This is a genomic window from Terrabacter sp. NPDC000476 (assembly GCF_040300125.1).
Lineage (GTDB): Bacteria > Actinomycetota > Actinomycetes > Actinomycetales > Dermatophilaceae > Terrabacter.
Window position 1 is genome coordinate 2008499 of the sequence record NZ_JBEPDF010000001.1, and the last position, 55582, is coordinate 2064080.

Consider the following 55582-nt stretch of genomic DNA (forward strand, 5'->3'; position numbering starts at 1 on the left):
TTGCCCTCGGGTAGCATGCGGCCCGCGGCGTCCTCGCGCTGGCCGGCCATGTCGCGAAGGCGGGGGAGGGCGGCCTCGACCGCCGCCACGACGCCCTGCTGGGTCTCGTCCGGGGCCAGCGAGATCCGCACGCGCGGGCCGGGCAGCTGTTCCCAGACCGCTTCGACACTGTCCTCCAGTTCGGGCGGTAGCTGTCCGCAGATGACCAGCATGTCGGCGCCGGCGGGTGAGTCGGCGAGGTGCCATCCCCGTCCCCCGACGCAGCGCTCCGCGTAGACCCGGCTCCGCCATCCACCGGGCATCTCCACGAGCAGGACGGAGCACCGACGCACGGCCTGGCGGGCCAGCCAGTCCGTCAGACCCATCGGAGCGCACCCTCACGCCAGGCCCACAGCACCGCAACCATGAGGGCCGCCAGGAACACGAACATCTCCACGACCGCTCCGGCCCCGAGCTCGGCCACGACAACGGCCCAGGGATACATGAACAGCATCTCGACATCGAAGGCGAGGAACACCAGCGTCGCGGGATACCACCGCACGTGGAAGCGAGAGAGGGCATGCTCGGTGGGCGCGTGGCCGGACTGGAAAGGCAGCACCGGCAATGGTTCCGGACTCACCGCGACCGCGCGGGCAACGAGCAGGAGCTGGGCCAGGCCCGCTGCTGTCGCCAGCAGCAGCAGTGCTATCCCGAGGTACACGTCGCCTCCCAGGTCTCTGTCGGCCGGCTCCGCGGACAAGCTCCCATTCAAGCTCTCCCTCCGTATGCGCCTGCGCGAGTGAGGCGCACCAGCTGACGGAGGCAGTCCGAGCGCAACAGCTCCGGGAAGCCGTCGGCCAGTCGGTAGTAGACCGTGCGGCCCTCCTTGCGGCGCGTGACGAGCCCTGCCGTCCGCAGTACCCGAAGGCCATAGCCCACTGAGTCCTCGGTCGCGCCAAGGGCCAGTGCGAGATCTCCGACGCACAGCTCATCCGCCGTGTCGAGCGCGTAGAGCAGCCGGATCCTGGTCGGGCCAGCGATCAGGGACAGGACGGCACCGAGCCGGTCACAGTCTTCCGGGCTGGGGACCCTGGCCTTCGCCGAGACGACCGCCGAGGGATCAACGGCGACCGACCCGCTGCTAGCTGGACTACCTTCGACCATATTATCCGTATACCCACACGGTCGTGCGGATAACCCCTCAAAGCCTTAGGCATGGCGTTCCGGCGGCCATAGCGACACCACGCGCTGTTGACGCCGGACCCAAGGCGGGTTAGCAACGGCTGATCAGCACTTCCGCTGCCGCGAAGACATGAAGCGGGACACTTTCAAGATCTGGGCCTGGCCTGCACGAGCGTGCCTGTCGTAGCAGCGGGAGGCGCCGGCGCCGCGGCGACAGTGCACCGCCCCAATGTACGGATGACCAGCGGGCTGCAGCACCTCGCCGCACGTGACCGCACGGGGTGAGCGCAGGACGCCCGCTGCTTTACCTCTGCGTCCTGGGCAGGCGTGACCCGCCTGGCTCACGCGCGCTCGGGAGCTGGCATCTGGTGACGGTGGTCGGTCTCGGCGCCAAGGTCACGGTCGGTGTGGTCGGCATGGAACAGGGCCTCGGCGAGTAGCGCGTGCACGTGCGTGTCAGCAGCCGTGTAGTAGATGAAGGTCCCCTCGCGGCGGCCACGGACCAGCCCGGCCAAGCGCAGCTTGGCCAGGTGCTGGCTCACCAATGTCGGGCTGACGCCAGCCAGCTCGGCCAGGCACGTCACCGAGGACTCGCCCTGCAGCAGGGCCCACAACAGCTTGATCCGGGTGGGATCGGCCAGCATCCGGAAGGTCTCGGCCGCTAGGTGGGCCTGCTCGTCCTCAGGCATCGACAGGTCCGGGATCGCCTCATGCATGCACTGCAGCCTACGTGAGTTCGTGCCTTCATAGGTGTGCAGATAGCATGGTAGGTATGAGTTCGACCTCAAGCCCGGCCCCGCTGCACGACCACCGTCATGACCGTGACCATGACCATGACCATGACCACGAGCGTGGGTCGGGTTTGTGGGCACGCTTGCGGCACGCGATCACGCCGCACTCACACGACGTTGCTGACTCCGTCGATGAGGCGCTGGAGTCCAGTGCGCGCGGTATCCGGGCGGTGCGCCTGAGTCTCGTCGGGCTCGGCGTTACGGCAGTCCTGCAGCTGGTCGTCGTCGTCTTCTCGGGGTCGGTGGCGCTGCTGGCCGACACGATCCACAACTTCTCCGACGCCCTGACCGCCATCCCGCTGTGGATCGCCTTCGTTCTCGGGCGGCGCGCCGCGACGCGGCGTTACACCCACGGCTACGGTCGGGCCGAAGACCTTGCCGGCCTGTTTGTTGTGGCCATGATCGCCCTGTCCGCGGTGGTCGCCGCGTGGCAGGCGATCGATCGGCTCGCGAACCCGGCCCCGGTGCACAACCTCGGCTGGGTCGCTCTCGCCGGCTTCGTCGGGTTCTTGGGCAACGAAGCGGTCGCGGTCTTCCGGATCCGCGAGGGCAAGGCGATCGGCTCGGCAGCCCTGGTCGCGGACGGTCATCATGCCCGCACCGACGGGCTCACCTCCCTGGCTGTCCTGATCGGCGCCGGAGGGGTCGCCGTGGGCTGGAGCTGGGCCGACCCGGTGGTCGGCCTGCTGATCACCGTCGCCATCCTGCTGGTGCTGCGCACCGCGGTACGAGACGTCTTTCGCCGGCTTCTGGACGCCGTGGAGCCCGAGCTGGTCGACTCTGCCGAGACCGTCATCGCCGGCGTGCCCGGCGTCCTGGGAGTCGACGAAGTCCGGATGCGCTGGGTGGGCCACGAGGTGCACGCCGAGGCCGTGGTGCACCTCGGCGGCGACCTGACGCTCGATGCTGCCGACCGCGTGGCACGAGAGGCCGAAGATCGGCTCCTTGATGGCGTCCCGCGGCTGAGGCGCGCCGTAGTCCGGACGCGGCCCCGACCCGCGGTCGCCGGCTGACTGAGCGCTCCTCCCGGAGACGAAGCGGTTCTCCCTGCTATCATCCACTCATGGCGATGACAGGCATGGAAGCTGATCAAAAGGTGCCTGCCTCCGCCGTCCTTGACACTCAGGGGGTGGAGGCGGGCGCGATGGAGGCCGCCGCGTGCCTCTTCCATGGGTTCAGCGACCGGTCGCGCCTGAGGATCGTCCAGCACCTGGCGCTGGGAGAGCACCGGGTGGTGGACCTGACCGGGCACCTTGGGCTGGCGCAGTCAACTGTGAGCCGTCACCTGTCGTGCCTGCTGGACTGCGGCATAGTGACCGTGCGAGCACAGGGCCGCGCGTCGGTGTACGCACTGGCGCATCCGGAGGCGACCTTGGCCTTGCTGGGCGCCGCGGAGCGGCTGCTGGGCCTGGCCGGGGACGCGGTGACGCTGTGTCCGCAGCACGGGAAGACGGGCAGCTCGTGAGCACTGAGCGGCCCGTGGGCCTGGTGGCTGTAGCCCCGTCAGGGCTCTCCCCCGAGCGGCGCCGACAGTTGGGCCGACGAGCGCAGCTGCTGGCGGGCGTTTCCGTGGGATACAACTTGCTGGAGGCGGTGGTGGCCGTGGCGACGGGCGCGACCGCATCTTCGGCGGCCCTGGTCGGCTTCGGCCTGGACTCGTTGGTGGAGGTCGGCAGCGGTCTGGTGATCCTGTGGCAGTTCCGTCACCCAATCCCCGAGACCCGTGAGAGGCAGGCGCTGCGTTTCATCGCAGTCTCCTTCTTCGCGCTCGCCGCATATGTTGTCCTCGACTCCGTTCGGTCGCTGACCGGTGCTGGCGAAGCCGCGCCCTCCCCCGTGGGCATCGTGATCGCCGCCGCATCGCTGCTGGTGATGCCGTTCCTGTCGTGGGCACAGCGCCGCACCGGGCGCGATCTCGGTTCGGGCAGCGTCGTGGCCGACTCCAAGCAGACGCTGTTGTGCAACTATCTGTCGGCGGTGCTGCTCCTGGGGCTGCTCGCGAACGCGGTGCTCGGTTGGTCCTGGGCGGACCCGTTGGCTGCACTGGTCATCGCCGTCGTCGCGGCCCGCGAGGGTCTCGAGGCCTGGCGAGGGAAGACGTGCGAGTGCGGTCCGACGCTCCTGACCCACGACCGGGGTAGCGATGAGCAGGCCCACGGCTGCGCCGAGGGCTGCTGCGATGCACCGTAAGGCGTGGCGACGGTGGTACACCCTCAGGGAGTGTTGCCACGGCTGGAGGCGTGCCACCGTCCGCGGGAAGGGGCTGACCCCATTCAGCCATGGCCCTGCGGTCCTGTTGCCACCGGGCCGGATGGCGTATCGCAGGTCTGGGTCGACGCATCCCAGAGATTGCCCGAAGGGGCGATGATGAGATCGTGAGTGTGAAGGTGACGGTGCTGTGTTTCGACGGGTGCCCAAGCTGGCGGATCGCCGTGGAGCGTGTCGAGACTGCCTCCGAGCGCTCCCGGGTGCCGGTAGAGGTGAGCACTCTGGCCGTCACATCTGACGCGGCGGCGGCCCGCGTCGGGTTCACCGGCTCTCCGACCATCCTGCTGGACGGCGCGGACCCGTTCGCGCATCCCGGCGCGAGCCCGGCGTTGGCCTGTCGGCTGGACGCCACGCCGGACGGGATGGCCGGCTCGCCCACGGTTGCCCAGCTGGGCGAGGCACTGACCCGGCGGGCACCCTGACCCTGTTGACCTCGGTCGCCGGGGCGGTTCAGGGCGAACATCGGCACCGTGGTCGAAGAGCCGGACCGTCTGCCTCCGGTGGGCCCGGCGGCTACCGTGGTCAGGCGACGCCCTCGGCCCTCCCCCGAGCTGAGGGAGTGGCGTTGATGGCCATTCGTAAGAGCGTGGGCTGCTTGGTGCTCCGGCCTGGAGGGCAACAGGCTGGCGATCGCGGCCCGCTGACGAATCGGATTGCCCGGCCGAGGTTCTCGCCGCCAGTACGCGGTCGGGGGCGCTGATGGAGGCGGCGGCTCCGGCGCTCTCGTGACTGCGTGGATGACTTGATCGGCTGCTTGCGTGAGCGAGTCCCGGACGATCTCGGGGAGCGTGACGGGGCGGTCCTGAGCGTGGTCGACGGGCCGCACCCACGCCTCGGTGGAGACGTTGCCGTAAGGGCCGTGCGCCTCGAGCACCATCGCCATGGCGTTGACACCGCGGGGCGAGGCGAGCAGGTGCAGGTCCGCTGTCGCCTCCCGGAGGGCGTACGCGAGGTCCGTGGAGGTCGTGAGCCCCAGCTGCAGTATCTGAGACACCTGTTTCAGATCCACTGTCGCGGCGAGGCTTTCAACGCTCGCCACCCCGGTGCGCTCGTGAATGATCTCGAGCATCGCGGCGCGGATCTCGTTGGCTGCGATGACCAGATCAGGGTCCAGTCGGCGTCCGCTCTGAGGTGCGAGCTGCGCCCACGTCGTCGCGAGGGCGACCCAGCTCGCTTGGCCAGACTCGAGCGCGGGCGCGAGGCGAGTGCGGTACTGGCCGGCTTCGATCGAGCCGGTCTCCGCCGCGGCGCGCAGCAGCGTCTGGCTGGCGAAGGCGGTGTGCGCCTGGGTCTGCGCGATGAGCATCATCGTCGCGGCCGTGGTGGCGCCGACCAGGGCGCGGTGGGCCTGGATGTCCCAGCCGGCCGGCGCCTCCCGCAGCCGGTCCAGCTCCGGGAGCGGCTTGTGTTCGCCGTGCAGCGCTGCGGGGAAGGTCCCGCAAACGTAGGAGCCAGCCAGCTGCTCGAAGGCCGCCATCCGGTCGCGCGCCTCCACGGTGCGCTTGATCGACTCGGCCGGCAGGGCAGAGCGCTTGGCCGCGGGCAGGACGGGGAGGTCGCGCAGGTCACGGTTCAGGTCGACCTGCACGCCGTGGGCGCCCACATAGAGGACGTGCATCAGCCTGGCTTTGGCCGCCTCGAGATCCGCCGCGACCTTGGGCCGCATCGGCCGGACGTCGGTGCGGCGACGCAGCAGAAGCTCTGCAGCCGTCGTGTCGTTCTCGCACACCGTGAGCAGCCGATCGTCCGCCGGACAGGGCCCGGGCCATTGGCGCCTCCGGCCGGCCTCATCAGGTCGGCGTTCATCGTCTGGAGCTGCTCCCTCAGGACATGGCCAGCATCCCTGCGCTCGGATTGGCCTGCGCTTGGGGACGATTCTGGGAACGTGCGCCACAGGTCGGCGGCGGCTCCGACAACCTCGCCCCAGATCCGGATCATGACCCGGCCGTCCATCAGCGGTGTCCATCAGCACCTCGCGCACGATGAGGTCGCAGTCCAGCAGCAGCTCTCCTATGCTGCGGCCCTCGAGGGCGAGCATCATCCGTGGTCTCGAAAGGAGGTCGCAGAGCGCGACAACGACGCGGCTGCTACCTGCTGGCAGGGCCTCGATCGGGACCGTTCGGGTCAGGGATTCCGCCGCGCGCACCAGCTCGAGCGGCTCGCCACAGTCCGGGCGCGACCCTCCGCGCTCAAGGTCGACGGGCTCGACATCGACGGGCTCGATGTCGGCGGCGAGCAGCGCGCGCGCTTGGCTGGCTGCAAGCGGGGCGCCCAAGCCGAGATCCGACAGGGCGAAGGACTCATCGAGCCCCGGCGGCGGGTCGGTGGCCAGGAGGTTCAGGCCGCGATGCGCAGCAGCCTCCAGGAGCAGGATCACCCCAAGGATCACCGCGCGGCCGGCCTTACACGTCTCCGGTGTCTCCGGCGTCTTCGACGTCATGGCGTCCCCTCTTCGTAGGATCTGATTGCCGTCTTCATCCACGCAGACAGCGGCCGCCGCGAGCCGCCCCGGCGCTGCCCTGTGGATAACCCACTGGGTGTCGGTGCGGTCGGACACTGATACCCACGTGGAGGGTGGCCCTCGGGGCTGGGATCGCGTTCATCACGAGTCGATGCCTTATGCCCGGCGCACCGGCCTCGCCGCGGCGCCCGGGGCGTCCGGTGCCACCGGTTGGCTGGCGACCAGCTCTGCGCGTCTCACCGGGGTGGTCCAGCATTGCCGCGGCCGGGTGAAGCCTTCGGCGGCTCGTCGATCGCATGGCCCAGCCCCACGGACTTGGGCGATGCGGACGGGTCATGGTGTGGAGCGTCCAGGTCGTCCCGGTCTTCCGGGGCGAGGCTCCAGGTCCGTGGGTCCATCCCCAGCTCCAAGGCCACGTCGACGAGGCGCGCCATCAGGTGCGCGGTCCCCGCCGGGACGCGTGCCAGTGCGGCGCGTGCCTTGACGGCGTCCCCGTCGAGCCAGTGCGCGAACGCGGTCAGCGACGCCACCGCAGACACAGACGGCACGGGTGCCCCGGTGGACTCCGGTGACGTGTGTGACGTGGGTGACTCGGGTCTTTCGCGGCTTTCGGGGCACCGCGTCAGCAGGTCGCGCCATAGCTCGGCGTGGCGGGGTGCCGTCGAGCGTTCCATCGACGCCCATACGTAGTCCCGAAGTGGGGTGAGCTGCACGTCGGCGATCAGGCGCGCCGCATCAGCAGCCGGCAGGACGGTGGCCGGCCGCCGCGCGGTGCAGCGTAGCGGTGATCCACTCCCGCTCGACCTCGCCTACGTGTCCGCCGCCTGCAGCAGCTGCGGCACGCTCGGCGGTGAGAACCATGAGCTGGTCCGGGACCGGGCGGCCGGGGGCGTAGGCCTGCCGCAGCTGCCCCGGGGTCGCGAACGGCGTCGGTCGCTCCGGCAGGAGGAACTCCGCCGTCATCAGGTCCCGGTCGCTCTGGGTCACCTGGCCGCTGTGCGGACCGTCCAGACGCACCCAGCCGTCGACCGCCACCGCACCGATCACCGGGATCGCCGGCTCGAGCCGCTCCCGCACGGCGTCGCACACCGCGCCTGCCAGCTCAGGCTGGTCGGTGTACGCGAGCAGCACGACACCGACGCCCGCGCCGGCATACGCTCGGGCGAGCCCCTCACCGACCGCCACCGTCTGCGTGACGCCGCGGGGCAGGTTCACCCTTGCGACCGGGGCGCCGCCGGTCACCTCGGGGACGACCACGAGGGAGTCCTGCGAGTGCACTCCCAGGAAGTGCGGGACCGCGGCAACCACCTCGCTCATGTTGTGCAGCACGAGGTTCTCCTGACTCACGAGGCTCTCCTTCAGGTCGGACGGCACGGTCACCTCCCAGAGCCGCGGTGGTCGCCGTCGGCGATCACCGCGGACTCGGCTGCTGCGGCATCACCTCTGGGTCACGGATGCGGGTCACGGATGCGGGTCACGGGTCCCGGCGGTCCAGACCTGAGGAACTCTTTGGCGCTGGGTCGCCCACACGCTTCCGCGCATGCTTCCGGTCAATACGCTGCTGCTCGCCGCCGAGCCGGCGGAGCCTCGCGATCTCCTGCCGGGTCAGGCTCGGGCCGCACCACTGCGTCACCTCGATCAGCGTGAGGTGCTCATCGTCGACCAGCTGCCGCAGCGCTGCACCCGCGCGCTGTCGAGTTTGATGACGGCAGCGTCCCGCTAGCCCAGGGCGAAAAGCACGTCCAAGGCGAGAGCAGCCAGCCGCTTGTCCCGCTCCCGCCGCTCGACGCGCAGCTTCGCCTGCGCGTCGAGCGCGGCGCGGCGCGCCGCCTGACGCACCGACGGCCGCTCTTCTCGCCCGGTGGTGTCAGTCATGATCGGCCCCTCTAACGCACGGCTCCTGTGACCGACGGAAGCCGCGAGAACCTCCCCAGCGATCACTCCCAGGGATTAGTCCTTTCATTCGATATCGTCACAAGAGAAGCCGAGGTGCCGTCGGCTCAACCGCCACAAACCAAGTCCCTGCCCCCTGATGTGATCGACGCCGCCGTGCCGAGGCGCGTACTCCTTGCGAAACCGCAACCGCTCATGTCACACACACCTCATGCATTGTCGGTCGAGTTTCGGCGGACGAAATCACGTCACCGGCCACACCAAGCGCCGCCCGGGGTCCCGTTTTGCGGTTGTCGTAGGCGCTCCAGGTCGCTCAAAACGCTGGTCCACCGACCGTCAAAGAGCTCACCGCGGGCAGCCCGCTCCCCCAGATCTCGCAGCACGCGCCGGCATGCCGCCGGTGAGGCAAGAACGGCCCGGACGTGGTCCTCGATCGGCACGTCCGGCTCGATGTAGCGGATGCCGATAGCCCCGCTCTCGGCCGCGCGGCGCTCCTCCGACGCCGCCCGCCGGCACTCCGGCGAACACCACCGTCGGGGGCGTCCGGGCCTGGGTGGCCACTGCGCCTCGATCCACCGACCGCAACGAGGACACTGACGTTCTCCGCGGCCGGCCGGGGTCACTGGGTCTCCTCCAGACCGAGGGTCCAGGTGATCACGGTCGCAGCCCGCCACCGCAGGTGCTTGCCGATCCGAATCCCCTTCGGGCCATAGCCCGTGGTCCGCCACGAGTAGATCGTCTGCTTGGGCACTCCGAGGTAGGCCGACACGTCCTCGATGGTCCACAGCTCGTGGTACTCCAACGGCCTGCTGGGCCGATGCGCTGGCAGCGCAGGCGCCTTGTCGGTTGGGCGCTCATTCGCGAGCCGTTGCTCACGACGGGTGTCCCACAGGCCGAGCTGTTCCGGCCCCTTCGAGTTCTGCCTCACGACGGTCAACTCCTCGTGACGATGACGGTTTCGGGTGGTCACTGACCAATGCCGTCCCATCCGCACCGGGCGATCAGCCGTGCCCCGAGACCCTCGCCATCGACCAGCACTGAGGAACAGTCGAAGACAGCCACCAGCCGCGCCCGACCCCGATTCAGCCGAGCTGACTCAGGCCGGCTTTTCGGTCTGGGCGACCGCTAAGCCACAGGAACGACTGAACTCAGGCTCCGCGCAGGTCTCCGCCGGAATGCTGACCGGGCGTCATCCACCGTCGAAAGGCAAAGCGAGGTCATCCCGGCCCGCATTGTCCGCAAGGAGGGACAGAGCTGCAGCGATCTGAGCATCACGCCCGGCCGCGGCGTGCTGGTACCGAAGAGCGGCGCCCACCGAGGAGTGCCCGAGCCGCTGCTGCAGCTCGGCAAGGGTTGCGCCCGTCATCGCAGCCAGCGTGGCGCCGGTGTGGCGCAGATCGTGGACTCGAAGATCATCCCGGGCGGCTGCTGCCCTCGCCTTGCGGAACGCCTGGCTGAAGACGGTGGGCTGGAGGTGGCTGTGACCGTCGCGCGCCGGAAACAGAAGCGACTCTTTTCCTCGCCCAACGTGACCGTCAAGGTGGGCGCGGAGTGCGGGGATCACGTGCGGCGGAATCGTCACCGTGCGCCGCCCCGCGGCCGACTTCGGGGCGCCAACCACCGGCTTTCCCTTGACCCAAGCGACCGACCTTTCGATTCGCACCGTGGCCCTGTCGAGGTCGATGTCCTTGCGGCGCAGTTCCAGCACCTCGCCGATGCGCAGGGCGCACCACGAGCACAGCAACGCAACGGCTCGCCTTTTCTCCGGCAGCGTGGCCACGATGGTCTCGAGTTCAGCCACGGACGCCGGCCTGACCTCCCGAACACGCGGCGTGCTGGCCGCCGACTTGATCCGGCACGGGTTCGCAGCGATCTCCTCGTCTGCCACGGCTGTGTTAAGCACAGCTTTGAGAAGTGCGTAGGCACGAGCATTCACCGTCGGAGTCGACGGGTCCATTTCCGCCCACCAATGGCGAACGTCGCTCGGCGTGATCGCCGCAAGCAGACGTTGCCCGAAGGCCGGAGCCAGGTAGCGGTCCAGCAAGTGCTCATAGCCGTCCTTGGTCCGAGGCTTGAGCCTGCGGTCCTGCAGCCAGCGACGAGCGTAGGCCTCGAACTCGGTCGCGACCCTCGCCTCGCGTCGCGCACGCGGCGACTGCCAGCTGCCCGAGGTGATGAGGTGGCGCTCCACCCCCAACCATGCCTCAGCGTCAACCTTCGCCTGGAACGTGGTGGGCGAGTTGTGGCGAGTGAGGTCTGGGCCGACGTAACTAGCTTGCCACCGCCTCGAGGGTAGCCGCCGTAGGTGACCGAAGCCTCGCCTGTTGGGCTTGTTCGCCATCCGCGACCCTCCCGTCGTGCCTTCGGCGTGCGATTGGCGTGCGATTAGAGAGTACATCTGAGCCGGGGCGTGTCCGCTTCTGACTTTTGGGATCGGGTGCCCAGCAGGCAACATAACCGCAGGTCAAAGACCATATCCGCAGGTCATGAGGTGGAGCTGGCGAGGGGACTCGAACCCCTAACCGCCTGTTTACAAGACAGGTGCGCTACCGATTGCGCCACGCCAGCGGGTCCCCGGCACGCGACCGCGGACGGGCGAAAGCGTAACGGAGGCGGCCGGCATACGGGAAAAGGCCGTCAGGCCCGCACCCGGCGCCGGACGGACGACGGCCCCGCGCAACCCAGGGGTTGGTCGCGCGGGGCCGTCGGGCTCAGTTCTATCAGGAACTCACGGCAGGCGCAGGACCTGACCGACGAAGATGAGGTTCGGGTTCGAGACGCGAGCCGAGTTGGCCTTCCAGAGGGCCTTCCAGCCGCCCTTGACGTGGTGGACCGCGGCGATCTTGCCGAGCGAGTCACCGCGGTGGACCGTCACCTTGGCGCCCTTCCCGGTGTAGGTGTTGCTCGCCTTGGGCTTGGCGGCGTAGCTCTTCTTCTTGACGACCTTCTTCTTGACGACCTTCTTCTTCGCCGTCACCGGCTTGCGCACGGTCGAGCGCGACACGGGCGAGCTGGTCGCGCCACCGTTCGAGCGGGTCAGGCCGGCACGCTGCGAGCAGACGGGCCAGGCGCCGGGGCCCTGGGAGGCGAGCACGCGCTGGGCGATGGCGATCTGCTCGGCGCGGGTGGCGAGGTCGGCGCGCGAGGCGTAGGCGCGGCCGCCGTAGCCGACCCAGGTGCTCTGCACGAACTGCAGGCCGCCGTAGTAGCCGTTGCCGGTGTTGATGTGCCAGTTGCCGCTCGACTCGCAGGCGGCGACGCGGTCCCAGACCGAGGCGGCCTTGGCCGACCCGGCGGTGGCGATGCCACCGACGAGGGTGGCGGCGCCGGCGATCCCGACTCCCGCGATGCGCTGCTTCACCGAGACCTGCTTGGCGGCAGCATGCTTGGACATGTACTGCATAGGGGTGTTCCTTCCTGACGCGCGCCTGCGGGGTTAGCTGTCGGGTTGGGACGTCAGGCTGCCCCGCCGCTCTCGCGGCTTCACCCCTAGACCAGCTCTCGTCCTCTTCGACGGGTGCCTCGGCACCGGCTCTGACTGGTCACACTGGGTCCCCCGTCCTCGCCCGGCCCACGGTCGTGGGCTGCATCCCTGGCTGGCGAGGCTCGGCGCACACAGGGAACGGATTGATGTGGGTGTCCATGTGAAGTTGTGGGAGCGCTCGGGTGGAGCCGGACGCGAGCACTGACGGTACGTGAGGAACGGCCCCCTGACAAGGCGCGCCGAGACACTTTCGTGATCGTTCCTTGACGTTCCCTTCACCTCGGGATGGGAGCTGCACAGGGCGCCCACAGCGCGCGCACGGGCAGCACGCTCGTGACGCGGGCGCGACCCGGGCCTCAGAGGCCGAACGGGCTGCTGCCGAAGGGCAGCCAGCTGAGGCTCGCACCCTCCTTGAGCGCGAGCAACGCAGCCACCGCACCGCCGACGGCGAGCACCGCGGCCACGACCTGCGTGGCGAGGCCGATCGGCACGATCGCGCGCGCGATGGAGCGCGTGCCGCGCCGCAGCGAGGCCCCGCCGGGACCCCACCAGAGCATGAGCAGGCCGAGCACGCCGCCGACGCCGAGCGTGAGCGGCGTCCCCGGGCCGAGGTCGCCCCCCTGCGTGCCCGTCAGCAGCAGCGCCGTCGCGAAGATGCCGGCGAGCGCCACGGCCGCGGGAAGCACGAGGCCGACGACGGTCGCGACGATCCCGAGCACGAAGTGCCACGGGCTCGACACCACCGCGAACGGCACGTCGCTGCGCCGCCGCCCGTGGTCGTAGCGCCGCAGCACGAGCGCGGTCACCGACCGGTCGGTCGCGCGCGCGAAGGCCGAGAGCACGGTGACGGCGACGAGCGCGGCACCGGGCCAGGCCATCAGCGCGCCCGCCCAGGCCACCGCGACGGCCGCGAGCAGCCCGGTGCGCATCGGCAGCCCGATCCGCGGGTCGCCCTCGCGCCCGGCCGGCTCCTCGTCCTGCCACTCGCCGTCGGACCCGTCCCAGCCGTCGTCGTAGCCATCGTCACCGGTGCCGTATGCCGGCTCCTGCCGTGAGGTGCCCCGCGTCCGCCCCACGGGCGGGGCCCACCGCGACGCGTCGGCGTCGTCCGCCCGCGGCGTCGTCCGCGGCATGTCGGCGGGCACCGGGGGCAGCACCGCCGTGCTGCCGCCCTGCACGACCTGCGTGTCGCCGGGCGAGGCCTCGGAGGGGCGGCCGTCGTCCCACGGCCCGCCGCTCGGGGCGGGCACCGTCGCGGACCGGCCGGCCGCGTAGAGCTCCAGGGCGTCGATGACCTCGTCGGCGTGCGGGCGACGCCGCGGGTCCGGCGAGAGCGAGGCCCGCAGGAGGGGCACGAGGCGCGGGTCGACACCGTCGAGGTCGACCTCCCCGGCCCGCACGCGGGCCAGCACGGCGTCCATGCGACCGCGCCCGAAGGGCGGACGGCCCGACGCGGCATACGTGATCGTGGCGGCCCAGCCCCACCAGTCGGTGGCGTCGGTGATGGCGGCGCCCTCGACGAGCTCCGGGGAGAGGTAGCCGGGCGTGCCCATGACGAGGCCGCCGACCGTGTGGCGCACGTCGTCCTGCAGGTGGGCGATGCCGAAGTCGATGAGGACGGGGTCGCCGTCCTCGAGCAGCACGTTGCCGGGCTTGATGTCGCGGTGCACGACCCCGCAGGCGTGGATGGCGCGGATCGCCTCGGCGCTGCCGCGGGCGAGGCGCAGCAGGTCGGCCGGCTCCATCGGCCCGTGGTCCTCGACGACCTCGTCGAGCGCGGGACCCGGCACGTAGCGGGTCACGACGTAGGGGCGCGGCCCCATGACGTCGGCGTCGACGACGCTCGCCACGCGCGCGTCGCGGATGCGCGAGAGGGTGTCGACCTCGCGCGCCAGGCGCTGGCGGGCGTCCACGTCGTGCGCGACGTGCGTGCGCAGCACCTTGACGGCGACCGCGCGCCCACGGGGGTCGAGCGCGAGGTGCACGACACCCATCCCGCCCTCGCCGATCTCCTCGATGAGGCGGTAGGGCCCGAGCCGCTCGCCGGTGGCGCGGCGGCCCCGCTCGCCCGTCCCGTCACCCGAGCGGTCGCCCGGCTCGAGCGAGGTCGTGCGCGCGGACCGCGGGCTCGCCACCCGCTCGGTCCGCTCGTACGCCGTCATGCCCCTACGGTATGCGACGGGCCCACCGACCGAGCACCCCAGCACGCCCGCGCGTGCCGGGCCTCAGCTCGAGATGTAGTCGCGCAGCTGGTCGCGCTCGGACTGCAGCTCGTCGAGCCGGTGCTTGACGATGTCGCCGATGCTGACGATCGCCGTGAGCTGCCCCTCGGCGTCGACGATCGGCACGTGGCGCACGCGCTGCTCGGTCATCGTGGCGGCGAGGTCGGCCACGTCGTCCGCGGCGGTGCCCGTCGACACCTCGCTCGTCATGATGGCGCTGACCGGGCCCTCGAGCACTGCGGTGCCGCTGCCGTGGAGGTGCACGACGACGTCGCGCTCGCTGACGATCCCGTCGACGCCCGTGCCGTCGGCGCTGACCACGACCGCACCGATGCGGTGCTCGGCGAGCAGGGCGAGCAGCCCGGCCACGGTCTCGTCCGGCTTGATGGTGATGACCTCGCTGCCCTTGTGGCGCAGCACGTCCGAAACCTTCACGGCGACTCCTTCACCTCGGCACTGGGACCTCGGGGTGACCGTCGGGCGGCTCGAGGTCTGCCTCGAGGGGCTCGCGCGGTGCCCTGCTCCGACCCTATGGCGACACCGCACCGGGCGCCACCGTTCGCTCGTTAGAGTGGCCACGACGGTGTCGCGCCGGACCCGTGCGTCCCGTGCGCGCGGGATGGGTACGACCCGAGCACCGACCCCTCGAGCCCAGGAGCTGATCGCGTGCCGCCCGCACGTCCGACCTACGACCTCGTCATCGCCGCGAACCGCCTGCCCGTCGACAAGGTGGTCGCCGACGACGGCGAGGTCGAGTGGCGACGCAGCCCCGGCGGCCTCGTGACCGCCATGGAGTCGGTCATGCGCAACCAGCCCGGGGCCTGGGTCGGCTGGGCCGGCGACTCGGGCGAGGCCCCGGACCCCTTCGACGAGGGCGGCATCCACCTGCACCCCGTGCCCCTCTCTGCCGACGAGGTGCGCGACTACTACGAGGGCTTCTCCAACGACACGCTCTGGCCGATCTACCACGACGTCATCGTGCCGGCGACGTTCCACCGCGAGTGGTGGTCGGCCTACCAGGCGGTCAACCAGCGCTTCGCCGAGGCCGTGGCCGAGGTGGCCGCCGAGGGCGCCACCGTGTGGGTGCAGGACTACCAGCTGCAGCTCGTGCCCGCCATCGTGCGCCGGCTGCGGCCCGACGTGCGCATCGGCTGGTTCAACCACATCCCCTTCCCGCCCGTCGAGCTGTTCGCGCAGCTGCCGTGGCGTGCGCAGCTGCTGGAAGGGCTGCTCGGCGCCGACTTCCTCGGCTTCCAGCGCCAGGCCGACGCCCGCAACTTCGTGCGCGCGTGCCGCCAGCTGCTCGGCGCCGCGACGAAGCGCGACCGCGTCACGGTCGAGGGCTCGCGCCGCCAGGTGCGCGCGGCCGCCATCCCCATCTCCGTCGACTTCACCGGGCTCGAGGAGCTCGCCAGGCGTCCCGACGTCATGGCCCGGGCACGCGAGATCCGGGCCAGCCTCGGCGACCCCGAGGTGCTGATGCTCGGCGTCGACCGGCTCGACTACACCAAGGGCATCCGGCACCGGCTCAAGGCCTACGAGGAGCTGCTCTCGGAGCGGCGCCTCGGCCCGCCCGAGGTCACCCTCGTCCAGGTCGCCACGCCGAGCCGCGAGCGCGTCGACGCCTACCGCCAGCTGCGCAGCGAGATCGAGCAGACGGTCGGCCGGATCAACGGCGACCTCGGCAAGATCGGCGCCCCCGCCGTGCACTACCTGCACCACTCCTACCCGCGCGAGGAGATGGCGGCGCTCTTCCAGGCCGCCGACGTCATGCTCGTCACGCCGCTGCGCGACGGGATGAACCTCGTCGCCAAGGAGTACGTGACGTGCCGCCACGACCTCGGCGGCGCCCTCGTGCTCTCGGAGTTCACCGGTGCCTGGCACGAGCTGCACCAGGCCTTCGCCTGCAACCCGCACGACATCGAGGGCCTCAAGCAGACGATCCTGCGGGCCATCAACACGCCGGCGAAGGACAAGCAGCGGATCATGAAGGCGCTGCGCCGCCGCGTGTCCGACCACGACGTGCAGCGGTGGGCCTCGCGCTACCTCTCCGCCCTGGCCGCGGCGCCGGAGCTGCCGACGCCCGAGCCGCGTGGCCGCCCGACCCCGCAGGCCGAGGAGACGCCACTCATGCCCGGTCCGACCGACGCCGCCGCGCGCGCATGAGCGCCACGCCCCCGCCCGCCGGGCTGCTCGAGCAGACCGCGGCCACGTCACCGCTCCTCGTCGCCACCGACTACGACGGCGTGCTCGCGGCCTTCGACGCCGACCCGATGAGCGCGACGCCCGAGCCGGGCGCGATCGACACGTTGCGGGGGCTCGCCGCCCTCCCCGGGGTGCACGTCGCCGTCGTGTCGGGCCGCGACCTCGAGACCCTGCGGACGCTCACCGGCATCGCCGAGGACGAGCCGATCGTGCTCATCGGCAGCCACGGGGCCGAGTCGTCGAGCGCGGCCGTGCGCGAGGCCATGGAGGCCGCGGCGATCACGCCGGACGACGAGGTGCTGCTGGCCGAGCTCCGCTCCGACATCGAGGCGCTCGTCAAGGAGTCGCACCCGGAGGCCGGCATCGAGCACAAGGCCGCGGCGGTCGTCGTCCACGTGCGCGGGCTGCCCCGCGAGACGGGCGACGCCGCGATCGCCGACGCCCGCCGGGTCGGCCTCGACCACGCCGGCGTCAAGGTGCTCAAGGGCAAGTCGGTGCTCGAGCTCTCGGTCTCGCACGCCGACAAGGGCTCGGCCGTCACCGCGCTCGGCCGCCACGTCGGGGCCGTCGCCCGCGTCTACCTCGGCGACGACGTCACCGACGAGGACGCCTTCATGCGGATGCGTCGCCCGGAGGACGTGACCGTCAAGGTCGGCACCGGCTCGACCGCCGCGCGCTTCCGCGTCGACGACGAGCCTGCCGTCGCGGCGTTCCTGCGCGAGCTCCTGCGGCTGCGCCGGGCGCACGACGCCGGCTGAGAGGCGGGTCGCTCCGGCGCGCGAGCCTCGGAGCCTCAGGGCCTCAGGGCCTCAGGGCCTCAGGGCCTCAGGGCCTCAGGGCCTCAGGGCCTCAGGGCCTCAGTGGCGGCGCACGGCCCCGGTCGAGCCGCGCACGACGAGCTCGGGGCGGAAGACGTACTCCGCTCTCGGGGAGGGCTGCCCGGCGATCTCGTCGAGCAGCGCCCGCACCGTCGCCGCACTCATCGCGTTGACGCTCTGGCGCACGGTCGTGAGGGGCGGGTCGGTGAAGGCGATGAGCGTCGAGTCGTCGTAGCCGACGACCGAGAAGTCGCGCGGCACGTTGAGCCCGCGCTTGCGGGCCTCCCGGATCGCGCCGAGGGCCATCAGGTCCGAGCCGCAGACGACGGCGGTCGCACCGCGGTCGATGAGCCGGCCGGCCGCCGTGGCCCCACCCTCGACGCTGAAGAGCGACCGCTCGATGAGGTCGTCGACGTCGGGGCGCCCGGTCAGCTCCTGCATGGAGTGCCGGAACCCGGCGATCTTGCGGATGACGGGCACGTAGCGGTCGGGGCCCACGGCCAAGCCGATCTCGCGGTGGCCGAGGCTCACGAGGTGCTCGAGGGCGAGCCCCATCGAGGCGACGTCGTCGTTGCTGATGAACGGCGCGTCGACGCCCTCGATGTAGCCGTTGACGAGCACGAGCGGGAGGTTGCGCTCACGCAGCGCGACGTAGCGGTCCGAGTCGGTCGTCGTGTCGGCGTGCAGGCCGGAGATGAAGATGATGCCGGCGACGCCGCGCTCGAGCAGCATCGTCACGTAGTCGTCCTCGTGCACTCCCCCGGCGACCTGCGTGCAGAGCACCGGCGTGTAGCCGCTCTGCGCGAGCGAGTTCTCGATCGTCTGCGCGAACGCCGGGAAGATCGGGTTCGTCAGCTCGGGGACGATGAGGCCGACGAGCCCGGCGCTCTTGCGCCGCAACCGGCTCGGACGGTCGTAGCCGAGCACGTCGAGCGCCGTCAGCACCGCCTGGCGCGTCGACTCGGCCACCCCCGGCTTGCCGTTGAGCACGCGGGAGACGGTCGCCTCGGACACGCTCGCCTGGTCGGCGATGTCGCGCAGTCGTGCCCTCACGTCACCTCACCCTCCGTCGCACGTGCTTCGGCCCGCCGTCCGTCGGACGCCAGACCCAGATCCGCACCAGCGGCGCAGCAGCGCTCAGTGTGACAGCCCGCTTCCCCATCTTCGGCGCGGGTCCGTATGCCGGCCGCCCCGCCTCGATGCCGGCGAGGTGCTGCGCGTCGAGGACCACCGGCTCGTGCGCGGCCCGGGCCACGTGCACGAGCGCCACCTCGTCGTGCGTCTCGCGGAGGAAGACCATGGCATCACCCTGGGCGTGTACCCACCGCAGACCGCCGTGACGCAGTGCGACCGAGCCCTGGCGGGCTGCGATGAGTCCGCGGTAGGTCTCGAGCGTCTTCTCGTCCCAGTCGCTCTCGTCCCACGGCATCGGACGTCGCCCGTCCTCGCCGAAGGTGCCCTCCATGCCGATCTCGTCGCCGTAGGTGACCATCGGCATCGAGGGGAAGGTCATGAGCAGCCCGACCGCGGCCTCGACGGCCTCGGGGCCGACGAGCGTGCGGATGCGCGGCACGTCGTGCGACCCGACGAGGTTGAAGGAGTGGACGAGCGACTGCCAGGCGATCCGCGACGTGAAGTCGCGCATCGTCTCGACGACCGCCCCGGCCTCGAGCAGGGGCAGGGGCACCGGCGCGCCGAGGAAGCGGGGGTCCTTGGGCTCCTGGCGCAGCCACGTCCATGCCGGCTTGCAGAAGCCGGCGTAGTTCATGACGCCGTGCCAGCCGTCGCCGGGCACGTCGGTGGTGTAGTCGTGGAAGTGCTCCCCCACGAGCAGCGCGTCGGGGGCCACGCGGCCCATGACGTCGCGCATCTGGCGCGCGACGTCGTGGTTGACGTCGGTGTCGCGCCAGCGCCCGGTCATGTTCGCGACGTCGACGCGCCAGCCGTCCAGGCCTCCGGCGCGGCCGAGCCACTTGCGCACGACGCCCTGCGGGTCCTCGAAGAGGCGCCGGCGCAGGGCGGCGTTGAGGTGGTTGAGCTTCGGCAGCGACGGGACGCCCAGCCAGGCGACGTAGGTCCCGTCCTCCCAGATGTAGTAGTCGCGCTCCGGCGTGTTGCGACCACCCTTGCCGGCGGCCGTGAGGAACCACTCGTGGGCGTTGCCCGTGTGGTTCGTCGTGAAGTCGCCCATGACCTTCATGCCGCGGGCGTGCGCGGCCGCGGTGAGCCGGCGCAGGGCCGGCGCGCCACCGAGGATCGGGTCGATCTGCTCGAACGACGACGCGTCGTAGCGGTGGTTGCTGCGCGCGGGGAAGAACGGCGTCATGTAGACGACGTCCACGCCGAGCGCCTCGAGGTGGTCGAGGTGCTCGGTGATGCCATCGAGGTCGCCGCCGTAGAGCTGGTGCGCGACGCCCTGGGGGCTGATGTCGACCGGGTCGCCCCACGCGGCCGGGATGGCCCAGTCGGGCGTGGCCCGCCTGTCGGCCGCGCGCGACCGCGCGAAGCGGTCGGGGAAGACCTGGTAGACGACGGCGCCCGTCGCCCAGGCCGGCGGCGGGGCGTCGTGCGCGACGAGGCGGAAGTCGCTCGCGTCGGGCACGTCGCGCTCGTGCACGCCGGTGCCGTTGAGCCAGGCGTACTTCGTCGGCCCGCCCGTGAGCAGGAAGCGGTAGGTCGTGACCGGGTTGTGGCAGGTCAGCGTCGCCCGCCACCACGCGTCGGTGGCCGTGGTGCGCACGAGCCTGGCGACCGCGAAGGTGGCCTCGCCGTCCGGCGCCGTGCGCACGTGCACGGCATCCACCTCGGCGGCCAGGGGCACCCGGACGAGGACGTCGACGCGGTCGCCGAGGCGGGGCGTCTGGGATGAGACGTACCGCCCCGACCCGTCGTGGTGCGGCTGGGTCAGCCAGGACTGCTGGCGGGTCGGGGCAGGACTCACTTCACCGACCCCGTGGTGAGGCCTCCGACGATCTGCTTCTGCACGGCCAGGTAGAGGGCGACGACGGGGATGGAGCAGAGCAGCGCACCCGCCGCGAACTGGCCGAACAGGCGGTTGGCCTCGTTGCCCTTGCTCATGCTCCACAGGCCGACGCCGACCGTCTGCGAGTTCACGTCCCGGAGGAAGATGGACGCCAGCAGGAACTCGCTGAAGAGGCCGATGAACGAGATCATGAACGTGGTCACGAGGATCGGCATGGTCAGTCGCAGGATCATGGTGAAGAAGATGCGCGCGTGGGAGGCACCGTCGACCTTGGCCGCCTCGTCGAGCTCGCGGGGAACCGTGTCGAAGTAGCCCTTGAGCAGCCAGACGTTGGCGCCCATGGCGCCGCCGAGGTAGACCAACGACAGACCGAGAACCGTGTCGAGGCCGAACGCCGGCACGATGTCGCCGATGCGCGCGAACATCAGGTAGAGGGCCACGAAGGTCAGCAGGGCAGGGAACATCTGCAGCAGCAGGAGGCTGAGGAGCCCACCGCGACGTCCGCGGAAACGCATCCGTGAGAAGGCGTAGGCAGCGCACGCCCCGATGAAGATCTGGCCGAAGGCGCCCACGAAGGCGATGACGAGCGAGTTGCGGAACCAGGTCGCGAACGGGCGCGACTCGTCGTTGAAGAGCGTCTGGAAGTTGTTGAGGGAGGCCGACTTGGGAAGGAGCTCCGCCGAGCTGAGGGTGCCGGCCGGGTTCAGGGCGGCCGAGATGAGGAAGACGATCGGGAAGAGCGCCCACATGAGCGCGACCACGCCGAGCACGTGCTTCCACCAGACCCGCCCCTGGACTCCGGAAGGGCCTCTGCGACGGGCGGCTCGGGCACTCTGCTCGGTGTCGACGACGGCGGCCGGGGCCTGGATCGACATCGGTTCGGTGGACATCAGTTGACCTCCTCGAGGGCCCGCGTGCGCCGGAAGCCGGCGTAGCTCATGACCGCGACGATGACGAAGATGAAGATGGACACGGCGGCTGCCAAGCCGTAGTCGGGTGTGACGCCGGAGAAGGCGAGGCGGAACGCGTACGTGATGAGCAGGTCGCTGGACCCGATGCTCGTGTTCTCGGCCTCGAAGGGGCCTCCGCCGGTCAGCAGGAAGATCAGGCCGAAGTTGTTGAAGTTGAAGGCGAACGAGGCGATGAGGAGCGGACCGACCGCCACCAGGAGCAGCGGCATGATGATGGAGCGCAGGGTGCGGGCAGGCGACGCGCCGTCGATCTTCGCCGCCTCGCGGACGTCGGCCGGGATGGACTGCAGGGCGCCCGTGCAGATGAGGAACATGTACGGGAACCCCAGCCACAGGTTCGTGATGAGGATGGCGGCCTTGGCCCCCCACGGCGTGCCCAACCAGTCCACGTCCAGCCCCGTCAACGAGTTCACGAGGCCGAAGTCCTGGTTGAACATCGACTTCCAGAGCAACGACGTCACGAATCCGGGGATGGCATAGGGCAGCACGAGTAGTGCTCGGTAGACCCCCTTGCCGCGCAGTCGGTCATCGTTGAACAGGAGCGCGAGCAGCATCCCGAGGATGAAGGTCGTGACGACGGACAAGGCTGCGAAGACGAGGTTCCAGCCGAAGATCTTCAGGAAGCCGGCCCGGATCGTCGGGTCGGTCAGGATGGTCTGGAAGTTCTTGAAGCCGACGTTCTCGGCCCATTTCTGCGGGAACGCCTGGCCCGTGCCGTCCTTCGGCACGAATCGCGCGTCGCGCACCACGTACACCTCGCCCGTCGCGGAGTCCGTCAGGGTGTCCGTGGCGGGGTCGTAGCTGACCGTGGCACGACCCTCGAAGGCCTCGCTGAGACCGCTCGCCTTGATGCCGCCCCCGTCGGAGGTCGGCACGGCGAAGGTCTGGAGGTCCTTGCGCGCGTTGATCTGTCGCGCGTTGAGGATCTGGAATCCCGGAGCCGCCGTGATCTTGCCGGAGTCGGACTTCGTCACACCGTTCGGGGGGAGGTCCTTCAGGCCGTCCTTGTCGCCGATCTTGAGGGCACCGTCCGGTGCCGTCAGGAGGAACACCGGCGGAGCGGTGGCTACGTCGCCCCCCTGGGGGACGGCGATGCTGAGGCGGTAGCGCGGCGCCCCTTGCACCTCCTGCACGGAGTTGGTCTTGATCGCCGCGATCGTGTCTTCCTTGGTGATCGTCTGACCGTTGGTGAACGCCGTGCTCACGGTCATGACGATGGGCCAGACCTGCAGCCCGAGCAGGAGCACGAGCCCCGGGAGGAGGTACTTGGCCGGGACGAATCGCCGGGTCGAGTAGACCACCAGCACCGCCATGACGACGAAGGCGAGCACGGCGATGTAGACGGCGTACCCCTGGTCGGCCAGTTGGGTCGCCAGATAGAACGCAGCTGCGACGAAGAGGGCCAGGGCCAACCACTTGACGACGAGCGCCCAGAGCGGGGTCCTCGTCGTGGTCTGGACTGCCGGCGACGTCTTTGTGGCCTGGGACATGCGAAACCTCTATCCGGTGCAAGGAAAGCAGCGCGGGACCCGGAGCGACGACGCTCCGGCGGGCTGGCCGGTCTGTCGGGCCGGCTTCGAGGCGGCCCCAGCCGGACGGCGTCCTCCTCGAAGGAGCCGCCGCGGCGGTGAGAGAGAAGGGTGGGGTGGCCCGGGGCTCGAGAGCACCCGGACCACCCCTGACAAGGGCGTCAGCCCTTGTTGATGTTCGCGACGATCTCCTTCTGGGCTGCGTCGAAGCGCGCCTGCGGGTCCTTGCCGGAGATGACGTCGGCGGACGCCTGGCCGAGCGGACCCCACACCGAGTTCATCGCGGGGATGTTCGGCATCGGCTTGCTGTCCTTGCCGGCCTCGAAGAAGGCCTTGACGTCGGCGTTGGACGCGGCGACCTCGTCGAGGGCCTCGGTGAGGGCCGGCGGGCGACCGAGCGCGTTGAACAGCTCGAGCTGGACGTCCTTCTTCGTGATGTAGTTCGTGACGAACTCCTGCGCGATGGATGCGTTCTTGGCCTTCGCGGACACGTAGAAGAGCTGGACGCCGAGGAACGGCTGCATCTGGCCGCCGCCCTGGAGCGTCGGCAGGTTGCTGATGGCGTACTTGATGTTCGCCTTCTTGGCGTTCGTCGTCGCCCACGGGCCGGTGATGAAGAACGGCGCCTTGCCTGCGTCGAAGAGGCCCTCGGCGTTGTCGTCGCCCACGTTGGTCGACAGGATCTTCTGCTTGCCGAGGTCAGCCAGGACCTCGGCGCCCTTGATCGAGCCCGCGCTGTTGACCAGCACCTTCTTGGGGTCGAACCCGCCGTCGGCGGACTGCCCGAAGATGCCACCACCGAAGGCGCTGAGGTAGGGGTACGTGTAGTAGGCGTTGCCGGTCTTGCCGACCTGCTGGATCAGGACGTTGGTGACCTTGCCACCGCTCTTCGCCTTGATCTCGTTGCCCATCTTCACGAGCTCGTCCATGGACTTCGGCGCGTCGGGGGCGAGGTCCGTGTTGCGCATCAGCGCGATGTTCTCGACGGCGTAGGGGACGCCGTAGTTCTGGCCGTTGAACTTGGCGGCGGCGATCGCGGGCTTCGAGAACTTCGCTGCCGTGTCGGCGGAGAGCGCGATCGGGGCGACCGTGTTCTCCTGCACGAGCTCGCCGAGCCAGTCGTGGGCGCCCACGACGATGTCGGGACCCTTGCCGACCTTCGTCGCGTCCTTGAACTGCTGGCGGGTGTCGACGGCCACCTGGACCGAGACGGACACCCCGTTCTCCTCGCCGAACTTGTCGGCGATCTTCTTCACGGTCGCCGCACGGTCGGCATCCGTCCAGATGACGAGGTCGACGTTGGCGTCACGGACCGGCGCGCCGGTCGTCGTGGGGGCGGCAGCGGGGGCGCTGCTCGTCTCGCTCGCCGACGGGGCGGCGGAGCTCGAGGCCGTGGGGGCGGGGCTGGACCCGCCGCAGGCGCTCAGGGCCAGAGCGGCGACGCCCGAGATGGCGACTGCGCCGTAGGCACGCTTGTGCATGGATTCTCCTTTGAAGCCAGGTGGCACACGCCGCCACCGGTGACCCGGAATGTAGCAAGAAGTTGCAGACAGCGGCCACCCGCTTGCAGCAAGTTTTTGCAACGTTCTGGACACGGCGCGTCCAGCCCGTTTCGCCTGACTTCCCTTGACTTCGTGGCCCCCGATGGGACGGGGGTGGTCAACGACTCGCCCATGGGCCATGATGACCGTGCCTGCTCACCCGGGCGGGCACCACCTTTACAACGGATCGTCCGGCACGTTCCTGCCGGTGAAGGAAGGCAATGAAGCCATGGCAACAGTGACGTTCGACAACGCGACGAGGCAGTACCCGGGCAACCCGGTCCCCTCGGTCGACAAGCTCAACATCGAGATCGCGGACGGGGAGTTCCTCGTCCTCGTCGGTCCCTCCGGGTGTGGCAAGTCCACCTCCCTGCGCATGCTCGCCGGCCTCGAGGAGGTCAACGGCGGACGCATCCTCATCGGCGACCGTGACGTGACGAACCTGTCCCCCAAGGACCGCGACGTCGCGATGGTGTTTCAGAACTACGCGCTCTACCCGCACATGACGGTCGCCGACAACATGGGCTTCGCGCTCAAGATCGCCGGCGTCGACAAGGGCGAGATCCGCAAGCGCGTCGAGGAGGCCGCCAAGATCCTCGACCTCACGCCCTACCTCGACCGCAAGCCGAAGGCCCTCTCCGGTGGCCAGCGCCAGCGCGTCGCCATGGGCCGCGCGATCGTCCGCTCGCCGCAGGTGTTCCTCATGGACGAGCCGCTGTCGAACCTCGACGCCAAGCTCCGCGTCCAGACGCGCACCCAGATCGCCTCGCTCCAGCGCCGCCTCGGCGTCACGACCGTCTACGTCACGCACGACCAGGTCGAGGCCATGACCATGGGTGACCGCGTCGCCGTGCTCAAGGACGGCATCCTCCAGCAGTGCGACAGCCCGCGCCGCATGTACGACCACCCGGCCAACGTCTTCGTCGCCGGCTTCATCGGCTCCCCCGCGATGAACCTCATGCACGCGCCGGTCACCGAGGGCGGCATCGACCTGCACGGCCACACGGTGCCGATCACGCGCGAGGACCTCTCGACCGTCGGCAAGGACGTCACCCTGGGTGTCCGTCCGGAGGACCTCGAGCTCTCGTCCGACCAGTCGGGCATCCCGGTCACGGTCGACGTCGTCGAGGAGCTCGGCGCCGACGCCTACATCTACGGCACGACCGACCAGAAGCTGCTCGAGGCCACGGGAGAGAACGCCGGCGCCGTGCCGTTCATCGCGCGCGTCGACGGTCGTCGTCCCCCGGAGAAGGGCGAGAAGATCTACCTCAAGCCCAAGGCCGGTCACGTCCACGTCTTCAACTCGGAGTCGGGCCTGCGCGTCGGCGACTGACCCCAGAGCGCCTCTGGCGCAGGCAGATTGCGTATGCGGTCGGGCCGGCACCCTGCGAGGGTGCCGGCCCGCTCGTGTTCCCGCTCGTGTTACCGCACGGGGTCGGCCCGCGGCGGTCGGTCACCCGCGTGGACGCGAGCGCCTCTGGCGCGCCGTCGATCCCGCACCTAGGCTCGCGACTGTGAACCGGTCGACCCTCGGGCGCTCTTGGCACACGGCGACGTTCGCCGTCGCGAGCGTCGCCCTCGTGCTCCAGCTCGTGCTCATCGTCGCCGGGCAGACCGTCCTCTCCGACGCGGGGGCGCAGGTCGCGACGGTCGAGCGCGTGCGGCGCTTCTTCTGCTACTTCACGATCCAGTCGAACCTGCTCGTCGCCGTGTCGATGTGGCTCGTCCTGCGCGAGCGCACGGGCACCCGCCTCTTCCGGGCCCTGCGCCTCGCCTCGCTCGTCGGCATCACGGTCACGGGGGTCGTGGCGGCCGTCGCGCTGCCGCCGTCGCCCCTCTACTCGCCGCTCAACCTGCTCTGCGACCGGCTGCTGCACATCGTCGTGCCGGTCCTCACCCTCGTCGGGTGGCTCGCCTTCGGGCCGCGCGACCGCGTGGCCCGCGACGACGTGCTCCCGGCGCTGGCGTGGCCGATCGCCTGGCTCGTCGCGACCCTGGCGCTCGGCCCGCTCGTCGACTGGTACCCCTACCCGTTCCTCGACGTGGCCACGATCGGCCTCGGCGCGGCCCTGCTCAACTGCGCCGTCATCGCCGTGCTCTTCATCGCCCTGGCGTCGTGCGCCGTGTGGGCCGATCGACGCCTGTCGCGCTCGCGTGCCACGATGAGCCCGTGACGCTCGAGATCACCACCGCCACCTCCGAGTCCGCCCTGCTCGACCTGCCCTGGTCGACGCCGCTCGAGGAGTGGCCCGAGAGCTACCTCGCGGCGCTCCCCCGCGGCATCTCGCGGCACGTCGTGCGCTTCGTCAAGCTCGGCCCGCGCGTGCTCGCGGTCAAGGAGATCAAGGACGACATCGCCGACCGCGAGTACGCGATGCTGCGCAACCTGCGCCGGCTCGACGTGCCGAGCGTCGAGCCCTTCGGCGTCGTGCACGGCCGCACGACCCTCGACGGCGAACCGCTCGACGCGTGCCTCATCACCCGGCACCTGCAGTTCTCGCTGCCCTACCGCGCGCTCTACAGCCAGAACCTGCGTCCCGACACCGCCGTGCGCCTCATGGACGCCCTGGCGCTGCTGCTCGTGCGCCTGCACCTCGAGGGGTTCTGGTGGGGCGACGTGTCGCTGTCGAACACCCTCTTCCGGCGCGACGCCGGCGCCTTCGCCGCCTACCTCGTCGACGCCGAGACCGGTGAGCTGCACGCCCGCCTCTCCGACGGGCAGCGCGAGCACGACCTCGACATCGCGCGCGTCAACATCGCCGGCGAGCTGATGGACCTCGCGGCCGGCGGGTTCCTCGAGGAGCACGCCGACCCGTTCGAGGTGTCGGCCTCGATCATCGAGCGCTACCACACGCTCTGGGACGCCCTCACCGGCACGGAGCGCTTCGAGCTCGGCGACCGGTGGCGCGTCGACGAGCGGATCCGGCGGCTCAACGAGCTCGGCTTCGACGTCGACGAGCTGTCGATCACGACCGACATCGGCGGCACCGAGATCGTCATCACGCCGAAGGTCGTCGACGCCGGCCACCACTCACGTCGCCTGCTGCGCCTCACCGGCCTCGACGTCGGCGAGAACCAGGCCCGACGTCTGCTCAACGACCTCGACGCCTACGTCGCCGCGACCGACCGGCAGAACGACGACGAGGAGATCGTCGCCCACGACTGGCTGGCGAAGATCTACGAGCCGGTCGTGCGGGCCGTCCCCCGCAACCTCACCGGCCGGCTCGAGCCGGCCGAGATCTTCCACGAGGTGCTCGAGCACCGGTGGTACATGAGCGAGCGCGCCGGCCACGACACCCCGATCGAGGACGCCCTGCGCGACTACGTCGCGACCGTCCTGCCGGCCAAGCCCGAGGAGAAGGCCGTCCTCGGCGTCGACACCGAGGAGATGCCGGTCATCAGCCGCTTCGACTGACCGCGCGCCGCCGCGAGGTGCGCTGGGTCGAGGTGGTTGCTCGCGGCCCGGCGCGACGGCACACCTCGAACCGAAGCTCCGGCAGGGGCGGCGCAGGAGGCGCTCAGGCTTGCGCGGCGTCCTCGTCGGCGGGGCCGGAGAGGATCTGGCCGAAGAGCACGACGATCCACAGCAGGAACGTCACGACGTGCACGGCGGTGCACCAGAGGCAGATCGCGTTGATCCGGTAGAGCTCGGCCCACACGAGGTAGAGCACCATGGCGAGCCCGACCGTGAGCCAGCCGAGGCGGGCGGCGTCGAGCCACCGCTCGGGGCGGCGCCACGCGGCCGGCGCGGTAAGGGCGAGCGACCCGACGAAGAAGACGAGGCCGAGCAGCGCGACCGGGACGCCGAGGAAGGTGCTCCACGCGCTCGTCGTCACCTTGGCGCAGTCGACGACCCCGCCGATGCTGCAGGCGAGGGTCGCGTTGGCCGTGAAGTGCTCGAAGGTCAGGTACGCCGAGACGAGCAGTCCCACGACCGAGAGCCCGGCGGAGACGGGCGCGAGCCACCCCGGCCGCTCCCGCGGGCCCGCCCCCGGGCCGGCGCTGGTCACCTCGACGTCGTCGCGCAGCGGGCTCACGAGTTCACCGCTTGAGCAGCACGGATGCCGCGGAGACGCCCTGGCTCGTGCAGACGTTCGCCGGCTTGTTGTCGGTCTGCGCGCAGATCTGCGCGGTGATGACGTTGATCGCCGGCGTCACCGTCTTGCCGATGTCGGAGGTGGGGTCCTTGATGCCGGCGATGATCTGGTCGTAGCTCTTGCCCTCGAAGGCGTTCGCGTCGACCGTGGCGCCGTCGGTGGCGTGCGTGCCGCCGTAGGTGATCCACGGGATGCCGCCGCCGGGGTTGAACTTCTGGAAGAGCGCGAGGTTCTCGCCGTCGAGCGTCTCGAGCGGCTTGCCCTCGCGGTCCTGGGTCTCGACGGCCTGGAACGCGACGACGTCGCTGGTGTACGTCGAGCCCTTGAACGAGAACGTCGGGGTGTCGGGGTGCACGTCGGTGCTCGAGCTCGTCGTCTGGCCGACGCCGGTGAAGGTGCCGAACCGCGACAGCGCCCCGATGAGCGCCCAGCGCTCCATGGCGCAGAACGGGCAGTACTCCGCGCCGATGTAGAGCACCTTCGGCTTGCCGTTCTCGGTGAGGGCCGTGCCGCCGGCGAGCTTGGCCGGGGCTTGCTGCGGCGAGGGCGCGGGTGCGCTGTCGAAGACCGACGCCGGCAGCTTCTCGAGGGTCGCGAGCGCGGCTGCGCCCCCGGTGGCCGCCGGCACGGGCTTGGGCTGGTTCGAGACGACGACGCCGATGACGACGGCGGCGATGACGATGACCACCGCCACGACGGCCGCGATGACCTGCTTGCGCTGGCGCTCCTTGCGGGCCTCCTGGGCCCGCAGCTTCGCCGCTCGGGCGGCCGTCTCGGCCCGGTTGCTCTTCGCCACGAATCCAGTCCTTCGCTCGGTCCGGCTGCCCGTCGCAGCCCGTCAGCGCCTACGACGTGCCGTAGTGCGTCCTGCTCGGCACTCTACCGAGCACCCTCTGACCAGCGTCGGGGCGGGTCGCAGAGTTCCCGACCCGCCGCGGGCCCGCGCGAGCCCCGGTCCGGACCCGCTCCTGCCGACCACGCGAGGAGGACGGTGTGCCGTGGGGCGCGGCCCCACGGCATACCTGCTCGGGCGCGTCAGCGGCGGCGCTGGCGGGCGATCTCGTAGAGGGTGACGCCGGTCGCGAGGCCGGCGTTCAGCGACTCGACGGCCGAGCTCATCGGGATGGACACGATCTGGTCGCACGTCTCGCGCACGAGGCGGGAGAGGCCCTTGCCCTCCGAGCCGGTGACGATGACGAGTGGCTCCGTCGCGAGGGCGAGGTCGGGCAGCTCGACGTCGCCCTCCATGTCGAGGCCCAGGATGAAGAAGCCGGCCTTCTTGAACTCCTCGAGCGCGCGGGTGAGGTTGCTCGCGCGCGCCACGGGGATGCGGGCGGCCGCGCCGGCGGAGGTCTTCCACGCCGAGGCCGTCATGCCGACGGAGCGACGCTCGGGCACGACGACCCCGTGACCGCCGAAGGCGGCGACGGAGCGCACGATGGCGCCGAGGTTGCGCGGGTCGGTGATGCCGTCGAGCGCGACGACGAGCGGGATGCCGGGCATCTCGGGGTCGACGAGGTCGCTCGGGTGCGCGTAGTCGTAGGGCGGCACCTGCAGCGCGAGGCCCTGGTGCACGCCACCGTCGGTGAGGCGGTCGAGCTCACCGCGCGGGGTCTCGAGGATCGCGAGGCCGCGCTCGGTCGCCATCTTCAGCGCCTCGCGCACGCGGTCGTCGGTGTCGATGCGGGTCGCGACGTACATCGTCGCCACCGGCACGTCGGCGCGCAGGGCCTCGACGACCGAGTTGCGGCCGTAGACCATCTCGCTCGAGGCCTTCGAGCGTGACGACGAGCGCGACGGACCGCGGCCGCCGGCCGAGGACCCCGAGCGCTTGGCCGCCGCCTTGGCCCGCTTGTGCGCGGGGTGGTACTCGCGGTCGGCGGCCTTGGGCGTCGGGCCCTTGCCCTCGAGGCCGCGACGGCGCTGGCCGCCGGAGCCGACGGTCGCGCCCTTGGCGTTCTTGCGGATCGCGCCGCGGCGCTGGGAGTTGCCTGGCATGTCAGCCCTGGTCCTTCTCGGCCGCGGGGGCCGGCACGGTGGTGGCGTGGGTGTCGCTGCTGGGGGTGGGGTGGCCCGGCCCGTCGGGTCGCGCGGGCCGGGCCAGCGTCCACTGGGCGCCGGAGGGCGTGTCGGTGATCTCGATGCCGACGGCGGTCAGGGCGTCGCGGATCTCGTCGGCGCGCGCGAAGTCGCGCTCCTGCCGCGCGGCCTGGCGCGCGTCGAGCTGTGCCCGCACGAGCGCCTCGAGGGCGAGCTCGGCCGCGGCGTCCTCGCGGCTCCCGCCGCTGCCCCAGTGGGCGGCGAGCGGGTTGATGCCGAGCACGTCGGTCATGGCCACGACGGCGCCGGCGGCGGCGAGCGCGGCCTCGTCGTCGTCCTCGTCGAGGGCGCTGTTACCGGCGCGCACGGTGTCGTGCACGACCGCGAGCGCCCCGCTGACGCCGAGGTCGTCGTCCATCGACTCGACGAACGCGGCGGGCAGCTGCCCCGCGTCCACCGGCACGACGGCGCCGCGACGGGCCGCGCGCTCCAGGAAGCCCTCGATGCGCTCGACGGCGCCGGCGGCCTCCTCGAGCGAGCCCTCGTGGTACTCGATCGTCGAGCGGTAGTGCGCGGCCGTGAGGTAGTAGCGCAGCACGATCGGGCGCGTCACCTCGAGCAGGTGCGCGACCTCGAGGGCGTTGCCGAGCGACTTGCCCATCTTCTGGCCCTTGACCGTCACCCACGCGTTGTGGAGCCAGTAGCGGGCGAAGCCGAGGCCGGCCGCGCGCGACTGCGCCTGCTCGTTCTCGTGGTGCGGGAAGCGCAGGTCGATGCCGCCGCCGTGGATGTCGAACTCGTCGCCGAGCCAGCGCCGGGCCATCGCCGAGCACTCGAGGTGCCAGCCGGGGCGTCCCGCGCCGAACGGCGTCGGCCACGAGGCGCTCTCGGGCTCGTCGGCCTTGCGGCCCTTCCACAGCGCGAAGTCGCGGGGGTCGCGCTTGCCGCGCGGGTCGGCGTCGTCGGCGCTCGCCATGTCCTCGATCGACTGCCCCGTCAGGGAGCCGTACTCCGGCCAGGAGCGCACGTCGAAGTAGACGTCGCCGCTGCCGTCGGGGGCGGCATACGCGTGGCCCTTCTCGACGAGCGTCTCCATCAGGGTCACCATGTCGGGCACGTGGCCCGTCGCGCGCGGCTCGTACGTCGCGGGCACGACGCCCAGCGCGTCGAGGGCGGCGGCGGTGAGCCGCTCGTTGCGGTAGGTCAGGGCGAACCACGCCTCGCCCGACTCGGCGGCCTTGCGCAGCACCTTGTCGTCGATGTCGGTGACGTTGCGCACGAGCGTCACGTCGTAGCCGTGGCCGGTCTCGAGCCAGCGGCGCAGCACGTCGAAGGCGACGGCGAAACGGATGTGCCCGATGTGGGGGGCGCCCTGCGTCGTGAGGCCACAGATGTACATGCCGACCTTGCCCGCCTCGCGCGGCGTGAAGTCGCGCAGCTCCCGGGTCGCGGTGTCGAACAGTCGTAGGCTCACCCGCCGCAGTCTATCGGCGCGTCGGCCGGCGCCCGACCACGCGCGCACGGGCCGCTCCCCCGGGCCCGTGTGCCGTCCGGGCCGCCCGTGATCACCCCTCCCCCGCCGGCCCCGCGGCTACGCTCCCCCCATGGCGCAACCGCGGCTCACGAGCTACGAGCGACTCGATGGCCACGAGGTGCGCGCGGTCATCGCCTACCTCGGCGAGCGCATCGACGGCTACCTCCCCCGCCACCCGGGCCTGCGCGCGGCCACGGAGGAGCTCGGCCGGGTCGTCGACTCGCTCCTCGACCGGCGCCGCCGGGCGCCGGCCCGCCGCGCGGGTCTCCTCTGGACCTCGCGGGCCCTCATCGTCGTCGTGCTCGCGGTGTCGGTGCTCGCGGTCGGCATCGCCGTGCGCGACGCCGTCGACCGGGCCGGGTCGATCGCGGCCTTCGAGTGGCTGCCGGTCGTCGAGAGCCTCATCAACGACCTCGTCTTCGCAGGCATCGCGATCTGGTTCCTGCTCTCGCTCGCCGACCGGGTCGTGCGCAACGACCTCATCCGGCGGCTGCACCACCTGCGCTCGCTCGCCCACATCATCGACATGCACCAGATGAGCAAGGACCCCGCGGCCCTGCTGCCCGACCCGCGCCCGGCCACGGTCGCGGGCGACGAGGTCGTGAGCCCGCGCACGATGTCGGTGCGCGACTACGCGCTCTACCTCGACTACTGCTCCGAGCTGCTCTCGCTGACCTCCAAGGCGGCGGCCCTCTGCGCCGAGGAGTCCACCGACGCGCTCGTGCTCGACACGGTGAGCGAGATCGAGAACCTCACGACCGGCATGAGCCGCAAGATCTGGCAGAAGATCAGCCTGCTGCGCGACGCGCCCCGCACCTGAGCCCGCGGGTCGGGCCCGGCACGGCCACACGGCACACGCCCCTCGCGTATGCCGTGTGGCGCGGACCGCGCGTCAGTGGCCCCGGCGGATCCACTCCTCGACGTCGGGCTTCTCGGCGCCGATCGTCGTCGCGTCGCCGTGCCCGGTGAGCACCGTCGTCTCCGGCGGCAGGGTGAGCAGCTTCTCGCGGATCGACTCGACGATCGTCGGGAAGTCGGAGAACGAGCGCCCGGTGGCGCCCGGCCCGCCCTGGAAGAGCGTGTCGCCCGTGAGGACGACCCCGAGGTCGCGCGCGTGGAAGCAGCACGCGCCGGGGGCGTGGCCCGGGGTGTGCAGCACGGTCAGCTCGACGTCGCCGACCTGCACGACGTCGCCGTCGGCGAGGTCCTGCGTCGGGGCGAGGTCGGGGTGCGTGCGGTCCCACAGCTCCCGGTCGGCGGGGTGGAGCGCGACCGCGGCGCCCGGGTGCGCCGCGAGCAGCTCGGGCACCACGGTGACGTGGTCGTCGTGCGCGTGCGTCAGCAGCACGTGCGTCAGCCGACGGTCTCCGACGAGCTCGAGGATCGGTGCGGCGTCGTGCGGGGCGTCGACGACGACGCACGTGGAGTCGTCGCCGACCACCCAGACGTTGTTCTCGACGTCCCACGTGCCGCCGTCGAGGCTGAAGGTGCCGGAGGTCGTCGTGTGGTCGATGCGGACCCCGCCCGGCGAGGGCGCGACCCGGTCGTAGCGGCCCGCGGCCGTCACAGCTCGACCACCGAGCGCAGCACCGTGCCGGCGTGCATCTTCTCGAACGCCGCCTCGATGTCGCCGAGGCCGATCCGCTCGCTGACGAAGGCGTCGAGGTCGAAGCGGCCCTGCTTGTAGAGCTCGACGAGCATCGGGAAGTCGCGGCTCGGCAGGCAGTCGCCGTACCAGCTCGACTTCAGCGACCCGCCCCGGCCGAAGATGTCGATCATCGGCAGCGTCACCTGCTGGTCGGGGGTCGGCACGCCGACGAGGACGACGGTGCCCGCGAGGTCGCGCGCGTAGAACGCCTGCTCGTAGGTCTCCGGACGGCCGACCGCCTCGACGACGACGTCGGCGCCGTTGCCGCCGGTCAGCTCGCGGATCGCCTCGACGGCGTCGGTCTCCTTGCTGTTGACGGTGTGCGTCGCGCCGAAGTGCCGGGCCTGCTCGAGCTTCGCGTCGCTGACGTCGACCGCGATGATCGTCGTGGCCCCGGCGACCTGGGCACCGGCGATGGCCGCGTTGCCGACGCCGCCGCAGCCGATGACGGCGACCGAGTCGCCGCGGGTGACGCCACCGGTGTTGACGGCCGCGCCGAAGCCGGCCATCACCCCGCAGCCGAGCAGGCCGACCGCGGCGGCGTCGGCCTCGGGCACCTTGGTGCACTGGCCGGAGGCCACCAGGGTCTTCTCGATGAAGGCGCCGATGCCGAGGGCCGGCGTCAGCTCGGTGCCGTCGGTCAGCGTCATCTTCTGCGTGGCGTTGTGGGTGGCGAAGCAGTACCACGGCTGACCCTTGGCGCAGGCGCGGCACTGCCCGCACACGGCGCGCCAGTTGAGGATGACGAAGTCGCCCGGAGCCACGTCGGTGACGCCCTCGCCGACGGCCTCGACGTAGCCGGCCGCCTCGTGGCCGAGCAGGAACGGGTAGTCGTCGTTGATGCCGCCCTCGCGGTAGTGCAGGTCGGTGTGGCACACGCCGCAGGTCTCGATCTTGACCACCGCCTCGCCGGGCCCCGGGTCGGGCACGACGACGTCGACGACCTCGACGTCGGCTCCCTTGCTGCGGCTGATGACACCCTTGACGGTCTGCGGCATGACTACTCCTGTGGATCGTGCGGACGTACGGCCCGTGCGGGCCTTCCATGACCTACCCAAACGTCCCGGGCGCGCGGACGCAACGAGCGGGCCGGCGCGTGGTGCCCGGCCGCGCGATGCGGGTTCGGCCGCAGGGCGCGGGTTCGGTCCCCCGACCTGTCGCGGGACCCGGGCCGGATCGCCGGACTCAGCGCGGAACGGGCACCACGAGGGCGGTCGCGATGGCCGCGACGCCCTCGCCACGGCCGGTGAGGCCGAGCCCGTCGGTCGTCGTGCCGCTCACCGACACGGGCGCACCGGCGGCGTCGCCGAGCGCGGCCTGCGCCTCGGCGCGCCGGGTGCCCACCTTGGGCCGGTTGCCGACGACCTGGACGGCGATGTTGCCGATCTCGAAGCCGGCCTCGCGCACGAGCCGCGCGGCCTCGGCGAGCAGGGTGACGCCGGAGGCGCCGGCCAGCTCGGGGCGCGACGTGCCGAAGTGCGCGCCGAGGTCGCCGATGCCCGCCGCGGAGAAGATCGCGTCGCAGGCGGCGTGCGCGGCGACGTCGGCGTCCGAGTGCCCGTCGAGGCCGCGCTCCCCCGGCCAGTGCAGCCCGGCCACCCACAGCTCGCGCTCGGACCCCTCGGGGGCGTACGCGTGCACGTCCACGCCGACGCCGACGAGCGGCAGGAGCGTCACCGGGCGTCCTTCCAGTCGATGGGGCCGCGGTGGATCTTGTGCGGGGCGGCCTGGGCCACCGGCTTGACCACCAGGGTGTCGATGTTGACGTGCTGCGGCAGCCCCACGACGAAGCCGACGCAGGCCGCGACGTCGTCGGCCACGAGCGGCCGGTCGACCCCGTCGTAGACCTTGTCGGCGGCGGCGCGGTCGCCGTGCAGGCGGGTGAGCGAGAACTCCTCGGTGCGCACCATGCCGGGCCGGAGGTCGACGACGCGGATGTTCTCGCCGTTGAGCTCGAGGCGCAGCGTCTCCGAGACGACCGACGTGCCGTGCTTGGCCGCGACGTAGCCGGCGCCGCCCTCGTAGACCCGCTCGCCCGCGATGGAGCTGATGTCGACGATGGTCGCCCGCGCCGAGTCGCGCAGCAGCGGCAGCACCGCCTGGGTGACCCGCATCGTGCCGACGACGTTCGTGGCGTACATGCGCTCCCACTCCTCGGGGTCGCCGTCCTCGACGCGGCTCACCCCGAGCGCCCCACCCGCGTTGTTGACGACGACGTCGCACCGTCCCAGCGTCGCGACGGCCCCGAGCACGGATGCCGGGTCGGTCACGTCCATGACCACGGCGCGGGCGCTGCCCCCGGCGTCGATGACGCTCGCGACGACCTCGTCGAGCTTCTCGCGGCGCCGGCCGGCCACGACGACCTCGAAGCCGTCGGCCGCGAGCCGCCGCGCGACGGCCGCCCCGATCCCGGTGCCGCCACCGGTGACGAGGGCGAGGGGTTGGGTCTGCTGGGTGCTGTCGTCGCTCACGCTGCCGAGGATAGGCACTCCCCCCGTTCGATGTATTCGCCGGTCACCCGTGACCGGCGAACACATCGACTCGCGGAGGGAGGGAGGCGGAGGGAGGGGCGTCAGGTGGCGAGGAGGCGGGCGGCCGCCTCGAGGTCGGCCGGGGTCGTCACCTTGAGGGCCCGCGGGTCGCCGTCGACGACGAGGACCCGCTCGCCGAGGCGCTCGACGAGCCCCGCGTCGTCGGTGGCGTCGCTCGAGACGGCGTGCGCCCGCTCGAGCAGGTCGCGCCGGAAGCCCTGAGGCGTCTGAACCGCGCGCAGCGTGGCCCGGTCGGGGGTCGCCACGACGAGCCCCTGCTCGTCGACCTGCTTGACCGTGTCGACGACGACGGTGCCGGGCACGACGGCGCCCGCTCCCGCGGCCACGGCCGCGACGACCCGGTCGAAGACCGCGACCGGGGTCAGGCAGCGCGCGGCGTCGTGCACGAGCACGACCTCGACGGCCTCGCCCAGCTCGGCGAGCCCCGCGGCCACGGAGTCGCCGCGTTCGGCCCCGCCGACGACGACGGTCACCGGCACGTCCGACCCGAGCTCACGGCATACCTGCTCGGCGAGGGTCTGCGCCTCGGCACGGTGGGCGGCGGGCGCGACGACGACCGCCTCGGCGACGGCCGCGCACGACAGCGCCCCCCGCAGGGCGTGCCCCAGCAGGGGCACCCCGGCGAGGGGCACGAACGCCTTGGGCACGGAGGCGCCCAGACGCGAACCGGAGCCGGCCGCGACGACGATGACGCCGACGCGACCGGCTCCGGTCTCGTTGTTCAGGATCCCGCTCGAATCAGGACGCGAGGACCTCGTCGAGGATCGTCTCGGCCTTCTCCTCGTCGGTCTTCTCCGCGAGCGCGAGCTCGGAGACGAGGATCTGACGGGCCTTGGCGAGCATGCGCTTCTCGCCGGCTGACAGGCCGCGGTCCTGGTCACGACGCCACAGGTCGCGCACGACCTCGGCGACCTTGATGACGTCGCCCGACGCGAGCTTCTCGAGGTTCGCCTTGTAGCGACGCGACCAGTTGGTCGGCTCCTCGGTGTGCGGCGTGCGAAGGACCTCGAAGACGCGGTCGAGGCCTTCCTGCCCGACGACGTCGCGGACACCCACGAGGTCGCAGTTCTCGGCGGGCACCTCGATGGTCAGGTCACCCTGGGCGACCTTCAGCTTGAGGTAGAGCTTGTCCTCTCCCTTGATCGTGCGTATGTTGATCTCTTCGATCAGTGCAGCCCCGTGGTGGGGGTACACGACCGTCTCGCCGACCTTGAAAACCATGTGCTGTTTTCCCCTTTCGCGACCTCCAGATTATCACGAGAACGTGCACATCGCGATCTCAGGATCCGGCATCTGCGCAGGTCAGAGCCGGTGCGGCCGTCGAGGACGCCGGATTTGCCGTCTTGACAGATCCGCCGTCGGCGTGCTGCGCGCACCCCTGCCGGCGTGCCCGCGGGGGCCCGCGCGAGCCTTTCGGGCGGGTGCGCGGGCGGCTGCGGGAGCGGGCGCGCGGCAGGCGCACGGCGGGTGCGCAGGTGGGCGCGGCCGCCCGCCGGTAGGCTGTCGCCCGTGAAGCGTCGAATCCCCGCCCTGACCCCGCGCCGACCGTCCCGCCGTCGGGTCCCGGCGGTCCTCGCTGGCGTCGCCCTCGCCGTCGTCACGGCCGGCTGCCAGGTCAACTCCCCCGTCCAGACCGACGTGGCCTACGTCCCGGCCGACGGCGTGCCCGTCGACGTCGGCAACCTCGCCCTGCGCGACCTCGTCCTCGTCGGCGACGGCAACGGCACCGCGATGATCAGCGGGTCGGCGGTCAACCTCGGCAACGAGTCGATGACCGTGCAGATCGCCCCGCAGGGCGACCCGAACGCCACGACGCCGCCGAGCGGCTCCGAGGTGGAGCTGTCGCCGCGCCAGCAGGTCAACCTGGCCGACAAGGGCCTTCAGCTCAGCGACGTCAAGGGCAAGCCGGGCGCGCTCGTGCCGGTGACGGTCATCTCGAACACCGGCGGCACGGCCGTCGCGCAGGTGCCGCTGCTGCCGGCCACCGACTTCTACTCCACCGTGACGCCGGCGCCCACGGGCAGCTGAGCCCACGCCGCTCCACGCACCGACGGCCGGCCCACCACACGGTGGGCCGGCCGTCGTGCGTCAGGCGGCCTCGAACTTGTAGCCGAGGCCACGCACCGTGACGATGTGCACCGGGTTGGCGGGGTCGGGCTCGATCTTGGCCCTCAGGCGCTTGATGTGGACGTCGAGGGTCTTGGTGTCGCCGACGTAGTCGCTGCCCCACACCCGGTCGATGAGCTGCATCCGCGTCAGCACCCGGCCCGAGTTGCGCAGCAGCATCTCGAGCAGCTCGAACTCCTTGAGCGGCAACGAGGCCGAGCGGCCCTGCACGCTCACCGTGTGGCGCTCGACGTCCATGCGCACCGGGCCGGCCTCGAGCGTCGACGGCAGCAGGTCCTCGGGCTCCGCGAGGCGGCGCAGCACGGCCTTGACCCGGGCGAGCAGCTCGCGGCTCGAGTAGGGCTTCGTCACGTAGTCGTCGGCGCCGATCTCGAGGCCGACGACCTTGTCGATCTCGCTGTCCTTGGCGGTCAGCATGATGACCGGCACCGACGAGCGCTGCCGCAGGGCACGGCACACGTCGACCCCCGAGAGACCGGGGAGCATGAGGTCGAGGAGCACGAGGTCGGCGCCGTTCTTGTCGAACTCGGCCAGGCCGTCGGGGCCCGTCTCGGCCACGGCGACGTCGTAGCCCTCCTTCTTCAGCAGGTAGGACAGCGGGTCGGAGAACGACACCTCGTCCTCGACGATCAGGATGCGGCTCAAGTCAGGCCTCTCGGTCGGGCAGCGCAGCGTGCGGTGGTGTGCTCGGACGGTTCGGGTCGCGGTGGGTCACGGCCGGGTGCCGGCGGGTTCGGTGGGCTGGGCCGGGTCGGTGGGCCGGGCGGGTTCGGCGGGTTCGGCGCGCCCGGCGGGCCGGTGGCGCCCGGCGGGCCCGGCGGGCCGGGCGGGCTCGATCGCCGCGGAGGCGTTGGCGGCGGGCAGCTCGATCGTGAAGGTCGACCCGCGCCCCTGCTCCGACCACACCGAGACGTGCCCGCCGTGGTTGTCGGCGACGTGCTTGACGATCGCGAGGCCGAGGCCGGTGCCGCCGGTGGCGCGCGAGCGCGCGGAGTCGACGCGGTAGAACCGCTCGAAGATGCGCTCCTGCTCGTCGGGTGCGATGCCGAGCCCCTGGTCGGTGACCGAGACGTCGACGAGGCCGGGCCGCCCGCGCCGCACCGTGACGCCGACGCGGGTGTCGGACTCCGAGTAGGCGATGGCGTTGCCGACGAGGTTGCTGATGGCGGTCGTGACGAGCTCGGCGTCGCCCCACACCTCGCAGCCCTCCTCGACGGCGGTGACGAGCTCGATGCGGTGCTCGTCGGCGAGCAACCGGCTCCGCTCCACCGCGTCGTGCGCGCAGGCCCCGACGTCGATGAGGGTGGGATCCTTGACGACGTCGGCGCCCTGGAGCCGCGAGAGCTCGACGATCTCCTTGACGAGGCGCGTCAGCCGGGTCGACTCGACGCTGATCCGCCGGGCGAACCGCGCCACCGCCTCCGGGTCGTCGTGCGCGTCGACGATGGCCTCGGCGAGCAGCGAGATGCCGCCCACCGGGGTCTTGAGCTCGTGGCTGACGTTGGCGAGGAAGTCGCGGCGGATCTCCTCCACGCGGGCGGCCTTGGACCGGTCCTCGACGAGCAGCAGCACGTGGTCGGCGCCGAGCGGCGCCACGCGCGCCGCGACGACGAGGCGTCCCGCGCCGATGCCCTTCTGCAGGGTCAGCTCGGCCTCCCGGATGACGCCGTCGCGCCGCACCGAGCGGGCGAGGTGCAGCAGCTCGGGGTGCACCAGCTCCTGGCCCCGCACGAGCCCGTGGGCGACGGCGGCCGGGGAGTTGTTGACGACGCGGTCGGAGGAGTCGACGAGGATGCCGCTCGAGCGCAGCACGGCGATGACCTCGCCGACGCCTGGAGGCAGCGGCGGGGCGGGCGGCGTGGGCGCCTCGGCCGCGGTCGAGCGGTCGGAGAGGCGCACGGCGACCATCGCCACACCACCGAGGGCGAGGCCGGCGATGCCACCGAGCGTTGCCGCGGTCGTCGGGTCCACGTCACTCAGCGTACGCATGGCGCGGGCACGCTCGGACCATGCCGGGGCGCGCCGTGCGCGGCGCGAACCGACTGTTCACCTGAGCGCCCCCACCCATTCACGATCCCCTGCGAGCCTGCTCGCAGCACCGGGGCGCATGCCCCACGACGGATGCCGTCCGCGCGCGATCGCAGCCACGCTCGCCGTGCGGGTGGCAGGCTGTCCCGCAGCCCGGCCCGACCGCGACCGACAGGAAGACCATGCGCGACCAGTTCCACGAGGACCTCGACAAGATCTCGGACCAGCTCGTCGAGCTGACCCGCCTCGCCGGGTCGGCCATCTCGCGCGCCACGATCGCGCTCCTCGACGCCGACGTGCACCTCGCCGAGTCGGTCATCGAGGCCGACCGCAAGCTCGACGACATCCGCGTCGAGCTCGACGAGCTCTCGATCGACCTGCTCGCCCGCCAGCAGCCCGTCGCGACCGACCTGCGCATCGTCGTCACGGCCATGCACATGAGCTCGGACCTCGAGCGGATGGGCGACCTCGCCCGTCACGTCGCCAAGGTTGCCCGGCTGCGCACGCCCGACTCGGCCGTGCCGCCCGAGCTGCGCGCGCACATCCTCCAGATGGGCCAGGTGGCCGAGGCCATCGTCGCCAAGTGCGGCTCGATCATCGCGAGCAAGGACGTCGCCGCGGCCATCGCGCTCGAGAAGGACGACGACGCGATGGACGACCTGCACCGCGAGCTCTTCGCCGCGCTGCTCGACGAGAACACGAGCTGGTCGCGCAGCTCGATCCTCGACCTCACGCTCGTCGGGCGCTACTACGAGCGCTTCGCCGACCACGCCGTGTCGGTCGCCCGCCGCGTCGTCTACCTCGTCACCGGCGAGTACGACTCCGACGTCAGCTTCGACCACGAGGAGGACGAGGACGCCGACGTCATGACCCAGATCGAGCGCGGCACCCCCGCCTGACGCCCCCTCCCCCAACCGTCGAGAGGCCACTCTTTGCGGGTCGGGACACATCGAAAGGCCACTTCTCGCGACGAGAAGTGGCCTTTCGACGTTCGGCCACCTGCGAGAAGTGGCCTTTCGACGGTGCTGCGGGCCGGTCAGCGGCCCTGGTTGGCGACGGCCTGGGCCGCGGCACGGGCGGCCTCGGGGTCGAGGTAGCGCCCACCCGGGGTGACGGGCTTGAACGAGGCGTCGAGCTCGTAGACGAGCGGCATGCCGGTCGGGATGTTGAGCCCCGCGATGTCGTCGTCGGAGATGCCGTCGAGCGTCTTGACGAGGGCGCGCAGCGAGTTGCCGTGCGCGGCGACCATGACGGTCAGGCCGTCGGCGAGGTCGGTCTGGATTTCGTTCTCCCAGTAGGGCATCAGACGCGTGACGACGTCCTTGAGGCACTCGGTGGCCGGCATCGCGTCGCCGAGACCGGCATACCGCGGGTCGCCGTGCTGCGAGAACTCGTCGTCGGCCTCGATGGGCGGCGGCGGAACGTCGTAGGACCGGCGCCACAGCATGAACTGCTCCTCGCCGAACTGCTCGAGCGTCTGCTTCTTGTCCTTGCCCTGCAGCGCGCCGTAGTGGCGCTCGTTGAGCCGCCAGTCGCGCTTGACCGGGATCCAGTGCCGGTCGGCGGCGTCGAGGGAGAGGTTCGCGGTCGTGATCGCCCGGCGCAGCAGCGAGGTGTGCACGATGTCGGGCAGGATGCCGGCGTCCTTCAGCTGCTGACCGGCGCGCACACCCTCGGCGCGGCCCTTGTCGGTGAGGTCGACGTCGACCCAGCCGGTGAAGAGGTTCTTGGCGTTCCAGTCGCTTTCGCCGTGGCGGACGAGGACGAGCGTGTAGGTCATGCCCGCCAGCCTAGCGAGCGCCCCTCAGCCGTCGGCAGCGTCGTCCAGCAGGTGACGGAAGGCGTCGAGGTTGCGCGTCGACTCCCCGCGCGAGACCCGCCAGGCCCACTCCTTGCGCATCGAGCCGAGGAAGCCGAGCGCGAGCAGCTCGTTGAAGACGTCGTCGCTCGCCGAGAGGACGATGCCGAAGAGCTGGTCGAGGTGGTCGGCCTCGACCGCGACGGTGGGCACCTCGCCGCGCAGGTAGACGTCACCGTCGCCGTCGATGGCGTAGCCGACGCCCTGCAGCCGGAGGTTCTTGCGCAGCAGCGTGCGGTAGAAGGCCTCGTGGTTCTCGTCGGGGTTGCGGATGACGAACGCGCTGAGGCTCGTCGTCCGGTCGCGCACGAGCACCGATACGACGGTCTTCAGCTTCTTCTCGCCGGGCAGCGTCACGACGAACTCCCCCGGCCGGCCGCCGAGCTCCCACTCCAGCCCCACCGAGCCGAGGTATGCCGTCAGGCGGGCCGCCGCGTCCGCCGCGGGGCTGCTGCCCTCCGCCGTCGCCGACGCGCTCACGGGATGACCGCCGTCGGCACGCCGGTGAGCGCGAGGGGCTCGTCGACGGGTGGTTCGGCGGTGCCGTTCGCTCGCTCGCGCATGGCCTGACGGTAGACGGTGAGCAGCCGGTCGGTCGTGGCGCCCCAGCCGAAGCGGGCCGCGTGGGCGACGGCGGCCGCGCCGAGCTCGAGCCGGCGCGGCGCGTCCCGGAGCAGGCCGTCGACGGCCGTGGCCCAGTCGGCGGTCGCGTGCCCGTCGACGAGCACGCCGGCGTCGCCGACCGCGGTCGGCAGTCCCCCGACCCGCGCCGCGACGACCGGGGTGCCGCAGGCCTGCGCCTCGACCGCGACGAGGCCGAACGACTCGGAGTGGCTCGGCACGAGCACGAGGTCGGCCGCGCGGTACCACTGGGCGAGCCGGGCCCGGTCGACCGGCCGCACGAAGCGGACGACGTCCTCGATGCCCAGCGTCCGCGCCAGCTCCTCGAGCTCGTGCGGTCGGCTGAGGCCGCTGCCGCTCGGGCCGCCGACGACCGCCACCGTGAGCCGGTCGCGGCGGGCGGGGTCGCGCACGAGCAGCTCGGCCGCCACCCGGAGCAGCACGTCGGGCGCCTTGAGCGGCTGGATGCGGCCGACGAAGAGCAGCACCTCACCGCCGGGCGCGAGCCCGAGCTCGCGCCGGGCCGCACCCCGGTCGCCCGGGGTGAAGGTCGACAGGTCTACGCCGGGCGGGACCACCGAGACCGTGCTCGGCGGGGCGTCGTAGAGCTCGATGAGCTCGCGCGCCTCGTCGTCGGTGTTGGCGATGAGCCGGTCGGCCGCCTCGACGACCTGCACCTCGCCGATCTCGCGGCCGCGGGGCTCGGGGGCGTCGCCGCTCGCGAGGTGACGGTTCTTGACCCGCGCCATCGTGTGCATCGTGTGCACGAGGGCCACGCGCCAGCGGTCCGCGGCGAGCCAGCCGACCTGTCCCGAGAGCCAGTAGTGGGAGTGCACGAGGTCGTAGTGGTCCTCGGGCACCGACAGCCCCGCCTGCATGATGCCGGCGGAGAACGCGCAGAGCTGGCCCGGGAGGTCCTCCTTGGCCAAGCCTTCGTACGGGCCGGCCGTCACGTGGCGCACCCGCACGCCGGGCACCAGGTCGGCCTCGACCGGGGTCTCGCTCGAGGTGCGGCGGGTGAAGATGTCGACCTCGACGCCGCGCGCGGCCAGCTCCCTGGCGGTCTCGGCGACGTAGACGTTCATGCCTCCGGCGTCGCCGGTGCCGGGCTGCTCGAGCGGGGAGGTGTGCACGCTGATCATGGCCACCCGCCTGGGGTCCTGCGCCACCGGCATCCCTGCTCCCACCTCGTCCGCCGCCCGTCTGCGGCTGCTCCTCGACTCAACCACACGGCCGGTTCGAGGTATTCCACGGTCGCCGGTGACCGTGGAATACCTCGAACGGCCGGGCCCGCGTAGCCTGCGACCGTGCCTCCCCGCCAGCGCCCCGTCGGCACCATCACGCGCGGCACGACGAACCCGAACCGCCTGCGCCGCTGCGACCGGTGGATCGCCGGGCCCCAGGGCTGGCGCCTGCGCCACAGCCCGACCCCGCCCGTCGTCGTCGACCTCGGCTACGGCGCCTCGCCGGTGACGGCCGTCGAGCTGCACGACCGGCTCCGGCCGGTGCGCGCCGACGTGCAGGTCGTCGGCATCGAGATCGATCCCGAGCGGGTGGCCGCCGGTCGGGCGCTCGAGCGCGAGGGCCTGACCTTCCGGCTCGGCGGCTTCGAGGTGCCCCTCGACGACGGTGCCCGCCCGACCGTCGTGCGGGCCTTCAACGTGCTGCGCCAGTACGCCGAGCACGAGGTGCCGCAAGCCTGGCAGCGGGTGCAGGAGCGGCTCGCACCCGACGGGCTGCTCGTCGACGGCACGTGCGACGAGATCGGCCGGCGCGCCGCGTGGGTCGCCGTCGAGGCCGCGGGCCCGGTCAGCCTGACCGTCTCGCTCCGGCTCCGGGGGCTCGAGCGGCCCTCCGACGTCGCCGAGCGCCTGCCCAAGGCCCTCATCCACCGCAACGTGCCCGGTGAGCCCGTCCACGCGTTCCTCGCCGACCTCGACCGGGCCTGGGCCAGGAGCGCCGCGCAGGCCTCCTGGGGCGCCCGGCAGCGCTTCCTCGCGGCCGCCGCCGAGGTCGCGCGCTCGTGGCCGCTGCTCGACGGGCCGTCCCGGTGGCGCGTGGGCGAGCTGACGGTGGCCTGGTCCGCCGTCGCGCCCGCGTCGCCGGCCGCGCCCCTCCCCGCGGCCACCCCCTGACCAGGGCGGACGCCCGCCTCGCTCGACCCACCGCGGGCGCACCCTGACCGAACCCGTGCGGACGGGGCGCAGTTCCGCTCCGCCACGCGTGGGCGGACCGGCGTAGCATGGTCGGCATGTCGCCTGGCGGCGTGACCCCGTGGCGACGGGGCCATGCAGTGACCTTCTATGCACTCGACACCGACGGAATCGACGCGGTCGCGAGTTTCGTCGCGGCGGGCTGGGCCGCCGACGAGTGCGTCATCGTCGTCGCGACCGAGCCGCACCGCACGGCCGTCGACGCGCGGCTGCGGGCCTTGGGCCACGACCCGCACGCCGAGACCGTGTCGGGGCGCTTCCTCGTGCTCGACGCCGAGAACACGCTGCGGCGCTTCTTCGTCGACGGCCACCTCGACCTGGCTCGACTCACGCCGCTCGTCAGCGAGGCGCTCGACCGCGCCGGGGCCGGTGGCCGGCCGGTGCGCATCTTCGGCGAGATGGTCGCCCTCCTGTGGGCGCTCGGCGAGGTCGAGGCCGCCATCGAGCTCGAGCTGCACTGGAACGAGCTGCTCCGGCAGCACGACTTCGCACTGCTCTGCTCCTACCCCACCGACAGCTTCGAGCAGGCCGCGCTCGTCGACGTGCGCCGCATCTGCGACCTGCACACCGACCTGCTGCCGCCGGCCCACCGCTCCGCCACCCCCGGCGGCGGAGCGCGCGCCGGTTCCGTCACCGGTGCGACCGTCGGTGACGACCGCACGGGTGACGGACCGGGGCACGCCTGCTCGCGGGTCTACGTCCCCGCCCCCGAGTCGGTGCCGGCCGCGCGCCACTTCGTCGTCGACGTGCTGCGGGCCTGGGGTCACGACGAGCTCACCGCCGACGCCGCCCTCATCGTCTCCGAGCTGGCCACGAACGCCCTGCGCCACGCGCACTCGCCGTTCCGGGCGGTCGTCGACCAGCGCCGGGGCGGCCTGCGCATCGGCGTCGAGGACGCGAGCGAGCTCCCCCTCTCGCGTCGCGACGCCGACGTCGAGGCCGTCGACGGCCGTGGTGTCGGCATCGTCGCGGCGCTCTCGCGCCACTGGGGCTCGAGCCCCCTCCCCGGCGGCAAGATCGTCTGGGCCGAGCTGGGCGGCGCGGGCGGCACCACGCGCGCCGGTTGAGGGTCCGGCGGGTGAGGGGTCCGGCTGAGGGGCCCGGCTGAGGGGACGGCCGACCCGGCCGGGTCCGGACAGCAGCATGCCGCCGGGCCGGGCCCGGCGGCATCCGTGGTCGGTCGCGGCGCGACCTGAGCTCTCAGCGGGTGTAGTCGTCCTCGAGGCGCTCGATGTCCGCCTCGTCGAAGTGGCCGAACCCGACCTCGAGGAGGCGACCGGCCCGCTCGCCCGAGTTGCCCATGCGGTGGATCGAGTTGCGCGGCACCCAGACGGTCTCGCCCGGCTGCGCGCTCCAGGTGCGCTCACCCACGGTGACGTCGATCGGCACGTCGAGCACCTGCCACATCTCGCCCCGGTGGTCGTGGCGCTGCAGCGAGAGCCGGTGACCCGGCTGCACGGTGATGATCTTGACCGTGACCTGCTCGTTGGAGACGAACTGCTGGAACTCGCCCCACGGCCGCTCCGCGACGAAGATGTCCTCCGTCGGGTTGCGGTCGCCCAGGTCGTACTCGTCGGCCGTGTGGCTCGGGTGCGACTCGTGGTGGTGCTCGTGGGCGTCGAGCTCGTGGTCGACGACTGCAGCGGCAACCTGCTGGTCGGACATGGTTCTCCAATCGGTTGTGAGTGCACCAGTGTGCCGTATGCGCTGCCGCGCCCCCGTCATGCGCGGCCCGGAGTCACCAGCCGTTGGTCGAACGCCCACCGAGGCCGCGCACCTGGCGGAGGGCCGGGCGCACGTCGGCGAGGTAGACGGCGGCGCCGACGAAGGCGATGAGGCCGAGCAGCCCGATCGGGTTGAACACCGAGATCGAGCCGAAGAGCAGGGCCACGCCGGTGATGAGCAGCCAGAAGTTCTTGGTGCGCTTGCCGGCGGCCGCGTAGGCGTTCTCCGGGTGGCGCAGGGCGTCGACGAAGGCGAAGATCTCGCACCCGAGGGCGACGACCCCGATGATGAGGGTGACGATGCTCTGGTAGCCGGCGTAGAGCTGCATGGGGAGAGCGTAACCCGCTCACCGCGGCGGATCAGGCGTCGACGACGAGCGTGACGGGTCCGTCGCCGACGAGCGAGACCTCCATCATCGCACCGAACCGGCCGGTCTCGACGGTGAGGCCCCGCGCCCGCAGCGCGTCGACGACGGCCGCGACGAGCGGCTCGGCCACCGGACCGGGCGCGGCGGCGCCCCACGACGGGCGTCGCCCCTTGCGCGTGTCGGCGTACAGCGTGAACTGGCTCACGACGAGCACGGGTGCGCCGGCGTCGAGCAGGCTCCGCTCGTCGCGCAGGATGCGCAGCTCGGCGATCTTGCGGGCCATCCGCTCGACCTGTGCCGGGCCGTCGTCGTGCGTGACGCCGACGAGGGCGAGCAGGCCGGGCTCCTCGATCGCCCCGACGACCTCGCCGGCGACCTCGACGCGGGCGCTCGTCACGCGCTGGAGCACGGCCCGCACGGACTCAGACCCCGACGGCCACGACGGAACCGACGGGCTGGCCGTGGCCGAGCACGGGCTCGTGCTCGAGCACCGCGAGCACGTCGTCGGTGCCGACGCCGATGCGGCGCAGCACGGCCGCGAGCAGCACGCTGCGGGCCCGCGACGAGCCGTCGGCGACCTTGACGGCGACACCCCGCCCGTCGGGCAGTCCCACCGCGTAGACCGCCTCGGCGCCGTCCTTGGCGACGAGGCCGTCGACGCCGCGGATGAGGGCCGTCACGTCGCGTGTCGTGCCGCCGAGGTACTCCGGGAAGGCGCGGACCGCGGCGGCGATCTTCGCCTCCGGCCCCTCGGTGGCGGCAGCGAGCCGCCCGAAGGCGAGCGCGAGCCCCGAGAGCGGCACGGCGTGGATCGGCGCGCCGCAGCCGTCGACGGCCACCGCGGCCGGCTCGGAGCCGGTGAGGTCGCGCACGGCGTCGGCCACCGCCACCTGGAGCGGGTGGGACGGGTCGCGGTAGGTCGCGAGGTCCCAGCCGTTGCGCACGCACGTCGCGAGCATCGACGCGTGCTTGCCGGAGCAGTTCTGCACGATCGACTGCTTGGGGCGGCCGTCGGCGATCCAGGCGATGCGAGCCGCCTCGTCGTAGGGGTAGTCCGGCGTGTTCTGCAGGTCGGTCTCGGAGAGGCCGGCGCCGGCGAGGATCTCGCGGGCGGCCTCGACGTGGAAGTCCTCGCCGGAGTGGCTCGCGCACGCGAGGGAGAGCAGCCGGCCGTCGGTGTCGAGGCCGTGGCGCACCATGGCGAGGGCCTGCAGCGGCTTGCTCGAGCTGCGCGGGAAGACCGGACCGCTCGCGTCGCCGACCTCGAGCTCGACGGTGCCGTCCGGGGCGGTGACGACCGCGGTGCCGTGGTGCACCGACTCGACGAAGCCGGCCCGCACGACGTGGGCGACGACCGGGGCGGCGGCGAGCGCCGGGCTGACGGAGGAGGACGTGGGCGCGAGGTGATCGGACACGCCCCGCAGTATGCCGGAGGGCCGGGACGTGCCGAAGGGCCGCCACCCGTGCGGGTGGCGGCCCTTCGCCGAGCGGGCTCGACTGGCGTCGGTCAGCTGGAGGCCGACGTCTTCTTCGCGGTGCGCTTGGCCGGCGTGGCCTTCTTCGTCGCCTTCTTCGTGGCCTGCTTCGTGGCGCCGGTGGCGGTGGACGTGGCCGAGGCGGCCTTGTTCGCCGTCGTCTTCGCGGTCTTCCGGGCGGCGCGCTTGGCCGGGGCGACCTTGCGGGCCACCGTGGCGTCGGCGTCGTCGGTCGTGGCGGAGCTGCGGGCGGCGACCTTGCGGGTCGTCGTCGACTCGACGGCGTTCGCCTTGCGCGTGGCGGCGGCCTTCTGGGCGGCCGAGCTGCGGATCGCCCTCTCGTGCTTGGCGGTCCGTTTCGGCGCGACCGGAGCGGCAGCCGACTCGACGGCGTCAGCCGCGGCCTCGACGCGCGAGCCGAGCTGCGAGGCGTCCTGGGCGACGACGTCGAGCAGCGTCTGGGCCACCTTCTCGCCCTCGCTGACGGCCGTCTCGGCCACCCGGCGACCGCGGGTGACGGTGGCCGTGCCCTTCTCGGCCAGGTCGTACGCGGTGCGCTCGCCCTGGGCGCGGAGGTCGGTGACGACCTTCTCGCCGCGCGCGGCGGCGGCGTCGTACTGGTCCTTGGCGTTGCTCGCGAGCACGAGGCCCTCGTTGAGCACGCGCGCCGGGAGGTCCTGGGCCTGCGTGACGAAGCGCTCGGCATACGTCGTCGCGAGCTTCTGCAGCTCGGCGGTGCGCGTCTGGAGGTCGGCGATGCGCTTCTGCAGGTCCTTCTGCATCTGGTCGGCCTCCTTCTTGGCGCCCTTGCGCAGGTCGGCGCCCTTGGCCTGCTTGCGGGCGACCTCGAGCTGCTCGCCCGCGGTGCGCACCGTGTCGATCGCCATGTTGGCGGCGCCGACGACGGCGTAGAACGGCGTCGGGTCGACCGTCACCTCGGGCACGCGGCCCTCGATCTGGCCGAGCTGTCCACGCACGTCCGCGACGGCCGCCTCGGCCTGCTTCTGCGCGTCCTTGATCGCCTTGCTGATCTTGTCGGTGAGTGCCATCTCACTGCTCCTTCTCGTTGAGCTCGTTGCGTCCTGGGGTGGCGCCGGCGGCACTGCCGGTCGCGGGGCGTCGGCGCGGTGCGCCCGACGCGCTGGTCGGTGGGGTCGTCGGTGCCGTCGGTGCCGTCGGTGCCGTCGGTGCCGTCGGGCTCGTCGCGTCCCCGCCGACGAACGACCGGTAGATCTCGACGAGCACCCCGCGCTGCCGGTCCGTGAGGGCCGGGTCGGCGGCGATGGCGGAGAGGACGTCGGAGCCGGCGGCAGGGTCGTCGTCGCCGACCCGCTCGTCGAGGATGCCGGCCCGGACGTAGAGCGACTCGGCCGAGACCTGCAGACCCTTGGCGATCTGCTGGAGGATCTCGGCGCTCGGGCGCTTGAGCCCCCGCTCGATCTGCGACAGGTAGGGGTTCGAGACCCCGGCCACGTCGGCGAGCTGACGCAGTGACAGCTGGGCGCTCTCGCGCTGTTCGCGCAGGTAGGCCCCGAGGTCGGGTAGCGGCAGCTTGCTCATGTCTCCATTGTGCTAACTGCAGCAAGCAGAATGCAAACTCTGGGCAGCGTGAGCCCTGCCACAGTGGCCGTCAGCGAGTGCGGCGGTCCTTGATCGCGAGCGCCTCGCGCGCCTGGGCCGTCGTCATCGGCGGGCGCTGCATGACGGTGGCGATCTCGGCGGCGCGCGCCACGAGCTCGCGGTTGTCGGCGACGGGGCGGCCCTTGGCATACATGAGGTTGTCCTCCATGCCGACGCGCAGGTGGCCGCCGGCCGACAGCGCGGCCGCGACGATCGGCAGGTGGGCGCGGCCGATGCCCGTGGCCGACCAGCTCGTCACCTCGGGCGGCAGCATCGCGACGCCGGCGAGGAGCGCCTGCGGCGTGCCCGGCATCGCGCCCGGCACGCCGGTGACGAAGTCGACGTGCACCCTGCCGCCGTAGGGCAGGCCGCACTCGTCGATGAGCCGGCGCAGCGCGTGCACGTGGCCCAGCTCGAAGAGCTCGAACTCCGGCACGACCTCGCGCTCCTGCGCCTGGCGGTAGAGGTCGACCATGAAGCCCCAGGGGTTGAGGAAGACGCCGTCGCCGAAGTTCGTCGTGCCGCAGGTGAGCGAGCAGGAGTCGGGGTTCGCGTCGAGGACCGTGAGCCGCTTCTCGAGGGGGTCGGTGATCGCGCCGCCGGTCGAGAGCTGCACGACGAGGTCGGTCGCCTCTCGGACGCCGTCGACGGCCTCCTTGAGGAAGCCGGGCTCGAGCGTCGGCTGGTGCTCCCGGTCACGCACGTGGATGTGGATGAGCGCGGCCCCGGCCGCCTCGCACGCGACCGCCGTCTCGACGAGCTCCTCGGGCGTCGTGGGCAGCGCCGGCACGTCCGCCTTGGCGCTCTCGGCGCCCGTGGGCGCGACGGTGATGAGGGTGCTCCCGGGAGCCGACTGGGCGCGTGCGGTGCTCATGGCGCTCATCCTGCCAGCGCAGGGGCGCCCGACCCGTCAGGGGGCGACGATCGTCGTCTGCGCGGCGGCGAGCCCGTCGACGAGGAGGTCGAGCGTCGGGTCGGTGTTGCGCTTGATGACGGCGAGCGCGATCGGTCCGTCGACGTGGTGGCGCCCCACCGACGTCACGCGGCCGACGACGCGGTCGCCGGCGAGCACGTCGCTGCCCTGCGGGGGCAGCACGTGGCCCGAGCCGTCGAGGTGGAGGAAGACGATGCGGCGCGGCGGGCGGCCGAGGTTGTGCACGCGCGCGACGGTCTCCTGGCCGCGGTAGCAGCCCTTGTGCAGGTGCACGGCGGTGCGCAGCCAGTCGACCTCGTGCACGATCGTGCGGTGGTCGGTCTCGAGCCCGAGCCGCGGACGCCACGCCGCGATGCGCAGCGCCTCGGCGGCCCAGAGGCCGGCCAACGGCCGATCGCCCACGGCCGCAGCGAGATCCGCGCGCGGAACGATGACCTCGCGCCACGCCCGCTCGACGCCCGGGTGGCCGTCCTCGGGGCCGTATGCCGTCGTGTCGCCGACGAGGTCGGGCCACGGGTCGCGCCACGCGAGCGGCTCGCCCTCGGCGGACTCGTTCGCGTGCGGCTCACCGAGCACCGCCCAGTCGTCGGTGACGAGCGCGACCTCGACGCGGAGCATGAAGCGCATCCGGTCGAGCCAGTCGACGAGGGCCTGACCCGCGCCGGGCTCGGTCGTGACCCACGTCGTCTCCCCGTCGTCGACGAGGTGCAGCGAGTGCTCGACGTGGCCCTTGGGGGTCAGCACGAGGGCCTCGCGCGACTGCCGGGGCTCGAGGCCGAGCAGGTGCTGGGTCGTCAACGAGTGCAGCCAGCTGAGCCGGTCGGGGCCCGTGACGGTGACGACGTCGCGGTTCGAGAGGTCCACGACCGCGAGCCCCTCCTCGAGGAGGCGCTGCTCGCGCATCGGGTCGCCGTGGTGCAGGGCGACGCCGGACTCGAGGCCCTCCCCCGCCACGGCACCCGGCCGGGACAGCAGCGGGCTCCTCGTCGTCGGGCGCACCGGCAGCTCCACGTCGCTCATGTCGGGGGGAACGCTCACGGCCGACGCCCCATTCCTCGGGCGGCCGCGCGGGCCGTGCCGGCCCTCACTCGACGCGCTTGAGCGTGGCCGACACGTGGCTCTGGAGGTCCTGCCCGACGGCCGCCATGTCCATGACCCACATCAGCTGGGACTCGACGAGGCCGTACATCCGCGTCGCCGCGTTGTACTCCTTCGCGCCGGGCGCGCGCAGCACGCCGTCGGTCTTGAGCTGGATCTTCGCCGGCTCCATGACGCCGTAGTAGAGCTCGAGGATGCCGGTCGGGTGCGCGAGCAGCAGCTCGACCTCGCCGTTCTCGAGCGGACGCCAGAAGCCGGACTCGACCGCCGCCGGCCGCACCTTGGCGCCGTTCTCGGAGTCGAGGATCCACGCGCGGCTCTCCCACTTGAGGAAGCCGCGGCCGTCGTGCGTGACCTCGATCTCCTGCCCGAAGTGCGCCGACTCGATCGTCGGGTAGCCGACGACGCCCGCGCCCTCCCAGCGTCCGATGAGCCAGGCGAGGGGTCGCAGCGGCTCCGGGATGTCCTGGTCGAGGTTGAACATGCGCCCGATCGTAGCCTGAGGGCATGGACTCCCCCGCACGCTCGCTCGTCGTCAAGGTCACCGCCGGCACCGAGGCTCCCGAGCGCCTCTCGCAGGCCTTCACCGTCGCCGCGACCGCCGTCGCCAGCGGCGTCGACGTGTCCCTGTGGCTGACGGGCGAGTCGACGTGGATGGCGGTCCCGGGGCGCGCCGAGGCCTTCGAGCTCGCGTATGCCGCTCCGCTCGGTGAGCTGCGCGACGCCGTGCTCGCGGGTGGCCGGCTCACGGTGTGCACGCAGTGCGCGGCCCGCCGGGAGCTCTCGCAGGAGCAGCTCGTCGACGGGGCCGTGATCAAGGGCGCCGCGGTCTTCGTCGAGGAGATCATGGCGCCCGGGGCCCAGGCGCTCGTCTACTGAGGCGGCATCCCACCAAATGTGGCCCCTCGACGATGGCGGACCCGCGAACACTGGCCACTCGACGGTGGCGGACCCGCGAAAGGTGGCCACTCGACGGTGGCGGACCCACGAAAGGTGGCCTCTCGACGGTGGCGCGGGGGGGTCGGTCAGGTGAGGGCGGTGGCGAGGTTGATGACCGCGCCGACGGCGAGCACCGAGGCGGCGCCGGCGGCCAGCTGACCTCGCAGGGTCGGCAGCTCGGGCTCGAGGGCGAGCACCCTCCGCAGCGCCCACGACACCACGCCGACGACGGCACCGACGACGAGCGCGACGACCGGACCCACCTCGACGAACCGCGTCGAGACGAGGGCGGCCACGACGGACGCCACGACCGCGGTGGCGACGAGGCCCACGGCGCCGACGGCGCCGGGCCGGGCCCGCAGGGCCGGGGCGGCCACGAGGAGGTCGCCGACGACGGCGGCCACCACGGCGGCGAGCGCGACGACGGCGACGGCGCGACCGCGGTCGCTCTGGGCGGCGACGACGGCGGTCGCCCCGGAGGCGGTGACCGCGAGGCCGCCGAAGGAGGACAGGAGCGTCAGCACGAGGCCCTCCCGGCCCGAGCGGCGCACGAGCTGGCCGAAGAAGGCGAGCACGAGCCCGAAGGCGACGGCCGCGGGCAGCCAGCGCAGCTCCGCGTCGCGGGCGGAGAGGACGATCGCGACCGCGGCGACGGCCAGCACCCCGGACGTGGCCGACGGGGTCGCCGAGCCGGTGATCCGCGGCCAGCCCCAGGCGACGACGAGGGCGAGCGCGAGTGTCACCGCGACGGTGCCGGCATACCCGGTCGCCTGGGCGGCGAGGAGGGCGAGGCCCGAGACGGAGGTCGCCGCGAGCAGGACCCCACGGATCCGGACGGCGGCGGCGGTGTCAGACACGCCGGTCATTGTGCATCACCCGCCGGCGAAGGGCGGCAGCACCTCGACGGTCGCGCCCGCCGCGACGGCCGAGTCACGGCCGACCTTGGCCCCGTCGAGCAGGAACGTCGCGACCCGCGCGACCCGCTCGAGCTCCGGGTGCATGGCCACGGCGGCGTCGACGACCGCGCCCACGGTCGTGCCGTGCAGCAGCTCGGTGTCGCGACCGGCCGCGGCGCGGGCGGCGGCCCAGTAGCGGACCGTCACGGCCCGGACCGCGGTCGGGTCGGCGTCGTCGGGCGCCTGCTGCGCGGGCGTCGTCGAGGTCATCTCACTCCGTCTCAGGGTTGGTGCGGTCCGGTCCGCACGTGACCAGTCTCGCCTATCCTGCATGAGATGGCCCGACTGCTGCTGCTCACCAACGCGCTCGCCCCGAGCGCCGAGGTGCTGCCTGCCCTCGGCCTGCTGAGCCACACGGTGCGCATCCTCCCTGCGGAGGCCGCCGCCCTCGTGGACTCCCCCGACTGCGACGCGGTGCTCGTCGACGCGCGCCGGGAGCTGGCGAGCGCGCGCTCCCTCTGCCGGGTGCTGCGCACGACCGGGATCGCCGCCCCGCTGCTGGCCGTCCTCACCGAGGGTGGCCTCGCCGGGCTGACCGCCGAGTGGGGCCTCGACGACGTCATCCTCGACACGGCCGGGCCCGCCGAGGTCGACGCCCGGCTGCGCCTGGCGCTCACGAAGGGCCAGGACGAGGACGCCGCGCTCGAGGTGCCGATCACCTCGGGCGACCTCGTCATCGACGAGTCGTCCTACTCCGCGCGGTTCCGGGGCAACCCGCTCGACCTCACCTACAAGGAGTTCGAGCTGATCAAGTACCTCGCGCAGCACCCCGGCCGCGTGTTCACCCGGGCCCAGCTGCTCCAGGAGGTCTGGGGCTACGACTACTACGGCGGCACGCGCACCGTCGACGTGCACGTGCGCCGGCTGCGCGCCAAGCTCGGCCCCGACCACGAGGCGCTCATCGGCACCGTGCGCAACGTCGGCTACCGCCTCGTCCCGGACCGCCCCGAGGCCGCACCCGCGACGGCACCGACGACCGCACCGACGAAGGCACAGCCCGCCGACGCCTGAGGCGACCCACCCGCACGCCCGGTTGACCCGGCATACGTGCCCGGCAGACGTGCCCGGACGCACGAACGGCCCGGCTCCCCGAGGGAGCCGGGCCGTCCATGTCGGCGGCGCGGGTGCGCCGTCAGGTCACGGCGTCCTGGTGATGCGCGTCAGCGGGCCCGGGGTGTAGCCACCCTGGCCCTCGAGGCCGGTCAGGTAGTTCGCGAAGGCGTCGATGTCGAGGCCGCCGAAGTACTTGCCCGCGCCGTCACGGAAGGCGGGGAAGTTGTCGCCGCCGTCGGAGAGGAAGTTGTTCGTCACGATGCGGTACGACGCGGCCTTGTCGATGGGCGTGCCGTTCAGGGCGACGGTGCCGTCGACGACGCTCGAGCCGTTGTGCGTGTAGCTGAAGCCCTTGCTCACCTGCAGCACC

The 55582-nt window shown here is 72.0% G+C and carries 59 protein-coding genes, 1 tRNA gene, 1 pseudogene and 1 riboswitch (1 of these 62 only partly in view); of the genes and pseudogenes, 16 read left to right on the forward strand and 45 right to left on the reverse strand.

The genetic code is table 11. The features are described from left to right. From ABT295_RS09425 to ABT295_RS09440, 4 genes and pseudogenes are all read right to left on the reverse strand, one after another. Positions 1–365, reverse strand: a pseudogene (locus ABT295_RS09425) (hypothetical protein); the annotation flags it as partial. Beyond that, positions 356–739: an NADH-quinone oxidoreductase subunit A gene (locus tag ABT295_RS09430; RefSeq protein ID WP_352394097.1), complete on the reverse strand. Its 384-nt coding sequence runs from the start codon at positions 737–739 to the stop codon at positions 356–358. The gene ABT295_RS09430 and the pseudogene ABT295_RS09425, both read right to left, overlap by 10 nt. A gap of 8 nt (positions 740–747) precedes the next feature. Next, a complete protein-coding gene (locus ABT295_RS09435) occupies positions 748–1143 on the reverse strand; it encodes an ArsR/SmtB family transcription factor (protein WP_352394098.1) in 396 nt (131 codons plus the stop codon). Between the two features lie 359 nt (positions 1144–1502). Then, the gene (locus ABT295_RS09440; RefSeq protein WP_352394099.1) at positions 1503–1877 is read right to left on the reverse strand and encodes an ArsR/SmtB family transcription factor; all 375 of its coding nucleotides are present in this window, start codon (positions 1875–1877) and stop codon (positions 1503–1505) included. A gap of 56 nt (positions 1878–1933) precedes the next feature. Between ABT295_RS09440 and ABT295_RS09445 the strand changes: the two genes are divergently transcribed. The 3 genes from ABT295_RS09445 (at position 1934) to ABT295_RS09455 (ending at position 4142) form a co-directional block, all read left to right on the forward strand. After that, on the forward strand, positions 1934–2965 hold the full coding sequence (locus tag ABT295_RS09445) for a cation diffusion facilitator family transporter (RefSeq protein WP_352394100.1): 1032 nt from the start codon (positions 1934–1936) through the stop codon (positions 2963–2965). Positions 2966–3015: 50 nt separating this feature from the next. Further along, positions 3016–3417, forward strand: coding sequence for an ArsR/SmtB family transcription factor (locus ABT295_RS09450; RefSeq protein WP_502991084.1), 402 nt, complete (start codon positions 3016–3018; stop codon positions 3415–3417). A gap of 104 nt (positions 3418–3521) precedes the next feature. Beyond that, on the forward strand, positions 3522–4142 hold the full coding sequence (locus ABT295_RS09455) for a cation efflux transmembrane domain-containing protein (RefSeq protein WP_502991085.1): 621 nt from the start codon (positions 3522–3524) through the stop codon (positions 4140–4142). A gap of 2775 nt (positions 4143–6917) precedes the next feature. Here ABT295_RS09455 and ABT295_RS09460 read toward each other — a convergent pair. Both ABT295_RS09460 and ABT295_RS09465 read right to left on the reverse strand, forming a co-directional pair. Continuing rightward, complete coding sequence (locus ABT295_RS09460) at positions 6918–7394, reverse strand: DUF4192 family protein (protein WP_352394101.1); 477 nt, start codon at positions 7392–7394, stop codon at positions 6918–6920. A gap of 22 nt (positions 7395–7416) precedes the next feature. After that, entirely contained in the window at positions 7417–8028 is a 612-nt protein-coding gene (locus ABT295_RS09465; protein ID WP_352394102.1) for a DUF4192 family protein, read from the reverse strand. Positions 8029–8221: 193 nt separating this feature from the next. Here ABT295_RS09465 and ABT295_RS09470 point away from each other — a divergent pair, with 193 nt between their 5' ends. Further along, positions 8222–8404: a hypothetical protein gene (locus tag ABT295_RS09470; protein WP_352394103.1), complete on the forward strand. Its 183-nt coding sequence runs from the start codon at positions 8222–8224 to the stop codon at positions 8402–8404. Here the strand turns inward: ABT295_RS09470 and ABT295_RS09475 are convergent. From ABT295_RS09475 to ABT295_RS09505, 7 genes are all read right to left on the reverse strand, one after another. Beyond that, complete coding sequence (locus ABT295_RS09475; protein ID WP_352394104.1) at positions 8401–8556, reverse strand: hypothetical protein; 156 nt, start codon at positions 8554–8556, stop codon at positions 8401–8403. The genes ABT295_RS09470 and ABT295_RS09475 overlap by 4 nt on opposite strands. 637 nt (positions 8557–9193) lie before the next feature. After that, complete coding sequence (locus ABT295_RS09480) at positions 9194–9502, reverse strand: helix-turn-helix transcriptional regulator (protein ID WP_352394105.1); 309 nt, start codon at positions 9500–9502, stop codon at positions 9194–9196. Between the two features lie 261 nt (positions 9503–9763). Further along, positions 9764–10915 carry a tyrosine-type recombinase/integrase gene (locus ABT295_RS09485; protein ID WP_502991086.1) on the reverse strand — a complete coding sequence of 384 codons (1152 nt, stop codon included), beginning with the start codon at positions 10913–10915 and terminating at the stop codon, positions 9764–9766. Positions 10916–11066: 151 nt separating this feature from the next. Further along, a tRNA-Thr gene (locus tag ABT295_RS09490) sits at positions 11067–11142 on the reverse strand. A 160-nt stretch (positions 11143–11302) separates the two neighbouring features. Continuing rightward, entirely contained in the window at positions 11303–11977 is a 675-nt protein-coding gene (locus ABT295_RS09495) for a transglycosylase family protein (protein ID WP_352394107.1), read from the reverse strand. 28 nt (positions 11978–12005) lie between these two features. Continuing rightward, positions 12006–12133: riboswitch (cyclic di-AMP (ydaO/yuaA leader) on the reverse strand. Between the two features lie 281 nt (positions 12134–12414). Continuing rightward, entirely contained in the window at positions 12415–14220 is a 1806-nt protein-coding gene (locus tag ABT295_RS09500; RefSeq protein ID WP_352394108.1) for a serine/threonine-protein kinase, read from the reverse strand. A gap of 63 nt (positions 14221–14283) precedes the next feature. Then, entirely contained in the window at positions 14284–14715 is a 432-nt protein-coding gene (locus ABT295_RS09505; RefSeq protein WP_352394109.1) for a CBS domain-containing protein, read from the reverse strand. A gap of 231 nt (positions 14716–14946) precedes the next feature. Here ABT295_RS09505 and ABT295_RS09510 point away from each other — a divergent pair, with 231 nt between their 5' ends. After that, a complete protein-coding gene (locus ABT295_RS09510; protein ID WP_352394110.1) occupies positions 14947–16446 on the forward strand; it encodes an alpha,alpha-trehalose-phosphate synthase (UDP-forming) in 1500 nt (499 codons plus the stop codon). Beyond that, positions 16443–17243: a trehalose-phosphatase gene (otsB, locus tag ABT295_RS09515; RefSeq protein ID WP_352394111.1), complete on the forward strand. Its 801-nt coding sequence runs from the start codon at positions 16443–16445 to the stop codon at positions 17241–17243. The genes ABT295_RS09510 and otsB overlap by 4 nt, the downstream gene beginning before the upstream one ends. A 99-nt stretch (positions 17244–17342) precedes the next feature. Here otsB and ABT295_RS09520 read toward each other — a convergent pair whose 3' ends face one another. From ABT295_RS09520 to ABT295_RS09540, 5 genes are all read right to left on the reverse strand, one after another. Continuing rightward, complete coding sequence (locus tag ABT295_RS09520) at positions 17343–18356, reverse strand: LacI family DNA-binding transcriptional regulator (protein ID WP_352394112.1); 1014 nt, start codon at positions 18354–18356, stop codon at positions 17343–17345. Position 18357: 1 nt separating this feature from the next. Beyond that, positions 18358–20244: a glycoside hydrolase family 13 protein gene (locus tag ABT295_RS09525; RefSeq protein ID WP_352394113.1), complete on the reverse strand. Its 1887-nt coding sequence runs from the start codon at positions 20242–20244 to the stop codon at positions 18358–18360. Beyond that, positions 20241–21176: a sugar ABC transporter permease gene (locus ABT295_RS09530; RefSeq protein WP_352394114.1), complete on the reverse strand. Its 936-nt coding sequence runs from the start codon at positions 21174–21176 to the stop codon at positions 20241–20243. Before ABT295_RS09530 ends, ABT295_RS09525 begins: the two co-directional genes overlap by 4 nt. Further along, entirely contained in the window at positions 21176–22747 is a 1572-nt protein-coding gene (locus ABT295_RS09535) for an ABC transporter permease subunit (protein WP_352394115.1), read from the reverse strand. Before ABT295_RS09535 ends, ABT295_RS09530 begins: the two co-directional genes overlap by 1 nt. Before the next feature lie 200 nt (positions 22748–22947). After that, positions 22948–24267: a sugar ABC transporter substrate-binding protein gene (locus tag ABT295_RS09540; RefSeq protein ID WP_352394116.1), complete on the reverse strand. Its 1320-nt coding sequence runs from the start codon at positions 24265–24267 to the stop codon at positions 22948–22950. 289 nt (positions 24268–24556) lie between these two features. Here ABT295_RS09540 and ABT295_RS09545 point away from each other — a divergent pair, with 289 nt between their 5' ends. The 3 genes from ABT295_RS09545 to ABT295_RS09555 all read left to right on the forward strand — a co-directional run bounded on the left by ABT295_RS09545 (position 24557) and on the right by ABT295_RS09555 (position 27742). Further along, positions 24557–25660, forward strand: coding sequence for an ABC transporter ATP-binding protein (locus ABT295_RS09545; protein ID WP_352394117.1), 1104 nt, complete (start codon positions 24557–24559; stop codon positions 25658–25660). Between the two features lie 181 nt (positions 25661–25841). Beyond that, positions 25842–26501, forward strand: coding sequence for a Pr6Pr family membrane protein (locus ABT295_RS09550; RefSeq protein ID WP_352394118.1), 660 nt, complete (start codon positions 25842–25844; stop codon positions 26499–26501). Further along, complete coding sequence (locus tag ABT295_RS09555) at positions 26498–27742, forward strand: DUF4032 domain-containing protein (protein WP_352394119.1); 1245 nt, start codon at positions 26498–26500, stop codon at positions 27740–27742. Before ABT295_RS09550 ends, ABT295_RS09555 begins: the two co-directional genes overlap by 4 nt. Before the next feature lie 103 nt (positions 27743–27845). On the opposite strand, the gene ABT295_RS09560 is transcribed toward ABT295_RS09555, so the two are convergent. The 4 genes from ABT295_RS09560 to cysS form a co-directional block, all read right to left on the reverse strand. Further along, positions 27846–28364 carry a vitamin K epoxide reductase family protein gene (locus ABT295_RS09560; protein ID WP_352394120.1) on the reverse strand — a complete coding sequence of 173 codons (519 nt, stop codon included), beginning with the start codon at positions 28362–28364 and terminating at the stop codon, positions 27846–27848. Between the two features lie 4 nt (positions 28365–28368). Continuing rightward, positions 28369–29220: a DUF929 family protein gene (locus ABT295_RS09565; RefSeq protein WP_352394121.1), complete on the reverse strand. Its 852-nt coding sequence runs from the start codon at positions 29218–29220 to the stop codon at positions 28369–28371. A 239-nt stretch (positions 29221–29459) separates the two neighbouring features. Continuing rightward, positions 29460–30422 carry a 23S rRNA (guanosine(2251)-2'-O)-methyltransferase RlmB gene (gene rlmB / locus ABT295_RS09570; RefSeq protein WP_352394122.1) on the reverse strand — a complete coding sequence of 321 codons (963 nt, stop codon included), beginning with the start codon at positions 30420–30422 and terminating at the stop codon, positions 29460–29462. 1 nt (position 30423) lies between these two features. Continuing rightward, the gene (gene cysS, locus ABT295_RS09575; RefSeq protein ID WP_352394123.1) at positions 30424–31938 is read right to left on the reverse strand and encodes a cysteine--tRNA ligase; all 1515 of its coding nucleotides are present in this window, start codon (positions 31936–31938) and stop codon (positions 30424–30426) included. Positions 31939–32068: 130 nt separating this feature from the next. Between cysS and ABT295_RS09580 the strand changes: the two genes are divergently transcribed. Then, complete coding sequence (locus tag ABT295_RS09580; RefSeq protein WP_352394124.1) at positions 32069–32818, forward strand: hypothetical protein; 750 nt, start codon at positions 32069–32071, stop codon at positions 32816–32818. A gap of 72 nt (positions 32819–32890) precedes the next feature. Here ABT295_RS09580 and ABT295_RS09585 read toward each other — a convergent pair whose 3' ends face one another. The 6 genes from ABT295_RS09585 to ABT295_RS09610 form a co-directional block, all read right to left on the reverse strand. Further along, positions 32891–33565: an MBL fold metallo-hydrolase gene (locus ABT295_RS09585; protein WP_352394125.1), complete on the reverse strand. Its 675-nt coding sequence runs from the start codon at positions 33563–33565 to the stop codon at positions 32891–32893. Then, entirely contained in the window at positions 33562–34644 is a 1083-nt protein-coding gene (locus ABT295_RS09590; RefSeq protein ID WP_352394126.1) for an S-(hydroxymethyl)mycothiol dehydrogenase, read from the reverse strand. Before ABT295_RS09590 ends, ABT295_RS09585 begins: the two co-directional genes overlap by 4 nt. 187 nt (positions 34645–34831) lie before the next feature. After that, on the reverse strand, positions 34832–35323 hold the full coding sequence (gene ispF / locus ABT295_RS09595) for a 2-C-methyl-D-erythritol 2,4-cyclodiphosphate synthase (RefSeq protein ID WP_352394127.1): 492 nt from the start codon (positions 35321–35323) through the stop codon (positions 34832–34834). Then, a complete protein-coding gene (locus ABT295_RS09600; RefSeq protein ID WP_352394128.1) occupies positions 35320–36117 on the reverse strand; it encodes an SDR family oxidoreductase in 798 nt (265 codons plus the stop codon). The genes ispF and ABT295_RS09600 overlap by 4 nt, the downstream gene beginning before the upstream one ends. Positions 36118–36218: 101 nt before the next feature. Further along, complete coding sequence (ispD, locus tag ABT295_RS09605; RefSeq protein ID WP_502991087.1) at positions 36219–36845, reverse strand: 2-C-methyl-D-erythritol 4-phosphate cytidylyltransferase; 627 nt, start codon at positions 36843–36845, stop codon at positions 36219–36221. A 91-nt stretch (positions 36846–36936) separates the two neighbouring features. Next, positions 36937–37419, reverse strand: a complete 483-nt coding sequence (locus tag ABT295_RS09610) for a CarD family transcriptional regulator (protein ID WP_352394129.1) — start codon at positions 37417–37419, stop codon at positions 36937–36939. A 288-nt stretch (positions 37420–37707) separates the two neighbouring features. Between ABT295_RS09610 and ABT295_RS09615 the strand changes: the two genes are divergently transcribed. Further along, positions 37708–38226 (forward strand): hypothetical protein, encoded by a 519-nt coding sequence (locus tag ABT295_RS09615; protein WP_352394130.1) that lies wholly within the window; start codon positions 37708–37710, stop codon positions 38224–38226. A gap of 60 nt (positions 38227–38286) precedes the next feature. Here ABT295_RS09615 and ABT295_RS09620 read toward each other — a convergent pair whose 3' ends face one another. Both ABT295_RS09620 and ABT295_RS09625 read right to left on the reverse strand, forming a co-directional pair. Continuing rightward, complete coding sequence (locus tag ABT295_RS09620; RefSeq protein ID WP_345506307.1) at positions 38287–38970, reverse strand: response regulator transcription factor; 684 nt, start codon at positions 38968–38970, stop codon at positions 38287–38289. 66 nt (positions 38971–39036) lie between these two features. After that, positions 39037–40296, reverse strand: coding sequence for a sensor histidine kinase (locus ABT295_RS09625; protein WP_352394131.1), 1260 nt, complete (start codon positions 40294–40296; stop codon positions 39037–39039). 239 nt (positions 40297–40535) lie between these two features. On the opposite strand from ABT295_RS09625, the gene phoU reads away from it, so the two are divergent. After that, positions 40536–41252 (forward strand): phosphate signaling complex protein PhoU, encoded by a 717-nt coding sequence (gene phoU / locus ABT295_RS09630; RefSeq protein WP_352394132.1) that lies wholly within the window; start codon positions 40536–40538, stop codon positions 41250–41252. Positions 41253–41389: 137 nt separating this feature from the next. Here phoU and ABT295_RS09635 read toward each other — a convergent pair whose 3' ends face one another. The 3 genes from ABT295_RS09635 to mshA are packed head-to-tail and all read right to left on the reverse strand — an operon-like array spanning position 41390 to position 43974. Beyond that, positions 41390–42133: a phosphoglyceromutase gene (locus tag ABT295_RS09635; RefSeq protein ID WP_352394133.1), complete on the reverse strand. Its 744-nt coding sequence runs from the start codon at positions 42131–42133 to the stop codon at positions 41390–41392. A gap of 24 nt (positions 42134–42157) precedes the next feature. Next, the gene (locus tag ABT295_RS09640; RefSeq protein ID WP_352394134.1) at positions 42158–42691 is read right to left on the reverse strand and encodes a type III secretion system chaperone family protein; all 534 of its coding nucleotides are present in this window, start codon (positions 42689–42691) and stop codon (positions 42158–42160) included. Continuing rightward, complete coding sequence (gene mshA / locus ABT295_RS09645) at positions 42688–43974, reverse strand: D-inositol-3-phosphate glycosyltransferase (RefSeq protein WP_352394135.1); 1287 nt, start codon at positions 43972–43974, stop codon at positions 42688–42690. Before mshA ends, ABT295_RS09640 begins: the two co-directional genes overlap by 4 nt. Before the next feature lie 165 nt (positions 43975–44139). On the opposite strand from mshA, the gene ABT295_RS09650 reads away from it, so the two are divergent. Then, positions 44140–44967: a class I SAM-dependent methyltransferase gene (locus ABT295_RS09650; protein WP_352394136.1), complete on the forward strand. Its 828-nt coding sequence runs from the start codon at positions 44140–44142 to the stop codon at positions 44965–44967. A gap of 158 nt (positions 44968–45125) precedes the next feature. Continuing rightward, positions 45126–46112 (forward strand): MEDS domain-containing protein, encoded by a 987-nt coding sequence (locus ABT295_RS09655; protein WP_352394137.1) that lies wholly within the window; start codon positions 45126–45128, stop codon positions 46110–46112. A gap of 133 nt (positions 46113–46245) precedes the next feature. Here ABT295_RS09655 and ABT295_RS09660 read toward each other — a convergent pair whose 3' ends face one another. The 9 genes from ABT295_RS09660 to ABT295_RS09700 form a co-directional block, all read right to left on the reverse strand. Further along, positions 46246–46710, reverse strand: a complete 465-nt coding sequence (locus ABT295_RS09660; protein ID WP_352394138.1) for a phosphomannose isomerase type II C-terminal cupin domain — start codon at positions 46708–46710, stop codon at positions 46246–46248. A gap of 73 nt (positions 46711–46783) precedes the next feature. Beyond that, the gene (locus ABT295_RS09665; RefSeq protein ID WP_345506298.1) at positions 46784–47098 is read right to left on the reverse strand and encodes a DUF2516 family protein; all 315 of its coding nucleotides are present in this window, start codon (positions 47096–47098) and stop codon (positions 46784–46786) included. A 31-nt stretch (positions 47099–47129) separates the two neighbouring features. After that, entirely contained in the window at positions 47130–47555 is a 426-nt protein-coding gene (gene dtd, locus ABT295_RS09670; RefSeq protein WP_352394139.1) for a D-aminoacyl-tRNA deacylase, read from the reverse strand. Positions 47556–47559: 4 nt separating this feature from the next. Further along, a complete protein-coding gene (locus tag ABT295_RS09675; RefSeq protein WP_352394140.1) occupies positions 47560–48552 on the reverse strand; it encodes an asparaginase in 993 nt (330 codons plus the stop codon). Positions 48553–48644: 92 nt separating this feature from the next. Further along, a complete protein-coding gene (locus tag ABT295_RS09680) occupies positions 48645–49661 on the reverse strand; it encodes a hypothetical protein (protein WP_352394141.1) in 1017 nt (338 codons plus the stop codon). 1 nt (position 49662) lies between these two features. Continuing rightward, on the reverse strand, positions 49663–50172 hold the full coding sequence (locus ABT295_RS09685; protein WP_352394142.1) for a helix-turn-helix domain-containing protein: 510 nt from the start codon (positions 50170–50172) through the stop codon (positions 49663–49665). Positions 50173–50242: 70 nt separating this feature from the next. After that, entirely contained in the window at positions 50243–51106 is an 864-nt protein-coding gene (locus ABT295_RS09690) for a beta-keto acid cleavage family enzyme (RefSeq protein WP_352394143.1), read from the reverse strand. Positions 51107–51142: 36 nt separating this feature from the next. After that, a complete protein-coding gene (gene ygfZ, locus ABT295_RS09695) occupies positions 51143–52186 on the reverse strand; it encodes a CAF17-like 4Fe-4S cluster assembly/insertion protein YgfZ (RefSeq protein WP_352394713.1) in 1044 nt (347 codons plus the stop codon). Between the two features lie 64 nt (positions 52187–52250). After that, a complete protein-coding gene (locus ABT295_RS09700) occupies positions 52251–52748 on the reverse strand; it encodes a heme-binding beta-barrel domain-containing protein (protein ID WP_352394144.1) in 498 nt (165 codons plus the stop codon). Positions 52749–52771: 23 nt separating this feature from the next. Here ABT295_RS09700 and ABT295_RS09705 point away from each other — a divergent pair, with 23 nt between their 5' ends. Continuing rightward, a complete protein-coding gene (locus tag ABT295_RS09705) occupies positions 52772–53143 on the forward strand; it encodes a DsrE family protein (protein ID WP_352394145.1) in 372 nt (123 codons plus the stop codon). A 146-nt stretch (positions 53144–53289) separates the two neighbouring features. Here the strand turns inward: ABT295_RS09705 and ABT295_RS09710 are convergent, their stop codons facing one another. Both ABT295_RS09710 and ABT295_RS09715 read right to left on the reverse strand, forming a co-directional pair. Then, positions 53290–54060 carry a hypothetical protein gene (locus ABT295_RS09710; RefSeq protein WP_352394146.1) on the reverse strand — a complete coding sequence of 257 codons (771 nt, stop codon included), beginning with the start codon at positions 54058–54060 and terminating at the stop codon, positions 53290–53292. A 15-nt stretch (positions 54061–54075) separates the two neighbouring features. Beyond that, positions 54076–54369 carry a MoaD/ThiS family protein gene (locus ABT295_RS09715; protein ID WP_352394147.1) on the reverse strand — a complete coding sequence of 98 codons (294 nt, stop codon included), beginning with the start codon at positions 54367–54369 and terminating at the stop codon, positions 54076–54078. Positions 54370–54435: 66 nt separating this feature from the next. Between ABT295_RS09715 and ABT295_RS09720 the strand changes: the two genes are divergently transcribed. After that, positions 54436–55170, forward strand: coding sequence for a response regulator transcription factor (locus ABT295_RS09720; RefSeq protein ID WP_352394148.1), 735 nt, complete (start codon positions 54436–54438; stop codon positions 55168–55170). 126 nt (positions 55171–55296) lie between these two features. Here the strand turns inward: ABT295_RS09720 and ABT295_RS09725 are convergent, their stop codons facing one another. Beyond that, positions 55297–55582: the 3' portion of a bifunctional metallophosphatase/5'-nucleotidase gene (locus ABT295_RS09725; protein WP_352394149.1), read on the reverse strand. Its footprint extends 1538 nt past the window's final position; only the last 286 of its 1824 coding nucleotides appear in the window; the start codon falls outside the window, past its right edge; the stop codon is at positions 55297–55299.

Excerpts from the sequence above, each read along its gene's own strand:
- ABT295_RS09590 (WP_352394126.1), bottom strand. The coding sequence starts at position 34,644 with ATGCCGCAGACCGTCAAGGGTGTCATCAGCCGCAGCAAGGGAGCCGAC.
- ABT295_RS09500 (WP_352394108.1), bottom strand. The coding sequence starts at position 14,220 with ATGACGGCGTACGAGCGGACCGAGCGGGTGGCGAGCCCGCGGTCCGCG.
- ABT295_RS09470 (WP_352394103.1), top strand. The coding sequence starts at position 8,222 with ATGCTTCCGGTCAATACGCTGCTGCTCGCCGCCGAGCCGGCGGAGCCT.
- ABT295_RS09720 (WP_352394148.1), top strand. The coding sequence starts at position 54,436 with ATGGCCCGACTGCTGCTGCTCACCAACGCGCTCGCCCCGAGCGCCGAG.
- ABT295_RS09680 (WP_352394141.1), bottom strand. The coding sequence starts at position 49,661 with ATGGCACTCACCGACAAGATCAGCAAGGCGATCAAGGACGCGCAGAAG.
- ABT295_RS09495 (WP_352394107.1), bottom strand. The coding sequence starts at position 11,977 with ATGCAGTACATGTCCAAGCATGCTGCCGCCAAGCAGGTCTCGGTGAAG.
- ygfZ (WP_352394713.1), bottom strand. The coding sequence starts at position 52,186 with ATGAGCGACGTGGAGCTGCCGGTGCGCCCGACGACGAGGAGCCCGCTG.
- ABT295_RS09705 (WP_352394145.1), top strand. The coding sequence starts at position 52,772 with ATGGACTCCCCCGCACGCTCGCTCGTCGTCAAGGTCACCGCCGGCACC.
- ABT295_RS09475 (WP_352394104.1), bottom strand. The coding sequence starts at position 8,556 with ATGACTGACACCACCGGGCGAGAAGAGCGGCCGTCGGTGCGTCAGGCG.
- rlmB (WP_352394122.1), bottom strand. The coding sequence starts at position 30,422 with ATGCCAGGCAACTCCCAGCGCCGCGGCGCGATCCGCAAGAACGCCAAG.
- ABT295_RS09580 (WP_352394124.1), top strand. The coding sequence starts at position 32,069 with ATGGCGCAACCGCGGCTCACGAGCTACGAGCGACTCGATGGCCACGAG.
- ABT295_RS09535 (WP_352394115.1), bottom strand. The coding sequence starts at position 22,747 with ATGTCCCAGGCCACAAAGACGTCGCCGGCAGTCCAGACCACGACGAGG.
- phoU (WP_352394132.1), top strand. The coding sequence starts at position 40,536 with ATGCGCGACCAGTTCCACGAGGACCTCGACAAGATCTCGGACCAGCTC.
- ABT295_RS09440 (WP_352394099.1), bottom strand. The coding sequence starts at position 1,877 with ATGCATGAGGCGATCCCGGACCTGTCGATGCCTGAGGACGAGCAGGCC.
- ABT295_RS09635 (WP_352394133.1), bottom strand. The coding sequence starts at position 42,133 with ATGACCTACACGCTCGTCCTCGTCCGCCACGGCGAAAGCGACTGGAAC.
- ABT295_RS09685 (WP_352394142.1), bottom strand. The coding sequence starts at position 50,172 with ATGAGCAAGCTGCCGCTACCCGACCTCGGGGCCTACCTGCGCGAACAG.
- ABT295_RS09715 (WP_352394147.1), bottom strand. The coding sequence starts at position 54,369 with ATGACCTCGACGACGCCCGCGCAGCAGGCGCCCGACGACGCCGACCCG.
- otsB (WP_352394111.1), top strand. The coding sequence starts at position 16,443 with ATGAGCGCCACGCCCCCGCCCGCCGGGCTGCTCGAGCAGACCGCGGCC.
- ABT295_RS09540 (WP_352394116.1), bottom strand. The coding sequence starts at position 24,267 with ATGCACAAGCGTGCCTACGGCGCAGTCGCCATCTCGGGCGTCGCCGCT.
- mshA (WP_352394135.1), bottom strand. The coding sequence starts at position 43,974 with ATGATCAGCGTGCACACCTCCCCGCTCGAGCAGCCCGGCACCGGCGAC.
- ABT295_RS09700 (WP_352394144.1), bottom strand. The coding sequence starts at position 52,748 with ATGTTCAACCTCGACCAGGACATCCCGGAGCCGCTGCGACCCCTCGCC.
- ABT295_RS09545 (WP_352394117.1), top strand. The coding sequence starts at position 24,557 with ATGGCAACAGTGACGTTCGACAACGCGACGAGGCAGTACCCGGGCAAC.
- ABT295_RS09485 (WP_502991086.1), bottom strand. The coding sequence starts at position 10,915 with ATGGCGAACAAGCCCAACAGGCGAGGCTTCGGTCACCTACGGCGGCTA.
- ABT295_RS09690 (WP_352394143.1), bottom strand. The coding sequence starts at position 51,106 with ATGAGCACCGCACGCGCCCAGTCGGCTCCCGGGAGCACCCTCATCACC.
- ABT295_RS09435 (WP_352394098.1), bottom strand. The coding sequence starts at position 1,143 with ATGGTCGAAGGTAGTCCAGCTAGCAGCGGGTCGGTCGCCGTTGATCCC.
- ABT295_RS09665 (WP_345506298.1), bottom strand. The coding sequence starts at position 47,098 with ATGCAGCTCTACGCCGGCTACCAGAGCATCGTCACCCTCATCATCGGG.
- ABT295_RS09610 (WP_352394129.1), bottom strand. The coding sequence starts at position 37,419 with ATGGTTTTCAAGGTCGGCGAGACGGTCGTGTACCCCCACCACGGGGCT.
- ABT295_RS09660 (WP_352394138.1), bottom strand. The coding sequence starts at position 46,710 with ATGTCCGACCAGCAGGTTGCCGCTGCAGTCGTCGACCACGAGCTCGAC.
- ABT295_RS09445 (WP_352394100.1), top strand. The coding sequence starts at position 1,934 with ATGAGTTCGACCTCAAGCCCGGCCCCGCTGCACGACCACCGTCATGAC.
- ABT295_RS09450 (WP_502991084.1), top strand. The coding sequence starts at position 3,016 with ATGGCGATGACAGGCATGGAAGCTGATCAAAAGGTGCCTGCCTCCGCC.
- ABT295_RS09530 (WP_352394114.1), bottom strand. The coding sequence starts at position 21,176 with ATGTCCACCGAACCGATGTCGATCCAGGCCCCGGCCGCCGTCGTCGAC.